Genomic DNA, 57671 nt, shown 5'->3' with positions numbered 1-57671 from the left:
GGTTGTTAAGCAAAGTGTTATAGTCGTTAATTTTTACTGAAAGTCTTGTTTTTTCTTCCCTTAATGATTGGATACTTTCCTCTAGCTCAAATATGATTTTATTTTTAGTAGTCAGTTCAAGATTTTTTCTATTTATTTCTTCTTCTAACAATTTCTTTTCTTCTTTTAGGTTCTGCAGTTTTTTTATAAGTAAGTTTAAATATTCTTGAACTTCCTTTATGTAGAAAGTGAAATAATTATTGATTTTGTCTTCCATTTCCTTTTTTAGAGGATATTCAAAGGGTATAGCTTTTTTTTCTTTGCTTATAAGAAGATAATTTGACCGTACCTTTTCAATAGGGGCCTTTAATTTAAAGACCTCTATTTCCTCTTTACCAAAGGCAAGTTTAAAAGGTTTAGACCAACTATTTCCATTATCTGAAGATATAAAAGCAAAAAATTCTCCTTTTTGCATATAGATTCCCCAGAGATTTTTTTCTATACCTATGAGGTGAAGGGCATCAATTCCTACGGAATAAGAAAGAGTGAAAGGAGGCGTAAAACTTCCTTTAGGCCAGCTTCCAGGAGTTTTTTTTCTATACTTTATTTCCTGTATTATGTCTTCTTCTCCCCATAGGAAGTGAAGGTTTTTTTCATCATCTATAACAAGAGAAGGATAAAAGATTTTTTCCGATTCTGATATCAAACTTTTGGGAGACCAGGAATTATTCGAATAAAACATATAAAAAAGTTGCATTTTTCCTTTTTCAGAGGTGGTATAAAGGAGGTGGATATTTTTTTCATCTTCTGCATGAACTTCATAAAAAGGGAAAGAGACAGGCCCTTTTATTAGAGTTATAGCCCCTCCAGTCCAGTTTTTGTCCCATTTATGATGAAGAAGCAATGTTTCGTAAGGTTTTTTGAGGTTTGTTGAAGTATAGAAGATGTGGACTGTTTTGTTTTTTATAAAAAAATGAAAATTATCCAGATGAGTGTCCTTTTCTTTGTGGGAGTAAAGAATTTTCTTATTCCAGATACCCTGTACCAAGGTTAAAAGGATAAGTTCATTTTGTGAATTTAGATATATGACGTTTAACCTGCCTTCATCATCAATGCAGGCGTCAAAATTGCTTTTGCAATCTGTAGCGATTTCTTCCTCTTTTTCGCCATTTATAAATAATATTTTTTCCATGTTTTTATAAAGGTATTTCAGATTTTGTTCGTAGTTGACAAGAATTTTATGCATTCCTTCACCTCCCTTTCTTCTTGTAAAATATATGCCAGAAAGTTTTAATGTAGAATATGATGTATGCTAGGCAGGAATTTAGGGGAAAATGTAGAAAATAATAAAGAGATACAAAAAACTTAGGAGGGTAAACGAGATGAATTATGATGTAATAGTAGTAGGTGGAGGACCTGGAGGTTATACTGCAGCCATTAGATTAAGTGAATTGGGTAAAAAAGTAGCTTTGGTAGAAGAAGATTCTCTGGGAGGTACATGCCTTAATAGAGGGTGTATTCCTACAAAGGTTTATGCTCACGCTGCAGAACTTGTAACCCGCATAAAAGAGGCAAAAGACTTTGGAATAACTGCAGAGTACACTTTGGATATTGCCAAGCTTCGCCAGAAAAAGGATAGGGTAGTAAAGCGACTGGTAGGTGGGGTAGGTTATTTGATGAACTTACACCATATTGATGTTATAAATGGAAAAGGAACGTTTATTGATAAAAATACTGTTGAAGTAAATGGAGCAAAGTACACTGCAAAAAATTTTATAATTGCTACTGGTTCAAAGGTATTTCTGCCCCCTATAGAGGGAATTGACTTAGAAGGCGTCATGACAAGCGATAAAGCTTTGGAATTAGAAAAAATTCCTGAAAAAATAGTGATAATTGGAGCAGGAATTATTGGACTTGAATTTGCAAATATTTATGCTTCTTTGGGGAGCAAAGTAATTATGATAGAGATGCTTCCTCAGCTTTTGCCAATGCTTGATAGAGATGTAGTTGGAGTGATGGAAAAAGCATTGAAAAAGCAAAAGATAGAGCTTCATCTAAATAGTAAAGTAGAAAAAATAGAAAGAGGTCTGAGAGTAATTTATACAGAAAACGGTAATCAAGAGAGTGTCGAATGTGATGCTGTTTTGGTTTCGGTGGGGAGAGTGCCTAATGTAAATGGGGTCGATGCTTTAAACCTCGAGATGAACGGAAGAGGAATAAAAGTGGATTCCCATATGAGGACGAGCATAGAAAATATATACGCTATTGGAGATGTTACGGGAAGTATACAACTGGCACATGTGGCTTCTTATCAGGGAATTGTAGCTGCTCACAACATAGCAGGGGAAGAAAAAGAAGCGGATCTGACGGTGGTACCTAACTGCCTTTATACAAACCCAGAGATTGCTTGGGTTGGCCTTAATGAATCGCAGGCGAGAGAAAAGTATGGAGAAGTGAAAATAGGTACTTTCCCGTACACGGCTTTGGGAAGGGCTATGACTATGGGGGAAAATGATGGGTTTGTGAAAATAATTGCAGAAGGAAGGTATGGAAGAGTAGTCGGTATGGAGATAATAGGAGCTGGTGCTACAGAGATAATACACGAAGGAGTATTGGCTATAAAAGAGGAATTTACGCTGGAGGAATTAGCAGATAGCATACATGCTCATCCTACGCTTTCTGAGAGCATAAAAGAGGCTGCGGAGGATGCTTTAGGGATGCCAATAAACAAAGGTTAAAATAGGGGGAATTGTTTTGAGGAGAGGAGAAGTATTAAAATTAGGTGTAGTTCCTTATCTTGAAGGGAAAGAGATACAGCTTAGGGCTTTTGAAAAAGTTAAAAAAGAAGAAACAGACGGTATTTTGATATTACTTCAGCATAAGCCAGTATACACCATAGGTGTTTCAGGTGGATATGGTAAAGACATACTGGTACCTATTGATTACATAAAAGAAAAGGCGGAGCTTTACAAAGTGGAAAGAGGAGGAAAAATAACTTTTCACGGACCTGGACAGGTGGTAGCCTATCCCGTTTTTAACCTGGCAAAATGGCAGAAAGATGTTCATCTTTTTGTTCATAATTTAGAAGAAGCTGTAATAAAGCTTCTGAGGGAATACGGGATTATCGCCGGACGCAAGGAAAAGTACACGGGTGTGTGGGTTGGAAATGAAAAGATATGCGCAATAGGCATTGCTGTTAAAAGGTGGATAACTTGGCACGGAATAGCTTTAAATGTTAACACTGACCTGTCTTACTTTGGCCTTATTAACGCTTGTGGAATTACAGAGTTTGGTGTCACTTCCATGAGAAAGCTTGGAATAGAAGTTGAAATAGAAGAAGTGATGGACAGACTTGTGGACAAGTTTGAAGAAGTGTTCGAAATAAAATTTGAAGAGATTGATTTAACTAGATTGGCGGTGGTTGACAGTGCGAAAGCCTGAATGGCTTAAAGTGAGAATTTTAAGTGAGGATTTAAACAGGATGGAAGCTTTTCTGAAAAATATGGGCTTAAATACCGTATGTCAAAGTGCAAACTGCCCAAACATGGGTGAGTGCTTTGCAAGGAGAACAGCAACTTTTATGATAATGGGCAACATATGTACTAGAAACTGCAGATTTTGTGCAGTGGAAAAAGGGCATCCTCAGCCCCTTGATGAGGAAGAGCCGGGAAGAGTGGCGGAAGCAGCTAGAAGGTTGGGGTTAAAGCATGTGGTAGTTACGTCTGTTACAAGGGATGATTTGCCAGACGGTGGGGCTTCACATTTTGCGAAGACAATATATGAGCTAAAAAAGCTGCCAGGCGTTACTGTTGAAGTGCTTGTGCCTGATTTTATGGGAAATGAAGAGGCAATCAGGACTGTTGTGGAAGCAAAACCTGATGTAATAAATCACAATGTAGAGACGGTTCCGAGGCTTTACTCAAGAGTGAGGCCGAAAGCGGATTACATTAGGTCTTTAAACCTCCTTAAAAAGGTCAAAGAGCTGGACCCTTTAATACTTACTAAATCAGGTATTATGGTGGGACTGGGCGAAACAGAAGAGGAAGTAATAGAAGTTATGAAGGATTTGAGAGATATTGATTGCGATATGATGACCATAGGGCAGTATTTAAGACCTTCTCATAAGCACATAGAAGTAGCTGAATATGTAACGCCTGAACAGTTTAAAAGATATGAAGAGATAGGTTACAAATTAGGATTTAAGCATGTAGCTTCTGGGCCGTTGGTTAGAAGTTCTTATCATGCTGATGTGGGTTTGAGTTTAGCAAGAAGTGAAAAATAATGCCAGTGAACATCGTAATGCCTAAACTGGGGCTTACTATGACGGAAGGAAGAGTAGATAGATGGTTAAAGAGGGAAGGGGAAAAGGTAAAAAAAGGAGAGGAAATAGTAGAAATATCGACGGATAAGATAACTAATGTAGTGGAAGCACCTGCAGATGGAATTTTGGCCAAAATTTTAGTACAAGAAGGGGAAACGGTTCCTGTAGCAGCTCCTATAGGGATAATTGCACAAGAAGGAGAAAAATTGGAATTAAGTTCAGAAGGGAGAGAAGAAACTAAAGGAGAAGAAAAAGAAGAGAAATTTATAAAAGCTACTCCTGTGGCTAAAAGATTGGCTAAAGAACACAATATTGACCTTTCTCTGATTACAGGAACTGGTCCAGGAGGCCGCATTACAGAGGAAGATGTAAAGAGATATATTTCTGAAAAGCAAATTGGTACTTTACCAGAGAAAACTGAAAAAGAAATAGTTTTAAGAGAAGAACAAATTCTCCAAAAAGCAGAAAGAGTGCCGATGGACACTATGAGAAGGACTATAAGCCAAAGAATGAAAAAAAGCTGGACAGAGATTCCTCATGTGACGGAAGACATCAAAGTAGATGTGACAGAACTTGTTAATTTAAGAGAGAATTTAAACAAATCTGGAGAACATAAATTTACCTATACTGATTTGATTGCAAAAGCTTGTGTTATTGCATTAAAGAAAAATCCTGTTTTAAATTGGTCTATTGAAGGAGATGAAATAATTAAAAATCCTAACATCAACTTAGGAATTGCAGTGGCATTAGAGGATGGATTAATAGTTCCTGTGGTGAAGGATGCTGAAAATAAATCTTTATTAGAGCTTTCAAAAGAGATTAAAGAACTAAGTGAAAAAGCAAGAGAGAACAAGCTAACTCCTGATGAAATAACAGGTGGTACTTTTACTATCACTAACCTGGGAATGTATGAAATAGATAGCTTTACTCCTATTATAAATCCTCCAGAAAGTGCTATATTAGGAGTTAACAAAATATACAAAGAACCAGTGGTAATAGAAGACAGTATCGTCATACGGCAAACAATGAAACTCAGTCTTTCTTTTGACCATCGACTGATTGATGGAGCTACTGCTGCTAAGTTTTTGCTCAACCTAAAGAAAATTTTGGAAAATCCTGTATCCATGCTTATTTAAATCTTTAAATGAATGGCGGGCCATGTATTTTAGGCTCGCTTCTTTTATACTTTAAAAACTGTGATATAATTAGAGTTAACATATTGAAGGGAGTGTAACTCTTATGTTAGAAAAGCTTGTCATTACGGTTCTGGCGGAAGATTCTGTGCTATATGAGAGTCCATTTTTAGGGCAGCATGGTGTCTGCTTTTTTGTAGAGGTGTATGGAAAGGAGAAGAAAAATATATTGATAGACGTAGGACAAAACATACAAGCAATAGCCCATAACATGGAGTTAATTGGTATTTCTTTTAAGGATATCGATGCTATCATTTTAACTCATTGTCATTATGACCACACTCAAGGCGTTGCTGAAGTATTGAAATTAATTGGCAAAAAAGAGATTCCTGTAATTGCTCATCCAGATATTTTTAGGTTAAATTTTATAACAGATCCTTTTATAAGGCATGTAGGGGTTATGAGGGAAGATATGAGAGAAAAGATAGAAGAGAATGGGGGACGTTTGTTTTTGACAAGAGATCCTCTAGAAATAATGCCAGGGGTTATTACCACAGGTGAAGTTGAACGGGTTACAGACTTTGAAGAAGTTGGCATTCCCCTAAAAACTATAACAGAAGATGGAAGAATTGTGGAAGATGCAATGAAGGATGACATATCTTTTGTGGCTAGTATAAAAGGAAAAGGAATTGTTATATTGTCAGGTTGCAGTCATGCTGGGATTGTAAACATAACAAAAAGAGCTGTAAAACTTACTGGAGAGAATAAAATTTTGGCTATAATTGGAGGGCTTCATTTAATTGATGCTTCTTCAGAAAGAATTTTAAAGACGGTACAAGCTTTAAAAGAATTTGACATAGAACTTATTTCAGCAGGCCACTGTACGGGGTTTAAAGCACAGGTAGAATTATACAAGACTTTTGGCGAAAGGTTTATACCCCTTCATACAGGAATGAAATTTGAATTTTGACAATTGTAACACATCCCCCTTTATCTGCGTATATTGTAGTAGAAAAAGGCTAAGTTTTTTCAAATAATAAAGGGGGAAAAAATATGGCTTTTACAAGGAAAGTATTGGGGCAGCAGGAAATAATGCCGGGCCCCGTACAACCAGGGCAGCTTCCCGAGCCTACGGAAATTGCCTGCATAGAAGTCACTAAAATATACGATGCTTGTTCTCAAAGGCTGTGCCTAGATAATATACCTCCAATCACTTTTGTTCCAACTGTAACTACTCTGACGCCGACCTTTGGTGAGATAACGAATATAAAGATTTCACTTGTAGAGCCGCCAGGCTTTGTAATAACACCTATCACCGAAAGACCTGGTTTTGCAAGGGTTGAGGCAACTTTCCAGGTAACTTACGATGTAGTTATAAATTACCCAGATGGTACAACCCAGACATTGCCGGGGAATATCACTACTTTTAGTAAAGACATCGTGCTTTATGTACCTGATCCAAATATAGCTATAATGAAGTATGAAGCAATGGGAGAAGGTTTATATGGAAAAGTGAATGTAGGAGTAACTACTACTGTAGAGGTCATAATAGGTGTCTGGATCATAATAAAATCTGCAGTAGATGTTCAATTGCTAGTACCTTCTTACGGATTCTGTCCTACTCCTGCAGCCTGTGAGGAATTTGCTACAGATGTTTGTGACATTTTCTACAAAAAACCCTTCCCAACCTTTGAGCCGCCACAGATGTACCAAAATCCTTGATTTGCCAGCGGATTCGCTGGCTTTTTACATAACAATTGACTGTTTGCAAATTTTATGGCAAAGTTAATATAGGAAAACAAACTTTTGAAAGGTGTGTTGCAAGTGGTAGACAATTTGAGAAATGATATATTAATGAGATTAAGGACCATAAAAGGTCATATAGCTGGAATAGAAAAAATGGTGGAAGAGGAAAAAAGCTGTGAGGAGATTTTACTTCAAATTGCAGCGGTAAAGGCATCTTTAGAAAAAGTAGGCATGTCAATAATACAGGAGCATGCAAAAGACTGTATACTTGCCAGTGAGGATGGAAAGGCTACTTATGAAGATGTGCAAAGGATTATTAATCTTTTAGTTAAATTTGCAAAATAAAGGGATGATGATTATGGAAGTGTATTTGGACAACAGTGCTACCACAAAAGTGAGAAAAGAAGTTATAGACAAAATGCTTGAAGTTTTAGAAGAGGAATATGGTAATCCTTCTTCTCTTCACAGAAAGGGTTATCAAGCAGAAAAGCTCTTAAAAGAAGCGAGAGAAAATGTTGCGTGTCTTATAGGCGGCAGACCAGAGGGCATTATATTCACTTCTGGCGGGACAGAGTCTAATAACCTTGCTCTCATAGGAGTGGCAGGAAGCCTCAAGAAAAGAGGAAATCACATAATTTCTTCTACTATAGAACATCCTTCAATTTTAAATGTGCTTAAATTTTTAGAAGAAAGTGGGTTTAAAGTTACTTACATTGAAGTGGACAAAAAGGGAAAGGTTAATCCTGAGGATGTTGAGAATGCTATTAACGATAAGACTATACTCATCTCAATTATGGCAGTAAATAACGAAATAGGTACCATAGAGCCTATTGAGGAGATAGCAAGTATAGCGAAGAGAAATGGCGTTTTATTTCACGTAGATGCTGTACAAGCTGCTGGCAAGATAGAGATTGACGTAAAGAAACAAAAGCTTGACATGGTGTCTTTAAGTGCGCATAAGATTCACGGTCCAAAAGGAGTAGGGGCGCTATATTTATCGGAGGAAGTGAGGATAAGCCCCATAATATTTGGAGGAGGGCAGGAAAAGAACATAAGGTCTGGCACAGAAAATATGCCCGGTATTGTGGGATTTGGAGTTGCTAGCAGACTGGCCAAAGAAAGTTTAGAAGAAGTTTCTCAGAAACTCATGGAGTTAAAAAAGAGCTTGTGGGAGGGTATTTCCTCAGAAATAAAAGATGTGCATTTGAATGGACCTGAAGTAGAAGAAGGCGCGCCGCATATACTTAATGTTTCTTTCCGTGGAGTCAGGGGAGAGGTGCTTTTGCACGCTTTAGAAGAAGAGGGTATTTACGTATCTACTGGTTCTGCATGTTCTTCTAAAAAGAGAGGAGAAAGCCATGTATTGAAGGCGATAGGTTTAAAAGGTGATTTATTAGAGGGTGCTATCCGATTTTCTCTTGGCATTTTTAATACTGAAAAGGATATTGATTACACTGTAGATATCTTGAAGAAAAAAGTTGACTTTTTAAGAAGATTTAAACGGAGGTAAAATAATGAAAGACGTACTTCTCATAAAATACGGAGAATTGGCATTGAAAGGGGAAAACAGGTCTTTTTTTGAAAATGCACTTGTAAAAAATATAAAATACGCTTTAAGAGATTTTGATGGCGTAAAAGTTGAAAAAACCCATGGAAGAATTTATGTGGAGTGCGAAAAAAATGTTGAAGAGGCAATAGAAAGATTAAAAAAAGTCTTTGGAATAGTCGGGATAACGAGGGCAAAAGAGGCTGACCTTGACCTTGAGGAAATTTTTAAAGCTGCTGTAGATCTCATGAAAAGTCACCAGGGCAAAACTTTCAAGGTAGAAACCAAAAGGCCCAACAAGGCCTTTCCTTATAATAGCATGGAGATAAGCAGAAGAGTAGGAGCAGCCGTTTTGAAGAATGTGAAAAACATGAAAGTGGATGTACACAATCCTGATGTGCTCCTTAATGTAGAGATAAGGGAAAAAGCCTTTTTATATGCAGGGGTTATTGAAGGGGCAGGAGGTCTTCCACTTGGTACTAATGGAAAAGCGATTGTACTTCTTTCGGGAGGGATTGACAGCCCTGTAGCGGCATGGATGATGATGAAAAGGGGTGTAGAAGTAGAGGCTGTTTATTTCCACAGTCCTCCGTACACGTCAGATAGGGCGAAGGAAAAAGTTGTGGACCTGTGTAAAGTGCTTTCTCAATATGGAAGGGGGATGCGACTCCATGTAGTCCACTTCACTGACTTGCAGCTTGAAATTTACGAAAAATGCCCTGCTAGGTTAACGACAATAATAATGAGACGAATGATGATGAAAATAGCGGAAAAGATCGCTCAGAAGAATGGCTCTCTAGCCCTCATAACGGGAGAAAGCCTTGGACAGGTGGCAAGCCAGACCATTGAAAGCCTGTATGTAACCAATTCTTCTGTTTCACTTCCTGTTTTTAGACCTTTGATTGGGATGGATAAGAGGGAAATAATTGATATAGCTCAGAAAATTGGCACTTATGAAATTTCTATAAGGCCTTATGAGGACTGCTGTACTATATTCGTTCCAAAACATCCTGCTACAAAGCCTAAGCTGGAGAGAGTTTTAGAAGCGGAAGAGAAGATGGATTACCAAAAATTTATAGACAATTTTGAAGAAGAAGTAATAGAAATTTGAGTCAGGTTGCAACCTGACTCAAATTTGTTTTTTAAAAATTAAACTTTGAGCTAGATAAAATTAAAAAAATTAAAATTGATATTGACATTTTTAAAGGAAGTGTTATAATGAAATCAAAGCTTATGACTTGAGGTGAAACCTATGAGGGAAGTGATAGGGATTTGTCCTGTGTGCGGGGAAAAGATGAGGGTTACGAGATTAGAGTGCTCTCACTGTGGAACTGCTATTGAAGGGCAATTTGAACTTTGCAAATTTTGCTATCTCACTAAAGAACAGAGGGAGCTGTTAGAGATTTTCATAAAGACAAGAGGAAATATAAGAGAGATGGAAAAAGAACTCAATCTGTCATATCCGACTATAAGGAACAAACTGGATAATTTGATTGCAGCATTAGGGTATGAAGTGGAAAGAAGACCTGTGGTCGATAAGAAGGAGGTGCTGAGGAAGTTAGAAGAAGGGGAAATCACTGTAGATGAAGCTATAAAGCTTCTTAAAGAAGGATGAGGGAGGGTGTTTGATGGAAGAGGAAAAAATGGCGGTATTGAGAATGCTGGAGGAAGGTAAGATTACTGCAGAGGAAGCTGCTATACTTTTGGACGCTTTAGAAGGTAGAAACAAAGTGAATTTTCAAAAAGAAAGTAAATTTAGCCTGTTAGACAAATTTAAAGAGAGTGTGACTGTTCTTCCAAATCTTCCAGAAGAAATAATAGAGGAAAAACTTGATAAGGTTGAACAAAAAATTGAGGGAATGAAGAAAATAGATTTTGGGAATAGCATTGCTGACGGTATATTGGATTTTATCTTTAAAGGTAAGGAGGAAAAACTCGAGAAGGAATTTGAATTTAAAGATATTGAAGAGAATGTTTCTTTAAGAATAATGGTTGCAAATGGCGATGTAGTTTTGAAGAGTTGGGATAATGATTACATCCGAGTAAAGGCGGAGTATACAGTAAGAAGTGGAGGAAGAGGTTTAGATGTAAAATATGAAGGAAATTGTTTAAATATAGTAAGCGATAGAACTCTGAAAAAAGCGGAAATTGAGGTATGTCTGCCAGATGTTAGATGTGAGGAAGTAAAACTTGAATCTGTAAATGGGGATATTTCTGCTGAGAATCTAAATATGAAAAAAGTAAACATAAAAAACGTTAATAGCGATGTAAATTTAAAACATGTATATTTAGAGGAAGCAAATATTTCAACGGTAAATGGGGATATTTCTATTTACAATATTAAAATGAATTTGCCGAAAGCTTTTGTGAAAATAGATACCATAAACGGGGATGTTAAAGTGAGATTAGAAGATGAAAATCTAGGAGTGAATTATAAATTAAAGACTATAACTGGAGATTGTAGTGTAAATTTACCAGGAGTTTCTCAAACTATAAAAAATAAGCACTATTTAAAAGGGAGTACAAAAAATTTTAAAGAAGCAGAAAAGAAGGTAGAAATTCAAATAAATTCAATAAATGGAGACATTACCTTGGAATGAGGTGAGGTGTATGGAAGAAAGATTGAGAATTCTAAAAATGGTTGAAGAGAAAAAAATAACAGCGGAGGAAGCCGCTGAACTTTTGAAAGCTTTAGAAATGGAAGAAGAAAGAGAGATTAAAAGGGTTCCAAGAAGATTTAGATGGTTGAAGATTAAGGTGACGGATACGAACACTAACAAAGTGAAAGTAAATTTATCTATACCTTACAGCCTTTTATCATGGGGCATGAGAATAGCGGGCAGATTTACACCCAGTGACTTATTAGAAGAACACGGCATAGATTTTAATGACCTTTTAAAAGCTATAGAGGAAGGAGAAACAGGGAAAATCGTAGATGTATACGATGAAGAGGATGGAGAACATGTAGAAATAAGCCTGGAGTAGATTATACATTAAACCTAAATACTACCACATCTCCATCCTGCATGACATAGTCTTTGCCTTCAAGCCTTAAAAGCCCCATTTCTCTTGCTGCTGCCTGTGAGCCTGCTTTGACCAAATCTTCAAAAGAGATTACTTCTGCTCTTATAAATCCTCTTTCGAAGTCAGAGTGGATTTTACCAGCCGCTTGAGGAGCTTTAGTTCCCCTTTTTATTGTCCAGGCATGTACTTCTTTGGGACCTGCAGTGAAGAATGTAATTAAACCTAAAAGGGAATATCCGTGCCTTATTATATTGTTAAGCCCGGGCTCTTTGAGCCCGTATTCTTTTAGAAGATCATTTCTTTCTTCATCAGGAAGAGCTGCTAGTTCTTCTTCAATTTTTGCGCTTATCACTAAAACTTCTGAACCTTCTTTTAATGCATATTCTCTCAGTTTTTTTACATGTGGATTTTCTTCTCCAGAGATTAAGTCCTCTTCTGATATGTTTGCAACGTACATCACAGGTTTTGAAGTTAGAAGCATTAACTGATTTGCTATGGCTTTTTCTTCTTCATTGAACTGAATTGTCCTTGCAGGCTTTCCCTCTTCCAGTGTATTTTTTATTTTTTCTAAAACTTCAAGTTCAAAGGCGGCTTTTTTATCGTTTCTAGCAAGTTTTGAAGTTTTTTGCATTCGCCTTTCTACAGTTTCTAAATCAGCCAGTATGAGCTCCAGGTTTATAATCTCGACATCTCTTACGGGGTCAATAGACCCTTCCACATGCACTATGTTGCTGTCTTCAAAGCATCTCACAACGTTTAAAATTGCGTCTACTTCTCTTATATGAGATAAAAATTTATTTCCTAAACCTTCTCCTTTGCTTGCGCCTTTTACAAGGCCTGCAATGTCCACAAATTTTATGGTGGCAGGAACTACTTTTTGAGGATTTTCAATTTTAGCAAGAAAATCCAATCTTTCATCGGGTACAGATACAATCCCTACATTTGGCTCAATGGTGCAAAAAGGGTAATTGGCGCATTCTGCACCAGCCTTCGTTATTGCGTTAAAAAGGGTACTTTTTCCTACATTTGGTAGACCAACAATTCCTATTTCCATTTATTCTCCCTCCATTAATCATACACATATGGATTATATATTACTCATAAAAATTTTTCAAATGTTTTTAATAATTTTCCATAATTTAGCATAATACTTTCTCATAAACGTGTAAAAATATATTTTGAGGAGGTGTATAGCATTGAAAAAAATAAGAAATGCAATAACAATTTTGTTGATAGGGATAATGATTTTGACTTCGATGGCAGGGTGTAAGACGGCTACAAAAAAACCCGCTCCAGCAAGATATACGCCTGCTCCTACAAGACCAGCACCGACTCCATCAAAGACTACCCCAACGCCGGGATATACTACACCTGCGCCAACAGCTCCTACGACTCCGGCACCTGCGCCCGTTAGAAAGCCAACTACAGAGAGCATGAGGGCTTCAAGGATTGCGACAAGTGTGGCTAGAATTCCTGAAGTCAACAAGGCTACTGTCGTCATATCAGGTACGACTGCTCTTGTAGGAGTGGACATGAAGGCAAAGGTTCAGGGAACTCACGAAAAGGATGTAAAGAAGAAAATAGAAAAAGCCGTAAAAGATACAGATAAGTCTATAACAAGAGTGTATGTGACTGCTGACCCGGACCTTTATAAAAGGATTGACAATATAGCGAGGGGAATTTCTGAAGGAAGACCGGTGTCGGAGTTTGCTAAGCAAATTTCCGAAATAGTTAAGCGTATCACACCTGGCATGTAAAAACCTGGGGGCTTCCCCGGGTTTATGTATTATCAAATTTGTGATACAATTATCCTGTAGTAAAATATCTGGATTATTTTAGAAGGAGTGGATTAGATGGAGCTTATACATAAAAAAATAGGTGATGGGATAAATCTATACCTTGATGTTACGGACAAATTTAAAACAGTCACAGTGAATCTCTATGTGCGCAATAACTTAGGGGAAGAAGCTACTTGGTATGCTCTTATTCCTTCTGTTTTAAAAAGAGGTACTTCTTCTCTTAAAACCTATAAAGACATAGTAAAATATTTAGAAAGCCTTTATGGAACTACTATGTCCGTGTCTGTGTATAAAAAAGGGGAAATACATTTTCAACAATATAGGTTGGAATTACCACAGGAAGAATATGTGGGAGAAAATATATTTGAAAAAGGCATAGAATTTTTACACGAGCTGGTTTTTAAACCTTTTACGCAGGATGGAGCTTTTTTTAAAGAATATGTTTTACAAGAAAAGGAGGTTCAGAAGAATTTAATAGATTCGAGGATAAATGATAAAACAAAATATGCGGTTGATCGGTGTTATGAAGAAATGTGTAAAGGAGAACCTTTCTCCATCTTTGAACTGGGGAAAAAAGAGGACCTTGACCTAATAAATGAGAAAAACCTTTTTGAGTATTACAAAAGGTGTTTAGATGCGTTACCGATAGATATATATGTAGTGGGGAACATTAATCCACGGTATGCAGAGGAGGTTTTTGAAAAATATTTTAATCTTCAGAGAAGGGGGATTTTAGATATTACACTTGCAGATGTAAGGAAGGAAGTGAAGGAAGTAAAATATGTAACCGAAGAGTTAGATGTTAATCAAGGTAAACTTACATTAGGTTTCAGAACAAATGTACCTCCAGGGAGTGAAGAGTATTATCCTCTCTTAGTATATAATACTGTTTTAGGAGGAGGACCTTTTTCTAAACTTTTTATGAATGTTAGAGAAAGAGCAAGCCTTGCCTATTACGCTTATTCACGTTTAGAAAGGTTTAAAGGACTTATGGTGATAAGTTCAGGAATTGAAGTAGAAAATTACAGCAAAGCCCTTGATATAATCCTTAAAGAGGTCGGAGAGATGGAAAAGGGTAATATATCAGATTATGAATTTGAATCTGCTAAAAAGTCCTTATACACTTCGCTGAATGCTATAAAAGACAATGCAACTTCAAAAGCAGACTACTATCTCTCCCAAAAGATAGCAGGGGCAAATTTAGGAATAGAGGAATTCATAAAGAAAATAGAGAAAGTCAGTAAAGAAGACGTGGTGGAAGTATCTAAAAAGGTGAAATTGGATACTGTTTACTTTATGAGGAATAAAAAGGAGGCATAAACAGTGCAGCAGGTTTATGATGAAAAGGTCAGAGAGAAGATTTTGTTTGAAGAGCTTGAAAATGGGCTCAAAGTTTATGTGATGCCTAAGAAAGGATATACAAAGCAGTTTGCTATATTTGCAACCAGGTTTGGTTCGAATGACAGTAAGTTTATAGCCCCTGGAGATGACTATGTTACTGAAGTGCCCGATGGTGTAGCTCATTTTCTTGAACATAAAATGTTTGAGGAGGAAGAAGGTAGCGTTTTTGAAAAATTTTCACAACTTGGAGCTTCTGCCAATGCATATACCAATTTTACTACTACCGCTTATTTATTTTCTAGTACTGAAAATTTTTATGATAACTTGAAGCTTCTCCTCAATTTTGTACAAAATCCTTACTTTACTGATGAAAATGTTGAGAAAGAAAAAGGGATAATAGCTCAAGAGATAAGAATGTATCAGGATGACCCCAGTTGGAGAGTATATTTTAATGCTCTGGAAGCTTTGTATCATGTATATCCTGTAAAAAAAGATATAGCGGGCAGCATCGAGTCCATTTCAAGGATTGATAAGGATATCTTATACAAATGTTATTACACCTTTTATCACCCCGAAAATATGGTCTTATTTGCAGTGGGGGATATCGATGTCGATAAGACTTTTAGGGTCATAAAAGAAAATGTAAGGCAAGTAAAAAAACAAGGGGAGATAAAAAGAATTTATCCTGAAGAACCTGCTACAGTTTTTAAAAAGGAAGTAATTCAAAAAATGCAAGTTTCTATTCCTCTTTTTAATTTGGCTTTCAAGGACACAGATGTGGGCTTTGGTGGAAGGGATTTATTGAAAAAGAGTTTAGAAGTGCAGATAGGATTAGAAATGGCTGTCGGTAGAAGTTCTGAACTTTACGAAAAACTATATCAGGAAGGTCTTGTAGATAGTACTTTTGGCTTTGATTATTCAGGAGAGATAGACTATGGATACACTATAATAGGTGGGCAGTCAAAAGAACCGCTTAAAGTTAGGGATATTATTATCAATGCTTTCAATGAAAAAAACTTTTTGGACAGAGAGACCTTTGAAAGAATAAAGAAAAAGTACATTGGGAAATTTCTTAGGACTTTTAATTCAGTGGAGAGCATAGCTTATAGTTTTATAAACCTGTACATGAAGGATATAGATTTGATGGAATATTTAAAAGTTTTACATCAGATAAATTTTGAGGATGTAGCAAAAAGGGTTGAGAATCATTTAAAAGAAGAAAACAGTGCGATGTCTATTATATACCCTGTTAAATAGGTCTTTAGATTTTTCTAGGTCTAAAGACCTGTTTTTTTATTTTTTTATAAAAATTTAGCAGGATTTTTTGATTTTATATAGAATAACATATTAAGTGGTGAATAGTGGTGGTAAGTGGGAGAATGTGAAAGGAAAGTTGGGGACGCGCCATGTTAATGGGGCAATACGAACACACAATTGATTCGAAGGGAAGAGTCATAATTCCTGTAAAATTTAGAGAGGAATTAGGAGAAAAATTTGTGCTCACTAAAGGGTTAGATAACTGCCTTTTTGTGTACTCAATGGATGAATGGAAAAATATAGAAGAAAAACTAAAAACGCTCCCTCTTACCAAGAAAGATGCGAGAGCTTTTACTAGATTTTTTCTTGCAGGTGCCGTTGAATGCGAGGTGGACAAACAGGGAAGAATACTTATACCGTCCCATTTGAGGGAACATGCGAGAATAGAAAAGGACGTTATATTTATAGGAGTATCGACAAGGGTAGAAATTTGGAGCAAAGAGGTTTGGGAGGAGTATTCAAATACCACAGATGTATCTTTTGAGGAAATTGCAGAGCATTTAGATAACTTCAATATATGAATTTGAGATAACTTAAATATATGAATTTGAGGTAGAGACTTATGGAATACCTTCATAAAAGTGTGCTTCTTAAAGAGGCTATAGAAAATTTAAATATAAACCCACAGGGAATATATGTAGATGGAACATTAGGTGGTGGAGGCCATTCGGAAGAGATATTAAAAAGGCTTACCACCGGAAAATTGATTGCAATTGACAGAGATGAAGAAGCGATTTTGACAGCTAAAGAAAGGCTAAAGATGTATGAAAATGTGATTTTCATTAAAGATAATTTTAAAAATATAAAAGAGATATTAAGAGGTTTGGGCATCAAAAAGATTGATGGTGTTATTTTGGATTTGGGGGTCTCCTCTTACCAGCTGGAAGAAGTGGAGAGGGGCTTTTCTTATATGAAGGACGCTCCTCTTGATATGAGAATGGACAAAAACTCCCCTTTTTCTGCCTATGATGTTGTGAACAAATATTCAGAGAAAGAGCTAGAAAGAGTGATAAGGGAATATGGAGAAGAGAAATGGGCTTCCCGTATAGCGAGGTTTATAGTGGAGGAGAGAAAGAAGGGAGATATAAAGACTACTTCTCAGCTGGTGGAGATTATAAAGAAAGCTATTCCGGCTTCTGCTCGAAGAGAAGGACCTCATCCGGCAAAGAGAACTTTTCAAGCCATAAGGATAGAAGTAAATGAGGAACTTAAAGACTTGGATAAAGCGTTAGAAGATATGGTAGAGGTATTGAGGGGGAAAGGGAGGATAGCGGTGATTACTTTCCACTCCTTGGAAGACAGAATAGTAAAAAATACTTTTAAAAAACTCGAAAATCCCTGTACCTGCCCTCCTGATTTACCCTGTACTTGTGGTAAAGAGCCTATGATAAAAATTATAACCAAAAAGCCTATTTTGCCTTCCAAGGAAGAAGTGGAGGAGAATCCAAGGGCAAGAAGTGCAAAACTTAGGGTGGCAGAGAAACTGTGAGTTCTAAAAGAAATGGAGGTAGAATAAATTGATAGTAGCCCAAAAAGATTATAATTATCAATATCCCCCATATACCTCTTATGAAAAAGGTTCCGAGAAAAAAGCAAAAAAGAATGCCAAGTTGAAAAATCTTGTTTTAGTAGCTATTATTGCCTCTTTAAGCCTTTTGGTGCTTTATAGATATGCACTTATATATGAAAAATCTCTTGCCATAGATAAGTTAGAAAAACAGATACAATATACGGAGAACATTAATCAACAGCTCAGAGCAGAAATTGCCTCGATGAGCAATCCTGCCAGAATCGAAGAGATCGCCAAAGAAAGGCTTAAAATGCAGGTTCCTGAAAAGAACCAAATTGTGTATGTAAAAGTGGAATACGTGCCGAATATGGCAAAGAATGAAGTTTCTGAAACCATGAAAAGAACAGATAGCTTTTTCATGAGGTTATTGGGGGTGTTTAATAGATAGGAGGGATTTTAGATACATCCAACGGTTTCTATAAAAAAAAGGCTTCTTTTTTTAGTGTTTATATCTTTTGCTGTTGTGTTTGGGCTTATTATAAGACTTTTATTTATACAGGTGGTAAAAGGTGAAGAATACCAAAAGATGGCGCTACCTCAGTGGACGTTGGATGTGTCATTAAACGGCAAAAGAGGATACATATTTGATAGAAACGGTAAGATTCTGGCTGAAAACATTAGTGTAAATAAAATCAGTGTTATTCCAAAAGAAATTCCAGATTCTAAAAGAGAGGTAGTGGCAGAAACTCTAGCAAAAGTGGTAGGAGTTGATGAAAAAAAGATTTTAGAAAAAATCTCTAATAAGAATCTGCAGGAAGTGGTTATTGCAAAACAAGTAGAGGAGGAAAAAGCAAAGTCTTTATTGAGGATTAATATAGATGGAGTAATAATTTCAGAAGACATGAAGAGATTCTATCCTGAAGGCTCTTTAGCCTCCCATGTGTTGGGTTTTACAGGGATTGATAACCAGGGATTAGACGGAGTAGAGCTCGTATTTGATAATTTTTTAAGAGGAGTACCTGGGAAGTTTACCATGCCCATAGATGCTCTAGGAAGAAAGGTGGAAGAGGGAGAAGAGGAGTATTTTGAACCTTTTCCTGGATATAATGTGATTTTAACTATTGATGAGACAATACAACATTTTACCGAGAAAGCCTTAAATCAAGCGATGGTACATTCTAAACCGTCAAAAGGTATATCTGCTATTGTTATGGACCCTAAAACAGGAGAAATATTGGCTTTGGCTAATAGGCCTAATTTTGATCCAAATAATCCTTTTGAAGGTTCTCAAGAAGAATGGTACAGGCGTTGGCGAAATAAAGCAATTTCTGATTCCTATGAACCGGGGTCTGTGTTTAAAACAATAACTGCTGCTGCTGCATTAGAAGAAAAAGTGGTAAGCTTGCACGAGCAATTTTATTGCCCGGGTTACACCACGGTTGCGGGGCACAGGATTAATTGCTGGGCTACTCACGGGAGTGAAGATTTTGTAAAAGGAGTGCAGAATTCTTGCAATGTGGTTTTTGTTACCGTAGGACAGAGGTTAGGAGTTGAAAGGCTGTATAAATACATAAGAGATTTTGGATTTGGAAAGCCTACAGGTATTCTTCTTCCCGGAGAAGCGCCGGGACTTGTAATGCCTGAAGAGAGGGTAGGTCCTGTGGAACTAGCGACTAATTCCTTTGGACAGGGTATAGCAGTGACACCTCTTCAGATGATCACAGCGGTTGCTGCAATAGCTAACGGAGGAAAATTGATGCAACCTCAGATAGTGAAGGCAGTTGTTGATGCAAAAGGGAAAATAGTTAAAGAATTTAAACCAAAAGTCATAAGAAGGGTTATTTCAGAGGAAACTTCCGCTACAATGAGGGAAATACTAAAGAGTGTGGTGGCGGAAGGCACTGGTAGGGCAGGTTATATCGAAGGATTTGATGTGGCAGGTAAAACAGGGACAACAGAAAAATATATGCCTGGGAAATATGTGGCTTCTTTTGTAGGATTTGCTCCGGCAGATGATCCAAGGGTAATTGTACTGGTTGTCATAGATGAACCCAATAATCCAGAAACCCATTTTGGAAGTCAACTGGCAGCGCCTGTTGTTAAAAGCATTTTGGAGGATACTTTAAAGTATTTAGAGGTCCAGCCGAAAGGGATGACAACACGTGAAATGGTGATGGTTCCAGAAGTAAGAAAAATGAAGCTATACGAGGCTGAAAAGATTATACTTGAAAGGAAGCTTGATTTTATTTTGCAGGGCAATGGGGATTCTGTGGTCGATCAGATGCCAAAGCCAGGGGCTTTGGTGGAAGAAAATACTAAAATTGTATTGTATTTAGATGAAGCTCCAAATGAAGAGGTAGTAGTACCGGATTTAAAAGGGAAAAGTGTGAAAGAGGCTACAGAAATTTTGAATAGTCTTGGCTTGAAAATAAAAATAAAAGGAACGGGATTTGCAGTTAACCAAAAACCTGAGAAAGGTACACTTGTTAAAAAGGGCGAGGTTGTAGAAGTCGAATTTAGGCCGAGGGAAAATTAAAGTAACCTCTATGCAAAATAGATAATTGTGCTATACTATTAATGATAGCAATTGGTCATTATCGGTGCGAGGAGGCCTATTATGAGACTTATAGATCTATTAAAAGGGGTAAAACACGAGATAAAAGGGAATCCCAATGTGGATATAAGTGGGGTATGTTACGATTCAAGGAAGGCTAAACCTAAGTATCTTTTTATAGCGATAAAAGGATTTAAGACGGATGGACTCTTGTACTTAGAAGAGGCAGTGAAAAACGGTGCTGTGGCTGTTGTGACCGACAGGGATATAGTAGAATACCCGGGTATCACAGTGGTAAAGGTTGATGATGCCAGAGCAGCCATGGCAAAAATTGCTTCTAATTTTTATAACAATCCTACCAGTAAACTAACTTTGATAGGAATTACGGGTACTAACGGGAAGACCTCTGTAACTTATATGTTAAAAGCTATCTTAGAGCAGCAGAATAACAAGGTAGGACTGGTGGGAACGATACAGAATATGATAGGGGACAAAGTGATTCCTACAACTCATACTACTCCAGAATCTCTAGACTTACAGGAGCTTTTCAGTCTAATGGTAAATGAGGGAGTCAAATATGTAGTAATGGAGGTGTCTTCTCATTCGCTGGCTCTAAATAGAGTTGATTCTTGTGATTTTGATATAGCAGTTTTTACTAATTTATCCCAAGACCATCTTGATTTTCATGAAAACATGGAAGAATATGCAAAGACAAAAAGTAAACTCTTTAAGATGGCTAAAAAGGCCTCTGTAATAAATATTGATGACAAATACGCTTCTATGATGATAGAAAGTTCAAAAGGGAAAGTGTTAACTTATGGTATAAAAGATTTTGCATATGTTATGGCAAAGGAGATAAAAAACAGTTTAAGTGGAGTCAAATTTAAGGTCCAGATACAGGACAGGAAAGAGGACTTTTCTCTAAAAATACCAGGGCTCTTTAGCGTATACAATGCTTTGGCTGCCATTACCGTGGCGGACTTCCTAGGGATTCCTCTAAGGAGTGTTAGAGAAGCATTAAGTCATGTGACGGTTAAAGGAAGGTTTGAACCTGTTGATACAGAAAGAGATTTTTATGTATTTATTGACTATGCCCATACACCAGATGGGATAAGAAATATAATGGAAGCCTTAAAGGAATATGAGGCGGGAAGGAAGATACTGGTTTTTGGGGCAGGAGGAGATAGGGATAAGACAAAGAGGCCTCTAATGGGAGAGGTTGCAGGCAAATATGCCGATTTTTGCATTTTAACATCTGATAATCCCAGGTCAGAAGATCCTAAAGAAATAATTAAGCAGATTGAAGAAGGAGTAAAAAAGACAAATTGTCCGTATGTGGTGATAGAGGATAGAAAAGAAGCAATAAGATATGCACTTTTAAATGCTCAAAAAAATGATGTAATAATACTGGCAGGGAAAGGACATGAGACATATCAAGTAATAGGAGATAAAGTAATTCCTTTTGATGAGAGAGAAATAGTGAAGGAGATTTTGAATGAACTTAAAAAATAATCCAGGAGAGGATAAGGTAAGATGTTACAAAAGATGATGTTTGCAACTTTGTTATCCTTTATTGTAACAATTGCTTTAGGGAAATTTATTATTCCTTATTTGCGAAAGCTGAAATTGGGGCAAAAGGTGAGGGAAGATGGACCCTCAACTCATTTAAAAAAATCAGGTACCCCAACAATGGGGGGAGTAATGTTTATACTATCCACTCTATTAGTTTCTCTACTTATTTCACCTTGGAACAAAGATTTCTTTGTACTTCTACTGGGTTTTTTAGGATTTGGCTCTATAGGTTTTGCAGATGATTTTCTAAAGGTCTATTTTAAAAGGCCTTTGGGGCTTCGCGCGAGAGAAAAACTATTGAGCCAGTTTTTGCTTGCTTTCATAATCTCGTGGTTTGTGAAAGAAAACGTAGGGACAGACATAATTGTGCCCTTTTTCAAGAGTTCAATTGATTTAGCGAATTTTTATGTACCTTTTGCTTTGTTTATAATTGTGGGGACTGCCAACAGTGTAAATCTAACGGATGGACTTGATGGATTGGCGGCTGGTGTGTCTGCTATTGTAATGTCTTTTTTTGCAATGATTGGTTTGTTTCTAAACAATGGAGTTTATGGAATTTTCAGCGCTTCTTTAGTGGGAGGGCTAATAGGCTTTTTAAGGTATAATAGATATCCTGCAGAGGTATTTATGGGGGATACGGGTTCTCTTGCAATTGGAGGAGCAATAGCGACGGTTGCGCTTCTTACTAAACTCCCCTTGATATTGCCTATTTTAGGGTTGATTTATGTACTGGAGGCTCTTTCGGTTATTTTGCAGGTGTTTTCTTTTAAACTGTTTGGAAAAAGAATTTTTAAGATGAGTCCTTTACACCATCATTTTGAGCTTTCTGGGTGGAAAGAGGAAAAGGTAGTTTATAGCTTTTGGCTATTGACTCTTTTATCTTTGTTTGTTTCCTTTTACAGTTTAAGTTAGGGAGTGCGATATATGGAGCTCAAAGGTAAAAAAATATTTGTAGGAGGGCTAGGCGTAAGTGGTACAGCACTTTGTCAGGTACTTGTCAATTTAGGAGCAAAAGTGGTAGCTTATGATAAAAGAGATGAAACAGCTTTAAAAGAAGTTTTAGAAAGGTTAGAGGGGTTGCCTTTAGAGATAAGACTGGGCGATTTCAGGAAAGAATTTTTAGAAGGAATAGAGCTTGTGGTTTTAAGCCCGGGCATACCGTTAGATTCAGAAATAGCGAAAACCGCAGAAGAGATGGGACTTGAGATAATAGGAGAAGTAGAGCTCGCTTACAGATTGTCAAAAGCTCCTATTTATGCAATAACAGGTACTAACGGTAAGACTACCACAACTTCTTTATTAGGCGAAATGCTTAAAAATGCTGGTAGAAAAGTATATGTTGCCGGAAATATAGGTTATCCGCTGATTTATGCTGCTTTAGAAGCTATGCCTCATGACTATATTGTGGCAGAAATCAGTAGTTTTCAGCTTGAAACTATAAAAGAGTTCAGACCCAGGATAAGTTGTATAATAAACATAACTCCCGATCACCTTGACAGACATAAAACTTTTGAAAATTATGTTAGAATAAAAGGGAGAATCTTTGAGAATCAAAAGGAGGAAGATTATGTTGTGTTAAATTGTGATGACACTGTGGTTTGGAATTTAAAAGAGAAAGCACGGGCCAAAGTTTTCCCTTTTAGCAGGAAAAAGGTTTTGAAATATGGAGCTTATGTAAAAGGAGATTTTCTCTATATAGAAAACAAGAAGGTTATTAAAGTAGAAGAAATATATATTCCTGGAGAGCATAATCTAGAAAATGCATTGGCGGCTTCATCAATAGCTTATCTTTCTGGGATTGATGTTGAGGTAATAAGTACCACGCTCAAGACTTTTAAAGGGGTAGAGCATAGGATAGAATTTGTGGCTGAGATAGAGGGGATAAGATTTTATAACGATTCTAAGGGAACTAATCCGGATGCTTCGATAAAAGCTATCCAGGCTCTTAAGACTCCAATAGTACTAATTGCAGGAGGGTACGATAAAGGAAGTAGCTTCGAAGAATTTGTTAAAGCCTTTGATAAACGGGTGAAAAAACTGATTCTAATGGGACAGACAGCCGAAAAGATAAAAGAAGCAGCGCTTTTAAAAGGTTATCCCGAAGAAGACATATTTTTAGTAAATTCTATGGAGCAGGCTGTTAATAAGGCTTTTGAAGTAGCGGAAAAGGGGGATTCTGTTCTTCTATCACCTGCTTGCGCTAGTTGGGATATGTTTAAAAATTTCGAAGAGAGAGGTAATGCCTTTAAAAAGGCTGTTCTGGGTTTGAGGAGGTAAAGGAATGAAAAAAAAGCCCCCTGTGGATTATGGAATTTTGCTTGTGGTCATGATTTTAGTGGCAGTAGGAGTTGTGATGGTCTTTAGTGCGAGCGCTGCCACTGCTGAATACATGTACAACGACCCGTACTATTTTCTAAAAAGGCAGCTCATGTGGGCAATATTAGGTTTCTTTGCCATGGTATTTGCAATGAATATGGATTATTCGTTGTTTAGGAGATGGGCAGGAGCTATTCTTGTAATTTCAATAGCGTTATTAGTTCTTGTCCTGATTCCAGGTATTGGGGTTGAAAGGTATAACGCTACGAGATGGATAGGAGTAGGTAATTTCTCTTTTCAGCCTTCTGAACTTGCCAAATACGCTTTAATAATATATTTGGCAAAATACTTTGATAAACATCCCGAATATGCGGCAAGCTTTAGAAAGGGAATAATTCCTGTTTTGGGGCTGGCAGGGGTATTTTTTGGTCTTATAATGCTTCAACCGAATTTTAGTACTGCAGGAATAATATTTATTGTAGCTGTTGTGATGCTTTTTGTTGCAGGAGCGAAAACTTCTCATATGGGAATTTTGTTTAGTACAGGGCTTTTTGGGGCAGTTTTTGTGATTTCTTCTTTTAAATATGTGAGAGAGAGGGTTATGACCTTCCTTAATCCATGGCAGGATATTCAAAGGTCTGGCTACCAAATAGTGCAGTCTTTGTATGCCTTGGGTTCTGGTGGCCTTTTTGGTGTAGGGCTTGGAAATAGCCGGCAAAAGCTTATGTATCTTCCAATGCCTCATAACGACTTTATATTTTCCATAATTGGAGAAGAACTTGGATTGGTAGGCACGGTGACAATTTTATTTATGTTTTTGTATTTAATCTTGAGAGGACTAAGAGTAGCAGCAAAGGCTCCTGATCTATTTGGTTGCCTTCTGGCTACAGGCATTACAAGTCTTATTGGAATTCAAGCTTTTATCAATGTAGCGGTTGTGACTTCATCAATGCCTCCGACAGGAGTATCGTTGCCTTTTATTAGCTATGGAGGAACTTCCACTTTAATAATGATGGCTGGAGTTGGTATACTTTTGAATATATCTAGATATGCAAATTTAGATAGGAGCTGATATGGTTGAGATATCTGATTGCAGGAGGGGGCACAGGAGGGCATATCTACCCGGCTGTTGCCATAGCGAAGGAGATTCTTAAAAATGAAAAGGATGCAGAAATACTGTTTGTTGGCACTAAAAAAGGTCTAGAAGTAGATCTGGTTCCAAGAGAAGGATTTAGGCTTGTAACCATAGAAGTGCAGGGTTTTAGAAGAAAACTATCGTTTGATACTTTAAAGACGGTGTACAAAGCTTTTTCTGGTTTTAACCAGGCTATGAAGATCTTGAGGGAATTTAAGCCCCATGTTGTAATAGGTACGGGAGGTTATGTATGTGGGCCTGTTTTAATGGCGGCAATACTTAAAAGAATTCCCACGTTGATTCATGAACAAAATGTCTTTCCAGGGCTTACTAACAAAATATTATCTCCTTTTGTTGATGTTGTAGCTGTAAGTTTTGAAGATTCTGTTAAATACTTTAAAAGGGCGAAGAAGGTAATAGTTACAGGAAATCCTATAAGAGAGGAGATCTTGGGAGTTAATAGAGAAGAGGCAAGAAAAATACTGGGATTTTCTATGTTTAAGCCTTTGGTGGTTTCTGTGGGAGGCAGTAGGGGTGCAGAAAAAATCAATTCCACGATGGTAGAATTGTTAAGAAATAAAAGAGATTTTCAAGTTCTTATAATAACTGGTTCTGCTAATTATGAAAAAGTGATGAAAAAAATTGAAAAAGAAGGGATAGTTTTAGATGATTCTACCAAGATTATTCCTTATAGTCATGAAATGCACTTTGTATATGCTGCAGCGGATTTATTGGTCTGTAGAGCTGGAGCTATAACTCTTTCGGAAATAACTGCGATAGGGGTTCCGGCTATTTTAGTTCCATCGCCCTATGTGGCCAATAACCATCAAGAGTACAATGCACGCCTTTTAGAAAAAGAAGGAGCAGCTCAGGTAATTTTAGAAAAAGACCTTAATGTACAAGAACTCTCCAGAAGAATTGAACAACTATTAAAAGACCCTGCTCTGCTTGAGGAGATGTCAAAAAGATCTAAAAGGCTGGGTAGAATTGAAGCAGCTCGTCAAATCTATCAATTGGTTAAATCCCTAACTTAATAATGTATGTAACACCCCATCTTATCCATGCATAGTATAAGGATGTAAGCGGAATTTTTTAGGGGGGATAAGATGGGGAAATTCAAGATAAATGGAGGGAAGAGGCTTTATGGCGAAGTAGAAGTGCATGGGGCCAAGAATTCTATTTTGCCGATTCTTGCTGCTACTATTTTAAATGAAGGTATATCTGTCATACACAATGTGCCAAGGTTAAAAGATGTCGAAGCGATGATTGAAATTTTGGAACACATAGGGTGCAAGGTCAGTTTTAAAGGGAAAGATATAGTGGTAGATGCGAAAGATGTGAAAGATAGTGAAATTCCTGATCATTTAATGCGCACAATGAGGTCTTCCATTTTTCTCTTAGGAGCTTTGATTGCGCGAAACAAAAGGGCTTTCATAAGTTTCCCAGGAGGATGTGATATAGGGCATAGACCTATTGACCTTCACCTTAAGGGATTAAAAAGATTAGGAGTTAAAATCGATGAATCTTACGGTTATATAAAGTGTGAAGGAAAGAAAATTAAAGGAAGCGAAATTCATCTAGATCTTCCAAGTGTAGGCGCTACAGAGAACTTGATGATGGCCTCTGTTTTAGCCGAAGGAATTACTATCATAAGGAATGCAGCAAAAGAGCCTGAAATAGAAGATTTGCAGAATTTCCTTAATGCTATGGGAGCAAAGATTAAAGGTGCTGGTACGAATACCATTGTTATAGAGGGTGTAAAGAAGTTAAACGACGTAGAATATTCCATCATTCCTGACAGGATAGTGGCAGGCACATATCTTTGCGCTGCTGCTATGACAAGAGGTGAAATCACTGTTGTAAGGGCATTAAAGGACCATTTAGAACCTTTGATTTCCAAACTTAAGGAGATGGGGTGCATATTAAAGACGGGCAATGATTATGTAAAAATAAACTGCGATAAAAGGCCTAAAGCCGTAGATATGATAGTGACTCAGCCTTATCCAGGGTTCCCTACAGATTTGCAGCCCCAGATAGTTTCTGCTTTGTCCATCGCGGAGGGGACGTCAATTGTAACAGAGACCATTTTTGATAATAGATTCAAATATACAGAAGAACTTGTGAGGATGGGGGCAGATATAAAAGTAGAAGGAAGAGTAGCCGTGGTAAAGGGGGTTGAAAAGTTAATGGGTGCTAAAGTGGTAGCAAAAGATTTAAGAGGAGGAGCAGCTCTTATAATAGCAGGACTTGGAGCCGAAGGTACCACGGTGGTCGAAGGAGCTGAGCACATAGATAGAGGGTACGAAAATATAGAAAAAGCTTTAAGGGGATTAGGGGCTGATATTGTGAGGATTATGTAAAACAGCGCTTCGCTGTTTTACATAATACAATAAGTGTACAAGCAGGTGAGCCTTATGAACAAAAGAACTTTTAAATTGCTTTTTCTTCTTTTAATGTTGTTGATTTTTAGCTACGGCTTGGTTTTCCATACAGATTATTTTAAAATAAAGTCTATAAAAGTTGTAGGGAATCAAATTTTGTCATATAATGATGTTAAGGACATGTCGGGGCTTAGGACAGGGATTAACATATTCAAAGTGAATACAAAACAAGTGGAAGATGCTCTTTTAAAAAATCCTTATGTGAGAAACTGCCGAGTAAAAGTAAAATATCCGAATGGTGTGGAGATTTTTATAGAAGAAAGACAACCTATGGCTCAAATTAAATATAAAGAAGAATATTTAAAAATAGACAGAGAAGGAGTAGTGCTAGAAAAAGGTAGATTTTCTCCAGACCTTTTGATCATCGAGGGATTAAAAGTAGAAAAGTTTGAGGTGGGGCGTAAATTAGGAGATAACTTTAACGATACACTTGTCTGTAAATTGTTAGGAGTAATAGATGACAAGAAAAATTTTCATACTATAAGATATATATCTCAAAATGAAGTAGAGATTACTACAAAGCAGGGGATAAATATTTTACTCAAAAATCCTTTGGATGTTAATTATTCCTTTAAGTTTGCCGAATTAATATTAAAGGACCTAGTTCAAAGAGGTTATAGAAATGGGAAGATTGAAATAATCGGCGATGGAAGTGCTATATTTGTGCAATAGAGGATGGGGGTAAATATGAGAAAGGGCTTTAGCATATATCTTTCGATTGCTTTGGTTTCGCTTGTCCTTGGGATGATGCTTTCTACTCAATTTAAAATCGTCAAAAAAGGTGGAGTGATAACTGCTCAGAGGGCTGAAGAGCTTGCCACGCAGTTAAAACAGCTCCAGTCTGAAAAAGATGCCCTAATAAAGCAAATAAACGAGTTGGAAAATAAGATAAACGCTTATGAAGATGCGGCTTCTAAAACAAGTGTTATTACTCAGGCGCTAAAGAATGATGTTGAGAAATATAAGACTTTGGCAGGACTCACAGATCTTGAGGGACCGGGAGTAATTGTGACGGTGAATGACAGCAAGCAAACTGTTCAACCGGGTCAGGACCCTAATCTGTTTTTAGTTCATGATGAGGATTTATTGAGGATTGTAAATGAATTGAGAGCTGCAGGAGCAGAAGCTATTTCTCTAAACGACCAAAGGCTTATTTCTACCTCTGAAATCAGATGTGTTGGACCTACTGTAGTAGTAAATTCTGTAAGATTTGCTGCTCCTTATGTTATAAAGGCTATAGGAGACCCTGACACACTGGAAGCAGCTTTGAAGTTGAAAGGCGGGGTTGTAGACAGTCTCGCTACTTGGGGCATAGAAGTTAACATAAAAAAATCGGATAAGATACTGATAAAAAAATATGATGGAGTGTTAAAATTCAGGTATGCAAAACCACTGGTTGAGGGAGAGAAGAAATAATGGCTTACGTAATAGCTGTAAGTTTATTAATTGGACTCATAATTGGATTTGTCCTTCCTTTTAATATACCTTTTAGCTATGCGCCTTATCTTTCTGTAGCGATTTTAGCTGCTTTAGATTCGGTTTTTGGCGGTATTAGGGCGAGTTTTGAAGAAAAATTCGATAATCTTATCTTTATGACAGGTTTTTTTGGTAATATAATCCTGGCAGGAGGACTGGCTTATATTGGAGATGTGCTAGGAGTTCCTATTTACTTAGCGGCGGTTTTTGTGTTTGGGAGCAGGCTTTTCTCAAATTTTGCTTACATAAGAAGATATTTGATAGACAGGATGCGGCGAAGGTAGAGGGTTTTTAAGGAGGATTTCAAATGGGAGATTTAATAGTTGGTTTGGATATTGGAACTTCAAAAGTATGTACGATCATTGGGGAAGGGGATAAGACTGGAGAATTACACATAGTAGGGATAGGTTATTATCCCTCTACTGGAGTGAAAAAGGGAATTATAGTTGATATAGACGAAACGGCCTATTCTATACAAAAATCTGTAGAACAGGCCGAGAGAATGGCCAATAAAAAGGTTTCCTCTGCATATCTAAAAATATATGGAGGACTGACTACTATATATCGTAATAATGGGGTAGTGGCAGTTTCAAGAGAGGATAGAGAGATAACAAAGCAGGATGTGGAAAGGGTACTTCAGGCTGCTAAGATAATTGCCCTTCCATCAGATAAGCAAATTATAGATGTGATTCCTCTGGAGTATTTAGTAGATGGTTATGGTGAAATCAAAGATCCAGTGGGAATGTCAGGAATAAGGCTTGAAGTGGATGCAGCAGTAGTAACAGGAAGTGTAACCGCAATACAGAACATGGAAAAATGTGTGAGAAAAGCCGGGTTGGATATAGATGGAATAATTGTGGGACCTCTTGCTACATCAGAAGCAGTTCTTCTAAAGGATGAAAAAGAACTGGGAGTTGCTCTTATAGATATTGGTGCAGGAGTAACAGACATATCTGTGTTTAAAAATGGAGGACTCATCTATTCTTCTATGATAGCGGTTGGGGGTTGGCACATAACCAATGACCTTTCTGTGGGATTAAAGATTTCTTTTGAAGAAGCCGAAAATATAAAGAAGAAATATGGTACTATAGAAAAAGTCGATCCAGACCGATTAGAGCCCATAAAAATTGCCAGCCTTGCAGGTAAAGCAAAAGCTACGACTGATATAAACGAAATCGCTGATATTATAGAAGCGAGGGTGTCGGAAATTTTGACCCTTGTGTATGAGAGATTAGAAGAGGCTGGAGTTTTGGAGGATATTGTGACAAATGTGGTAATTACAGGAGGCGGTATTTCCTTTCTTAAGGGAAGTGTGGAGCTTGCTCAAAAAATTTTTGACAGGAATGTGAGGATTGGTTCACCTCAAAATATTGGAGTAGCTACCCCTATTTACTCAGCAGGGGTTGGAGTGGTAAAATATGTATATAACAATAAGAGATTCATGTATCAAGCTGGACCTGCTGATAAAAAGGAAAAGAAAAATTATCGCTTTTTAGACAAGCTGAAAGAAATTTTTAGTGACTTTTGGGCATAAGAGGAGGGTTTTATGTGATTGGATTGGAGACTGATGTACAACAATTTGCAGCTATTAAAGTTATAGGGGTTGGCGGTGGAGGAGGAAATGCCGTAAACCGCATGATTGAAGCGGGGGTTAAAGGTGTAGAATTCATAGCTATTAATACAGACAAGCAGGCCCTTTATCTTTCAAAAGCTGAGACTAAGATACAAATAGGAGAAAAACTGACAAAAGGCTTAGGGGCAGGTGCGAATCCAGAGATTGGCAAAAAAGCTGCTGAAGAGTCAAGAGAAGAGATTGAAAGGGTAATAAAGGGAGCCGATATGATATTTATAACAGCCGGTATGGGCGGTGGTACAGGCACGGGTGCTGCTCCAGTTGTAGCAGAGATTGCAAAAGAGCTGGGAATTCTAACAGTGGGAGTTGTCACTAAACCTTTTACTTTCGAAGGAAGGAAGAGAATGGCACAAGCAGAGATGGGGATAGAGGACCTTAAAAAATACGTTGATGCGCTAATTACCATTCCTAATGACAGGTTGCTGCAAGTGGTAGAGAAGAAAACTTCCATGATAGATGCTTTTAAACTGGCAGACGATGTTTTAAGGCAGGGAGTTCAGGGTATTTCTGATCTAATAGCTGTTCCTGGCCTTGTAAACGTCGATTTTGCTGATGTTAAGACCATAATGGTTAACACGGGGCTTGCTCATATGGGGATAGGAATGGCTTCTGGAGAAAATAAAGCTACAGAAGCAGCTAAGCAGGCTATACATAGTCCTTTGCTAGAAACCTCTATTGAAGGTTCTAAAGGGATTTTACTCAATATTGCTGGAGGTCCTAATTTGACGATCTTTGAGGTAAACGAAGCAGCGAATTTCATTTATGAGGCGGCGGATCCTGATGCCAACATAATATTTGGTGCTGTGATAGATGAAGCATTGGAGGATCAAATTCGAATTACAGTAATTGCGACCGGTTTCGAGAGAAACAATAAAATGAAAGAAGAAACAAAAAAGAAAGAGGCCAAAGGGATAGATGTAAAATTTGAAGATATTCTTGAGGATAATTTAGATATTCCTACGTTTTTAAGGCGTGGCAAGCGATAATCTGCAAAGGTGACTTTGCAGATTTTTTTTGCAAAATTTCTACAAAAACTTTTTCATTTTTTGTTACAGTATATTACAAATTTTGAATGCATTGTAATATATAATTTAGTAATAAAACTAAAAAAAGTGAATATAGATTGTATAAGGGCCAAGAATGTCCCCCGGGAGGAACTCTTAATGTATCTTGATGTTCTCTTTTTAGAAAATCTGTTTATCAATTATATAATTCTTTTTCTTACACAGAGATTTTCTAAAAAATATTCATCTCCCCTTAAATTATTTTTGGGTGCCTTAATAGGTACAATATATGTTCTGATTTTCTTTTTAGCTCCTTATAACTTTTTTAAAGAGTTTTTAGCCAAGATTTTATTATCTCTCTTAATAATATATATGGCATTTAATCCTGAAACATTAAAAGAATTTTTTAGAATATTGGCGGTTTTTTATCTAGTATCCTTCACCATAGGGGGAGCAATTTTGGCATTTTTATACATTGTCAAGTGGAAGACGAGTGCTTTTATAGCAGGAATTGGGGTTACAGTCATTCTCCTTTTTATCAGCTGGGATTATGCAGTAAAGAAGACGAAAGAAGATAAAGGAAGGTACGAAATTTTAATAGAGATGTTTGGAGAGAAAGCAGAAGTTCCAGGTTTTTTGGATACCGGGAACAGGCTTACGGATCCCTTCTTTAATTTTCCAGTAATAGTTGTGCCTTATGTTTTGTTAGAAAAGTTTTTGCCCGGGGAGCTTATAAAAATTTTAAAAAAAGGCGATATGGAGTTTATAAGAGAAATGAATTGGATGGCTCAAGATGATAGATGGTATTCCAGATTAGTAATAATACCGTTTTCTGGTATAGGTTCAAAGGGATTGATGATAGGAATAAGACCTGATAGAGTTATGATTAACGGTAAAGAAGTCAAAGACGTGATCTTAGGCATCTCCTCCAATGATATGGAATTTGCGCTTTTAAATCCAGAAATCATAGATTGACGGGGGGTTATCTATGAAGTTTAAAACTAAATTGAGGTTGGAACTATTACTTATTTGGAAAAAAATTCTAGATTTTTTAGACCTTGCAGAGGAGATATATTATATAGGAGGAAGTGAAGCACTGCCGCCTCCTCTCTCGTTAGAAGAAGAAAGTTACCTTATTTCGAAGATGGAAAAAGGGGATAATGAAGCAAAAAGCATTCTAATCGAGAGAAATCTAAGATTGGTGGTTTATATTGCAAAAAAATTTGAAAATACAGGAGTGGGAATTGAGGATTTGATTTCAATTGGGACGATAGGACTAATAAAAGCTATTAATACTTTTAATCCCAAGAAAAAAATTAAATTAGCAACGTATGCATCTCGCTGCATTGAGAATGAGATTTTGATGTATTTACGAAGAAATAACAAAACAAGGCTAGAAGTTTCTTTTGACGAACCATTAAATGTCGACTGGGATGGAAATGAACTCTTACTTTCAGATATTTTGGGTACCGATAATGAAACGGTCTATAAGTACATTGAAGATGAGGTCGAAAGAGAACTTTTAACTTCTGCTCTAAAAAAGCTCCCAGAAAGAGAAAAAAAAATCATTAGATTGAGGTTTGGACTGGAGGGTGGTGCAGAAAAAACACAAAAAGAAGTGGCAGATATGTTAGGAATTTCTCAATCCTACATTTCGAGGCTTGAAAAGAAAATTTTGAAAAGATTGAAGAAAGAAATGAATAAATTAGTATAATTTTACAGTATATTTCCTAACCCTGTCGGCAATACTGTAAATGAGCTCAAAGGTTGGAGGCAGGGTTGGATATGGCTAACAACAATAAAGTGGAAATATCTGGAGTTAATACTTCAAAATTGCCTGTTTTAAGACCTTCCAAGCAAAGAGAACTTCTCATAAGGATGAAAAACGGAGATAAGAAGGCGAGAGAGGAATTTATAAACAGCAATTTGAGACTTGTATTAAGTGTGATACAGAGGTTTAACAACAGAGGCGAGTCAGTGGATGACCTTTTCCAGGTAGGTTGTATAGGGCTTATCAAGGCTATAGATAATTTCGACTTGAATCAAAACGTTAAGTTCTCTACTTATGCTGTTCCTATGATAATAGGCGAGATAAGAAGGTATCTAAGGGACAATACTCCTATAAGGGTCAGCAGGTCTTTGAGAGATATCGCCTATAAGGCTCTTCAGGTAAGGGATAAACTTGTTTCAGAAAACTCAAAAGAACCTACGGTAGGTGAAATCGCAAAAGAATTAGACCTTCCAAGTGAAGAAGTTGTGATGGCGTTAGATGCGATACAAGAGCCAGTTTCTCTGTTTGAGCCGATATACCACGATGGTGGAGATGCTATATATGTCATGGATCAAGTGAGTGATGATAAAAACGTAGACGAAGTATGGCTTGAAAAAATTGCTTTAAAAGAAGCGTTAGAAAAGTTGAATGAGAGAGAAAAAATGATACTTACAATGAGGTTCTTTGAAGGTAAAACCCAGATGGAAGTTGCAAAAGAGATAGGTATATCTCAGGCACAAGTTTCTCGTCTGGAAAAAGCGGCGTTAAATCATATGAGGAAGTATATCTAGCTTATCTGTCATGATAAGCTAGATTTTTTCATATAATGTTGAAGAAAGGGAAATAGAAGGGGGAAGGAAAGATGATAAAGGCTTCTGAATTAAGGGATAAAGAAATAATAGATATAAATACTGGTGAAAAATTAGGTAACATAATTGATATAGATGTAAATTTAGAGGAAGGCAAGATAGAGGGTATAATTCTTCCAAAAGAAACGGGTTTTTTTAGACTTTTTAGCAAGGAACCAGAAATATACCTTCCATGGAGTGCTATAAAAAAAATAGGCGCAGATGTCATACTAGTTGATTTCAGAAGTATCAGCAGTTAAGTTTGACTAATAAACTTAAGTTTATTATAATTTTATTAAACGATGATTTTGGAGGTAAAGTCATGAAGTGCCCGTATTGCGGCTATCCCGATTCGAAAGTGATAGATTCGAGGCCTACCGAGGATAATACTGCCATAAGAAGAAGAAGAGAATGTCTTAAATGTGGGAAAAGATTTACTACCTATGAAAAGGTGGAACAGCTGCCCATACTTGTGATAAAAAAAGATAACCGTCGAGAGCTTTATGATAAAGAAAAGATATTGAGAGGAATGATAAAAGCTTGTGAAAAAAGGCCTGTTCCTATGAAGGTATTAGAGGAAATTACGGATGAAATTGACAGGAAAATAGTAAATTCGATGGTGAGAGAAATTACCTCTGAGGAGATTGGAGAAATGGTAATGGAAAAGTTAAAAAGCGTAGATGAAGTAGCTTATGTGAGATTTGCTTCTGTTTACAGGCAATTTAAGGATATAAATACTTTTATGGATGAGCTGAAAAAACTCCTTAAAGAGAATGAAGAGAAAAAAACGAAGGAGTAGAGCCTGTTTGGAGGGGTAAAAATGCCTTATACTGTACTTATTATAGAAGATGAGGTCCACATTTTAGAGCTTTTAAGGTACAATTTAGAAGCAGCAGGATATAAAGTAATGGCTTCGGAAAATGGTAAAGAAGGTCTAGAAAAGGCTTTGGATGAAAAGCCTGACCTTGTCATACTGGATTTGATGTTACCAGATATGGATGGACTCGAGATATGTAAGATTTTAAAAAATAATGAGGATACTAAAAACATTCCGATAATAATGCTTACAGCAAGAAGTGAGGAGTTTGATAAGGTATTGGGGTTAGAGTTGGGAGCCGATGATTATATTACTAAGCCTTTTAGCGTGAGAGAGCTTTTAGCTAGAGTAAAGGCTGTTCTTCGGCGAACACAACAGGGCGATGAAGGAAAAGAGGAAATAATAAAATTTGGAGATATAGTTATTGATACTGGGAAGCATACGGTGTATAAAAGGGGAAAACCTCTTGACCTTACTCTTAAAGAGTTTGAACTTCTTAAGCTTCTTTCGCAAAATAAAGGTAAAGTGCTAACAAGGGACTATTTATTGGACAAGGTGTGGGGATATGAATACGCTGGGGAGACAAGGACTGTGGACGTTCATATAAGACATCTAAGGAAGAAAATAGAGGATGACGACAAGGCTCCTGCCTATATTGAAACTGTCAGAGGTATAGGTTATAAGTTGAAAGATTTAGAGGAAGATAAAGGTGAAAAAAATGCTTAAAAGGGCTTATTATAAGTTGTTTTTTATAAATTTAGCAGGTTTTTTGACCTTGACTTTATTTTTTTGGAATAAAGTTCCTATTAATACTCTCTTAATAGGCATGGCGTTTGCCCTTTTAATTTCTGCCGCTTTGAGTTACAAATTTTTACAACGCATAATTGTTCCAATTCAGGAAATTACAGATTTGACCAGAGATATTGCCAATGGCATATACCGTTATGGCATAAAAGACAATTCTGTAGACGAAGTACGAGAACTTTATATTGCTGTAACTTCAATGTCTTATAAATTAAAAGAAACTATTGAAGAATTGAACGATAGAAATGCTACTTTAGAAGCTATTTTAAAAAGCATTGCCAATGGAGTCATAGCCTTTGACAATGCCGAAAGGATATTGACGATAAACGATTCTGCGAAGAAGATTTTGGGAGTAAAGGAGAGAGATTTAGTAGGAAGACCTGTTTTTGAAGTTATAAGAAGCAGTAAATTGTATGAAGTATTTGAAACGTTAAGGAAAGAAAAGGCCTTTTCTTATAAAAGTCTTGAAATTAATGTTTTTAATAAACACCTGAGAGTCTATATAAGTCCTATCTTACATCCAATTTCCCATGTGAATTTAGGTTTTGTATTGGTCATCGATGATATAACTGAAATGAGGAGACTTGAAAAGATACGAAGTGAATTTGTAGCAAATGTTTCTCATGAGCTTAGAACTCCTCTTACTTCAATAAGGGGATTTATTGAAACTCTTAGAAATGGTGCAATTGAAGATCCAAAGGCCAGAGAAAGATTTTTAGACATCATCGATTTTGAAGCAGAACGACTTACAAGACTTATAAATGATATTTTGACTCTTTCAGAGATTGAGAATGTAAAAGATGGTTATCCTTTGGAAGAAATTGAACTTGATAAGGAGATAGAAAATATAATTTATATAATGGAAAAAGCGGCAAAAGATAAGAATATAACGCTGAAAAAAGATTTAAACTGCAAAGATTTAATTATAATTACGAATAGAGATAGATTCCACCAAATGATGATAAATCTTATAGATAATGGGATAAAATACACTCAAGAAGGTGGTTTTGTCAAAGTGAAGACTGCATCAGATCAAGAGAAAATAATCATAGAAATTGAGGATAATGGAATCGGGATACCTAAAGACAAGATTCCAAGACTTTTTGAAAGATTTTACAGGGTGGACAAGAGTCGCTCAAGAAAACTTGGAGGTACTGGTCTTGGACTTGCGATTGTCAAACACATTGTTGAATCCATGAAGGGGGAAATAAGCGTTGATAGCGAAGTCGGGAAAGGGACGAAATTTACGATAAAGTTTGAGAAGAGGGATTTGATAAGGAAGTAAAATAACTGATTTGTATTTTGTAAAAGGGAAAGGGAGATAATCATAATAAAGAGAAGACATTTTTAACAAAAACTTAACATTAGCTTAATATAGACTTTACACTAGGTTGATACAATTAGTTTGTGGGGAAACTAAAAATTTGGAGGTGCTCTGATGTTACACAGAAATTTTGCAAAAATATTTATTGTAGTTTTATTGGTAGCGAGCCTTTTTGCCCTCTCCGCATGTGGCGGCGGGACAAGCTCTCAAAGCCAAGGGAATCAAACTCCTTCTCAGGGGTCAGCTCAAGAACAGCTTTCAGGTAACATAACGATTGCAGGTTCTACAGCCCTACAGCCTTTAGTAGAACAGGCAGCCAAACTATTCATGGAAAAATATCCTAATGTTTCGATTACTGTACAAGGTGGAGGAAGCGGTACTGGTTTGACTCAGGTTGCTCAAGGTGCAATTGATATAGGAAATTCTGATATTTTTGCTGAAGAAAAATTAGATCCCAATATTGCAAAACAATTAGTTGACCATCAGGTTGCAAAGGTAGGTTTTGCTGTAGTTGTAAACAAAGATGTTACAGTTGATAGTTTAACACAGCAACAGCTTATCGATATCTTTACGGGTAAGATAACCAACTGGAAAGAAGTTGGCGGGCCAGATATGAAGATCGTGATAATAAATAGACCTGCGAGTTCAGGGACACGAGCTACATTCAAGAAAGTGGTTTTAAAAGGCCAAGAAGAGGCTCAGGGAATAGCCCTGACAGAGGATTCTTCTGGTGCTGTTAAAAAAGCTGTTGCAGATACAAAAGGTGCTATAAGTTATCTGGCACTTTCGTATGTGGATAATTCTGTAAAGGCGCTGAAGTATGAAGGCGTAGAACCAACTGCTCAGAATATAATAGATGGCAAATACCCCATATGGTCGTACGAGCATATGTACACAAAAGGCGAACCGAAAGGTGCTGTGAAGGCTTTCTTGGATTTCATGCTCTCAGATGAGGTTCAAAAGAATTTGATACCGAAATTAGGTTTTATACCCATAAAATAAGCTAACTCAATAAAAGGGGGCTGGAGTTATTCCAGCTCCTTTTTATACCTCAAAGATTTAACATAAATTTAACATAGATTTAACATAAATTTAATGAATGTTTTTTTATAGGTTGTTATTATTGAATAGGCATGATGGTTTTATAATCGGTATAAATTGAACGGAGGATGGATTTATGACTGCGGATAAGAGGTATGAAATGTCTAGGAAGCGCCAGGACATGGTGGGAAAAGTTATCGTTTTCTCCTCAGCAGTACTTCTTATACTTTTAGTCATATCCCTTTTTTATTTTGTGGCATCAAAAGGGATTTCTACTTTTATTGTAAATAAGGTTTCAATAAAAGAATTCCTGTTTTCTGCTGAATGGCGACCTGATAGGGAAACCCCACAGGTAGGAGCTTTGCCTTTTATTGTGGGTTCTGTACTGGTTTCGATTTTTGCTATCATGATAAGTGGACCCTTAGGTGTTTCCTCAGCGATATTTATGGTGGAAATAAGCAAGAAGATGGGGCAGAAAATATTACAGCCGGCCATAGAGATATTTGTAGGTATTCCCTCTGTTGTATACGGATGGATCGGTCTCAGTGTCCTTGTTCCTTTTATAAGCAAGCATTTTGGAGGACTCGGTTTTAGCTTATTGGCAGGTATTTTGGTTTTAGCTATAATGACCCTCCCTACTATAACAAGCGTGAGTGCAGATACAATAAGGGCTTTGCCGTCGGAGATAAGAGAAGCGAGTTACGCGCTTGGTGCTACCCGCTGGCAAACTATACGTCATGTCCTCATACCTGCGGCAAAACCCGGTATTTTAACAGCAATTATACTTGGCCTCGCAAGGGCTTTTGGTGAGGCTCTGGCAGTGCAGATGGTCATTGGAAACCGTCCTGTAATACCCAGGTCTTTTCTTGAACCCATGTCGACGATAACCTCTATTATTACTATGGAAATGGGAAATACAGTAATGGGTACTCTGTGGAACAATGCTTTATGGTCTCTTGCGCTTTTACTGCTTCTAATTTCCTTCTTTTTCATTATCCTGATTAGATTGGTGGGTAGGAGGGGAATTTACAGATGAAAGCAAAACTTTACGATAAAATTGCTACAGTGTATTTCTACTTGGTAGCGGGTTTTTTAGTGGCATTTTTGCTGTCTTTAATAGGCTATATATTGTATCAAGGGCGGACAAGGCTTACATGGTCTTTCTTAACTTCCCCTCCTAAATTTATGGAGGTGGGGGGCGGCATAGGACCTCAGCTTTTTAATTCTATAGAGCTTTTGATAATCACTTTGATAATTTCTGTTCCAATAGGAATCGGAGCAGGAGTATATATGTCGGAATACGCAAGGCCCAATCTGTTTACTGAAATAATACGTTTATCTGTTGAGACACTTTCTTCTATGCCCTCTATTGTTGTGGGACTTTTCGGACTTTTGGTGTTTGTTACCATGACAGGATGGGGATATTCCCTTATGGCTGGAGCTCTTGCACTTACAGTTTTGAATCTTCCTGTGATGACAAGAGTCAGTGAAGATGCTATAAAGAGCGTTCCAAATAGCCTCAGAGAAGCGAGTTTTGCACTTGGGGCTACAAAGTGGCAGACTATTACAAAAGTAGTTGTTCCTGCGGCTTTGCCTGGAATTTTAACTGGAATAATTTTGACTGCTGGAAGAATTTTTGGAGAGGCTGCGGCATTGCTTTATACAGCTGGTATGAGTAGCCCTGCTTTAAATTTTTCAAACTTTAATCCCAAAAGTCCAACTTCTCCCTTGAATTTGTTTAGGCCTGCGGAGACACTTGCAGTTTATATATGGAAGGTAAATAGTGAAGGTTTAGCACCTGACGCAAGACAAATTGCAGATGGAGCTTCTGCAGTTCTGCTTTTGGCTGTTTTGATTTTTAACCTTTTTGCGAGATGGTTAGGTGGTGTAGTGCACAGGAGAATGACAGGTGAAAGATAAATATGGTATAATATATAAACAATTAGGAAGGGGAATGAATGGCAGATGAAAAAAATAGAAGTAAGGGATTTGGACTTGTTTTATGGGGAAGTACAGGCCTTGAAAAAGATAAATTTGGATGTAGAGCCTAATAGCGTTCTTGCACTCATTGGCCCTTCTGGCTGTGGAAAATCTACTTTTATCAGGACCTTGAATAGGATGAATGATTTGATTGAGGGAGTTAAAATCACTGGCACTGTGCTGTTAGATGGTAAAGATGTATACAAGGAAGTCGATGTGATCGAACTGCGGAAAAAAGTTGGTATGGTTTTCCAAAAGCCTAATCCTTTTCCTATGACTGTTTATGACAATGTAGCTTATGGTCCCAGAATTCACGGGATAAGAGATAAAAGGACTTTAAACGAAATAGTAGAGAAAAGCTTAAAAGCGGCAGCTTTATGGGATGAAGTAAAAGATAGGCTTCATCATTCTGCTTTGAGCTTATCAGGTGGTCAGCAGCAAAGGCTTTGCATTGCCAGGACTTTGGCGGTGGAACCAGAAGTTATCTTGATGGATGAACCTACATCGGCGTTGGATCCCATTTCTACTATGAAGATTGAAGAGTTAATAGAGGATTTGAAGAAAAAATATACTATAATAATAGTGACTCATAACATGCAGCAAGCGGGAAGAGTATCTGATTATACGGCCTTTTTCTTAAATGGTGAGCTCGTGGAGTGGGGACCAACAGATCAGGTGTTTTACAATCCAAAAGACAAGAGGACAGAGGATTATATCACTGGCAGATTCGGTTAAAAGGAGGTGATAAGATGAATAGAAGTCGCTTTGAAAAAGAACTTGAGGAACTTCACTATGATATTCTTAAAATGGGAAGTCTGGTGGAAGAAGCAATAGGCAATGCGATAGCTTCTTTGGTCAATCATGACAAAGAAATGGCGCAGAAAGTAATAGATGAAGATGATAGAATCAATAAAATGGAAATTGAGATAGACGATAAGTGCGCAAAGATAATGGTTACACAGCATCCTATTGCAAAGGACTTAAGAATCGTCCTGACAGGGTTAAAAATTGTAACAGACTTGGAAAGAATGGGAGATTATGCGGTCAACATAGCCAGAACTACTTTAAGGATTGCGGATGAAAAATATATAAAGCCTTTGATAGATATTCCCCGTATGAGCGATGTTGTAAGAGAAATGGTAAAACTTTCTTTAGATTCTTATGTAAGACAGGATTTGGATTTAGCTAAGTCGATAGGGGAAAAAGACGAAATAGTCGATGCTCTTTATGGCCAGATTTTTAGAGAACTTTTGACATATATGATTGAAGACCCAAGAAATATTCATCAGGCTGCAGAATTTTTATTTGTTGCCAGATATTTAGAAAGAATTGCCGATCATACGACTAACATATGCGAATGGGTGATTTATCTAGAGACAGGAGAAAGAATAGATTTTAAGTTTGAAAATATAAAGAAAAGATCTGAACAAAAGAATTAGAGCTTGAAAAGGTCCGCTTTTTAAAAGCGGACTTTTTTGTATATTTTTATTTCAATATGTAAAAGATAAATTTGTAAAGAGAATTTCAATGGAGGGATTCTAATGCCGCTTAGTTATATACTTCTTTCTATAACGGCTTTTGCTGTACTCTTTGGATTTGCCCATAGAGTTTTAGATAGGATGAAAATGACAGACACATGGGCTTTTCTAGTCATTGTAGGGATGATTATAGGAACTTTTATTCCTAACCTTCATATAACAAAATATGTGTCTATAAACGTGGGAGGAGCAGTTATACCCTTTGCTGTATCTTTATACTTGTTTTTAAGTGCAGAGAATAACAGAGAAAGAATAAATAGTATTGTGGTTTCGATTTTAGCAGCCGTTGCTGTCTACTTTGCCGGAAGATTTCTCCCTGCAGAGCCAGAGGCTATGATAATTGAACCTAATTATGTATACGGGATAGTAGGAGGTTTAATTGCTTACCTTTTTTCTCGTTCAAGAAGGGCAGCTTTTATAGCCGGGGTAATGGGAGTAATATTGGCAAATGTAGCGCAAGCAGTTGTAAATTCTATTACAGGTGTAAAAGGAGCTGTACCAATAGGGGGAGCAGGTTTTTTTGATGCAGTTGTGATTTCCATGATTGTGGCGGTATTTCTTTCCGAGGTAATAGGAGAGGTACGAGAAAAAATACAGGGAGGTACAAGCAAAAAGCATTTAGAGCTTAAACATGGCAGCATGGCCAGCAGTTTAACAGATGTATTTAAGGAAGGTGGTAAGGAAGATGAAAAAGACAAGAAATAAATTAATCACCTATTTAATCTTTGCATTGATAGTCATATCTATCCCAATAGAGGGATTTGGAAATTCGGGTTATTACACAGTGTATGATATAAAAACAGAGAAGGTGCTTTTTAGAACAGCGATGGAAGTCCATGAAAAGGATATGTATCTTTCAGGAGATAACAAGTTTTATGAAGTAGTAAAGGTAGATAAAAGCGAAAGAATTGCCTATGCTAAATACATAAGGACAGAAAAGCTTCCAGAGGTTAAAGAGGAAATTTCTGCCGCAATGGCGTTAGTTCAAGAGACAGGGGAAAAAAGGATAGCCATATATTCTACTCACAGTGATGAATCATATTTACCTTCTGATGGAGCGGCTAGTATCAACGGTCATGGAGGAATATATAAGGTTGATACTGCTCTTCAGAAAGCACTGGAAAATAAAGGTGTAAAAGTAAAAGTTGACTGGACGCTTTATTTACCTCATGATGCCATGGCGTATACCCGATCAAGGGCTGGAGCAGTTAAATTACTTAGGGAATTTAAACCAGACCTCCTTTTGGATGTTCACAGAGATGCTGTCCCTTTGGAGGAGTACATACGAAAGATTGCAGGTAAAAATGCCACAGGAGTTAGAATAGTCCTTGGGAGGAACAATCCCAATTTAAAAGCCAATCAGAATTTGGCGTACAGAATTAAAGCTATTGCTGATAAGACCTACCCTGGTCTTATAAAGGACATATTTTTTGGAGAAGGAGATTTTAATCAAGACCTCACTCCGAACGCTTTGCTTTTGGAGTTTGGCACATATCCCCATACTAGAGAAAGGGCAGAAGTATCTGCAGGATTTATGGCAGACATACTTACAAAAGCTCTCTATGGTATGGATGAACAAAAGCAAGTTGGAGCAGTTACGAAAGCCCAAAAACCTCTTCCTGGACAGAATAAAGCTGCAGCTACTGGTATATGGATTCTTGTAGGTATAGGGATAGTATCTGCCGTTGCTTTCATGCTTTTAAGCACTGGAGGCAGAGAAATGATGCATAAGTTTTCCAAAGCAACCAAGAGAGAGTTTGCAAGCTATTTTGGTCGATTCAGGCGGAAAAAAGGAGATGGAGAATGAGTATAGGACACGACCTTTACATAAAGATCGTTTTAATGGGTATTATAATGGGAAGTTTTGCTAGGTTTATATATTTAAGGGTGGATTATAGACAATACCCTACGTACCCGCAAGGGTATATGACTCACCTGACATTGGGCGTAATATCAGCGGCATTAGGAGCTTTTTCTGTTCCTGCCCTTATTGAAAAACAATATACTGCTGTGACTTTCCTTGCTTTAGCTGCACAGCAGTTTAAAGGTGTAAGGGAAATTGAAAGGACAAGTTTGGAAAAGATGGAAGCTACTGAGCTTGTTCCAAGAGGAGCTGCTTATATAGAAAATATAGCAAAAGTATTTGAGGCAAGGAATTACATAGCCATGGCAGTGGCAGCAATGGCCTCTCTTTCTGTTTATCTTAGCAAAAGTGCCTTAGTAGGTTTTGTTGTAGGGGGAATATCCATCTATTTATCTCGATACGTGATGAAAACCGCCTATATACGAGATATAGCAGATGTAATTCCCGCTAAAATAATATTCAAGGGGCCCCTTTTGAGTGTCGAAGATGTAGTTTTGGCGGATATAGGACTGAAAGAAGGGAGAGAGATCATTGAAAAATATGGGTTAGCGGCAATAATTCGCCCTAAGGGGCTTGACAGTTTGATTTCTATAAACAATTTGGGTATAAGACAGGCAATACTTCATGAAGTTGCAAACCAGTTGGGACTTAGAATGAACATAGACACTCCTGAATTGGCGCCAATGACTATGAACAACAATGAAAATGGAGATGTAATTGTGGTGATGGTAGTAATGAAGCCCGATGTAAATGCATTTGTTGAAATCATAAAAAATATTCCCGCTATAGAAACTGTGAGAAAATACCCTTCTAAGTCCAGAGGAGCTACTAAAAATTTGGGGTGATAGAGTGGAAGTCCATGTTACCGGTTTTGTCGTGGCGATAGTTGTGTTAAGGAGTGCAAAACACAATGTTTCAAGTGGAACAGCACCTATAATTTATGTAGACACTGAGGAAGAACAACAGAAAGTATCTATGTATATGAGTCGAATTTTCAAGGCAGCGGTACATGACCTTGAGAATGGGGTATTTATTTTAGTTAAACAATATTAGGTGATGCTATGAAAGTGATTTATTACAGTTTTTGTGGATGTTATTCTTCACCTATTTGTGCCTATCTCCACCTGAAGGGAAATGCAGATATTGGGGAGGAAGAATTTTTTAAGATTCCATTTTTTCTTGAAGTAGATTATGGAGATATAAGATACATGGGCAAGGATGATTATGAAAATGAAGTTTATGTGATGGGAGTAAAAAGTTTCGGTGAGAACATCAAGAGGACTTTGAAAGATTTGATGAGGGTTTTTGATATTGATGAAGATGTGATATTCATAGATACTTCTCATTATGACATTAAATTCTTGATTTTACTGATGAAGTTGAGAAATAAAAAAATATTTAAAAAAGCTGTAGAAAAAATTCTCTATAGATACTACATAAAGAAAAAAAGGGATATGAAACGGTTTGTTGAAAAATATAAGAGAATTTTATGAGGTGACCAAATGGTAATAATTTATATGTGTTATGGAAGTGCTCATTCTTCCGTGGTAGCGGCTTCTATTCACGTCGGTCTTTTACCTTTAAATAGAATACCTACCTTTCAAGAGATTCTTTCACTCCCTCATTATGATAAGACTGCCAATGACGAAATTGGCACCCTTTTTTATATGGGAAGAGATGAATTTGGAAATGAGGTTTACATAGTTGGGGCTAGGAATGGAAGAGATATTGTGACAAAAGCTATTTACAGCTTTTTAACGATTTTTGGTATTAGTAAAAAAGAAATATTGGTTGTGGATGCATTGCCGGCTATTGGTTTAACTACAAAAATTGGAGGATTTGCTTCCCGAAGACTGGGTATTATTTCATTGGGGAGACCAATTACAGTCTATGGGATTTTGAAACGATATAAAAATTTTGTGGAATTAGTAACAGATATTAAAACAAAGTTGCAAAAAATCTCTTGACGTATTTTTAAGATTAATTCATAATTTAGTAGGGGAGGAGATTTAGGAGGAATAGTATGAATAAAATAATGATAAAAGACATCGTAAAAGGAAGCATCGCGGAAGATTTAGGCATACGAAAAGGAGATAGATTAATTTCATTAAATGGGAAACAGGTTATTGATATAATAGATTATCGATACGAGATGGCAAATGAATTTGTAGAATTAGAAATTGAAAAAAGTTCAGGAGAAAGATATGTGTTTGAAATTGAAAAAGATTACAATGAAGATATTGGATTGATTTTTGAAGAAGAACTGATTGATAGGCCTAAAAGATGCCAAAATAAGTGTATTTTTTGTTTTATCGACCAATTGCCTAAAGGAGTAAGAAAATCCCTATTTTTTAAGGATGATGACTACAGACTTTCCTTTCTCCAGGGGAATTTTGTAACTTTGACTAATGTAAGTGAAGAAGAGCTTGATAGAATCATAAGGTATAAACTTTCTCCTTTATATGTTTCAATTCACACTACAAACAAAGACCTTAGGGTAAAAATGATGAAAAATCCTAAAGCCAGAAATGTAATGGAATACTTAAAAAAACTGGTTCAAGGGGGAATTGAGATTCACGGTCAGATTGTGTTATGTCCTGAAATAAATGATGGAAGAGAACTTGACAAGACGATAGAGGACCTATCTTTTCTTTATCCAGGAGTTAAATCTGTTGCCATAGTTCCAGTGGGACTTACTGACCACAGAGATAATTTATATCCTCTTCGCCCTTTCACTCCTAAAGAGATGAGGGAAGTAATAGAACAGGTTTCGTCATGGCAAAAAAAATTGAAGGAGAAATTAGGAACCTCTTTCGTTTTTTTGTCTGATGAGTTTTATGTGATGGGGAAATTGCCAATTCCTGATTATGACCACTATGAAGGCTTTCCGCAAATAGAAAATGGCGTTGGGCTTATGGCTTTGTTTAAACGCCAGTTTGAAGAGGCACTTAGAAGAAAAAAGACCTTAATAAGGAGAAAAAACAATCAATCTTTTCTAATTGCTACAGGGTTTGCTGCTTATGATTTTATGAGGGATATATCACAAAAACTCGAAAGTATAGGATTTGACGTTGAGGTTGTACCAATAGTAAATAAGTTCTTTGGTAAAAACATAACTGTGGCAGGACTTGTAGTGGGAAAAGATATAATAGAACAGCTCAAAGGTAAGGCAAAGGGCAAGACTTTGGTCATTCCCCGGGTAATGCTAAAAGAAGGCTCGGATATATTTTTAGACGATGTAAACTTAAAAGAAGTGAAGAATGCCTTGGAAACAGAAATAATTGTTTCTGAAGTTGATGGAAGAGACTTTTTACAAAAGATATACAGAGGTAGGTGAGGCGAATGTCAAGAGCAATGGTAGCTATTGTCGGAAGACCAAACGTTGGGAAATCCACTCTTTTTAACAGAATTCTTAAAAAAAGGGTATCAATTGTTGAGGACATACCTGGAGTTACAAGGGACAGAATATACGGGGATGCAGAATGGCTTAATAGGAAGTTTATTTTGGTAGATACTGGCGGATTGGATCCTGACCCAAAGGATGTGATCTTTTCGAAAGTGAAATTGCAAGTAGAAGCGGCTATTGAAGCAGCGGACTTGATTTTGTTTGTGGTTGATGCGAGAGAGGGACTTGTCCCTGAAGATGAAGAAATAGCCAATATGCTAAGGAAAACCAAAAAAGAAGTGATTTTGGTTTGCAATAAAGTGGATAGTTTCAAAGAGATGCCTGCGAGTTTTTATGACTTTTTCAAGCTGGGTTTAGGAGAACCTGTACCCATCTCTGCTTCAAATGGGCTTGGAATAGGTGAACTTTTGGATGAAGTGATAAAGAGGTTGCCTGAAAATGATGTAGAATATGAAGAAGAAACGATTAAAATTGCTGTGATTGGGAAACCCAACGTAGGAAAATCTTCTTTAGTAAATCGCATACTAGGGGAAGAAAGAGTCATTGTAAGTGATATACCAGGAACTACTCGAGATGCAATAGATACTCCTTTTACTAAAGATGGAAAGAATTATATATTAATTGATACTGCTGGAATAAGAAGGAAAAGCAGGATAAGTGAGTCGATAGAAAGGTACAGCGTTTTAAGGGCATTGTCTGCAATTGAGAGGGCTGATATATGCCTTCTCATGATAGATGCTACAGAAGGACCTACGGAACAAGACACGAAAATAGCAGGTTATGCCTTTGAAAATGGAAAGGGAATCATAATTCTTGTGAATAAATGGGATGTTGTTGAGAAAGATAGCAATACTTATAAAGAATATACAGAGATGATTAGAGAAAAACTGGCTTTTATTTCTTTTGCGCCTATACTTTTTATATCTGCCAAGACAGGTCAAAGAATTCACAAAGTTTTGGAAACTGTAGATAAAGTGTGGGAAGAATATAATAAAAGAATTACTACAGGGCTTTTAAACAATGTCTTAAATGAAGCAATGCTCATGTTTCCGCCACCTTCTTCTAAAGGAAGACCTGTAAAAATATACTATGCTACACAAGTAGGAACAAAGCCACCAACTTTTGTAATTTTTGTGAATGAACCCGAATTGTTGCACTTCTCTTATGTGAGATTTCTTGAAAACACAATAAGACAAAATTTTGGCTTTGAGGGAGTGCCTATTGTGATTTCTACTAAAAAAAGAGGGGAAGATTAAAGGGAAAGGGGGGAGAAGATGAAATTTGTACTCGTTGCTGTTTTGGCTTATTTAATTGGCTGTATAAATAATGCATATATTTTCACAAAATACACTAGAAATATTGACATAAGAAATTATGGGAGCGGCAATGCTGGAGCTACTAATGTCTTAAGAGTATTGGGTCCTAAGGCAGCAGCGCCTGTTTTTGTGCTCGATGTGTTGAAAGGGGTAGTAGCAGTTTTACTTGGAAAGTATTTCATAGGAATGCCTGGAGCGTTGGTTGCCGGTATAGCTGTTGTGTGCGGGCACAACTGGCCGATATTTTTAAAGTTTAGGGGTGGAAAAGGAGTTGCCACAAGCGTAGGAGTGGTGATGACTATAAATCCCTTTTTAGGACTTATTGCTCTTGCGGTTGGAGTAGCGGTAATTGCTATAACTCGCTATGTATCTTTGGGGTCTATGACAGGTGCTATTACTTTTGCTCTTTTGAACATATTTTTCCCTAATTCAGTTCAAGTTTTAACTTTTGCAATAGTCTTAGCGTTGTTAGTAATATTTAAGCATCGCTCTAATATAAAGAGGTTGATAAACGGGACTGAATCTAAAATAGGGCAGAGAGCCCAAATAAAATAAGAAAGGGAAAGAGAGATGAAAATAGCGGTACTGGGAGCAGGGAGTTGGGGAACTGCTATAGCTATTCACCTTGATAAATTAAACCATCAGGTAAGGCTGTGGATGAGAAGTAAGGAGCAATTTGAGGAACTTATTGCAACACGGCACAATTCGAGATACCTTGACGTGGACCTTCCCTCAAGCATTTTACTGTACAATGACTTAGATAAAGCAGTAGAAGATTCCGAAGTAGTGGTCATTGCTGTTCCTTCCCATGCTGTAAGAGAAGTATCCGAAAAATTAAAAGGGAAAATCTCTAAAAATGCTATTGTTGTCAATCTGGCAAAAGGGATTGAAACTTCTTCATTGAAGAGAATGTCTGAGGTGATAAAGGAATACCTTTCAAACCCTGTGGTAGTGCTGTCAGGACCAAGTCATGCGGAAGAAGTAGTAAGGCAGATTCCTACGGCCTGCGTACTTGCTTCAGAGGACGTTAAGGCTTGCGAATTCATACAGGAGGCTTTTATGAATGAGACTTTCAGGCTGTATGTAAATACCGATGTAATAGGAGTGGAACTAGGAGGAGCTTTAAAGAATATAATCGCTTTAGGAGCGGGGATTTCCGACGGGCTTGGTTTTGGGGATAATACAAAAGCTGCTCTCATGACAAGAGGGCTTGCTGAGATTACAAGGCTGGGAGTGGCTATGGGGTCAGACCCTTTGACTTTTCTGGGATTGGCGGGGGTCGGGGACCTTATTGTGACTTGTACAAGTAATTATTCAAGAAATAGGAGAGCAGGGATTTTAATAGGCAAGGGGAAAAGTTTAAAAGAAGCGTTAAAAGAAATAGGGATGGTAGTGGAAGGCGTAAATACTACTAATTCAGCTTACAGGCTTTCACAAATATATAAAGTGGATATGCCAATTACCAAAGAGATTTATTCTATAATTTTTGAAAATAAAAGCCCTTTTGAAGCGGTTTATAATTTGATGACGAGAGACAGAAAGCACGAGTTACACGGAATTTAATCTCCGGCTTTGCCGGAGATTTCAGACTGTTGACAAAATAAAGGAGTGGCATTTTGTGTGTAAATGCGATTTGTTGCCAAAGCGGTAACTAAACTTGGCGAACTTAAGGAGCGAAGGCGGGGCGAGCGAAGCGAGCGACCACTTGAGCCCAAAGGGCGAATTGGTCGGAACCCCGCCTGAGCCCGAAAAGGGAGCCTTAGTTTAGTCGCTTTGCAACTCTGGAGCATTAACACAAAATGCCACTTAAATAAGAAGGACTTTGTCAACAAACTGAATCTCCGGTTTTGCCGGAGATTTTATATTTAATCATATAACTGTGGGGTAAAAGCATATATTAGGAATGAGGATGAGGGACATAGCCAAAAGGAGGGAATAAAGTGGAAGGCTACGACATCTATAGAGACATTGCTGAGAGAACTCAGGGAGATATCTACATAGGAGTTGTTGGCCCTGTTAGAACAGGCAAGTCGACTTTTATTAAGCGTTTTATGGACATATTAGTGCTTCCTAACCTAGAAGAAGCTCCTTTAAAAGAAAGAATAAGGGATGAACTTCCTCAGAGCGCTGCTGGAAAAACAGTTATGACTACAGAACCCAAGTTTGTTCCAGAAAAAGCAGTGGAAATAACTATAAACGAAAACACTAAGTTTAAAGTAAGGCTTGTGGATTGCGTTGGATACATGGTAAAAGGAGCGCTAGGCTACATGGAAGGAGACAAACCCAGAATGGTTTCTACACCTTGGTATGACTACGAAATACCTTTTGAAGAGGCAGCGGAGATAGGGACAAGGAAAGTGATAAGCGACCATTCTACTATAGGATTGGTAATTACTACGGATGGAAGCATTACGGAAATACCAAGAGAAAATTACATCCCTGCCGAGGAAAGGGTTATAAAAGAATTAAAAGAGCTAAACAAACCTTTTATAATTCTTCTCAATACCACTCATCCGCAGAATACAGAAACAATGAATTTAGCAAGTGAACTGGAGAAAAAGTACGATACACCTGTGATTGTAGTCAATGTGATGCAGATGGAGATTAAGGATATTTACAAAATTTTAGAAAAAGTGCTTTTTGAGTTTCCAATCAGGGAAATTGCCATTGACCTTCCTACATGGGTGGATGCTCTTGATAAAAACCACTGGTTTAAAGAAAATGTGCTTTCTACGGTAAAAGAGAGCGTAAAAGATTTGTATAGGCTAAGAGATATTTCAAATCTTGTAGGCGGGCTTAAAGCAAATGAAAACTTTTCAGAGGTGTTTATAAAAAAGATTGCTCCCGGAGAGGGAAGTGCCAATATTGAGATTAAAACTCATGAAGGCTTATTTTTCAAAATTTTAAGTGATGAAAGCGGGCTTACAATCAAAAATGACAAAGAATTGATGAGTGTTATAAAAGAACTGGCACATGCAAAAAGACAGTACGATAGAATAAAAGAGGCATTTTTAAAGGCACAAGAGACAGGAGTAGGGGTAGTTCCTGCGAGTTTAGAGGAGATGAAATTTGAAAAGCCTGAAATAGTGAGGCAAGGGGGAAGATTTGCGGTAAGGCTTAAAGCCTCTGCACCTTCCTATCATATTTTCCGCACAGATATAACAGCAGAAGTGACACCTGTAGTAGGTACAGAAAAGCAAAGCGAAGACTTTGTAAAATACATAACAGAGCAGTTTGAAAATGATCCGGAAAAAATTTGGGAATCCAACATATTTGGAAAGACATTGAGCGATCTTGTAAAAGAAGGCATGCAAAACAAAGTAAGTGCAATTCCTGAAAATTTAAGTCATAAATTGAGGGATACGTTAGAGAGGGTAGTAAATGACAGTGGCGGAGGAATAATATTCATAATCATCTAAACAAAAAGACCACTTACATGGGAGTAAGTGGTCTTTTTTTTCACTGGTCTGAGTGGGGGGACTTGAACCCCCGGCCTCCAGAACCCCATTCTGGCGCGCTACCAGCTGCGCCACACCCAGACATTCTCTAGTCTATCTTTATTTTAGCCTAAAATAAAGAAAAAATCAAGAGTTTATGTTTAAAGGAGGATTACAATTATACTATGTAGAATATCTAAACTTGTCAGGAGATTAGAATACATAAATTTGTAAGGAAAAGAAAGGAGGGTAATCCTATGTACAGAGTGGATATAAATAGCGATATTGGTGAAAGCTTTGGTGCATATAAAATAGGCATGGATGAAGAGATAGTAAAATACATTTCCTCTGCCAATATCGCGTGTGGATTTCATGCAGGAGATCCAATGGTAATGGCTTTGACTGTTGATCGTTGTTTAGAAAATGGGGTTTTAATAGGGGCACATCCTGGTTTCCCTGATTTGCTGGGATTTGGAAGGAGAAATTTGGATGCTTCTCCAGAAGAAATAAAAAATTATGTAATATACCAAATAGGAGCGTTGCAGGCTTTTGCTGAAAGCAGGGGTATGAAATTACAGCACGTGAAGGCGCATGGAGCGCTTTACAACATGGCGGCAGTTGATGAAAAAATTGCCATGGCAATTGCAGAAGCTATAGCATCTGTGGATAAAAATCTAATATGTGTGGGGATGGCAAATACGGCAATGGAAAAAGCAGCAGAAAAAGTTGGTTTGAAGTTTGCTTATGAGGTGTTTGCAGATAGAAATATAAACCCAGACGGCACTTTGGTTTCCAGGAAGCACCCCAATGCTATAATTCGCGATGAAGAACTTGCCTGCAAGAGAGTATTGAGGATGGTAAAAGAGGGAGTTTGTGAAGCTATAGATGGGACTTCGGTAAAAGTAAAGGTGGATACTATATGTGTCCATGGGGATAATCCCAAGGCCGTAGAATTTGCAAAAAAGATAAGAAAAACTTTAGAAGAAAATGGGGTAGAAATCCTTCCAATGAGCAAATTTGTATAGATTATGGATATAGAATTAAGGAGCTGAGAGGAATGTATGAAAAACCCAGAATATTACCTTTTGGAGACAAAGGGATTGTGGTTGAATTTGGCAACGAAATAACTGTAGAGTGTAACGAAAAAGTTGTAAATCTGTATCGAATATTAAAAAAAGAGAGCAAAAAAGGAATAATTTCTATGATTCCTACATACAGGTCTTTGCTTATAAAATACAATCCTTTAGAAATTTCTTATAATGAGCTCGTAAAATATGTTTCAGAGAAAATAGGGAGAGAAGAAATAAAAGAAGAATTTAAACCGCAGGTATATGAAATACCAGTGGTATATGGAGGAGAATTTGGACCTGACCTTGAATTTGTAGCCAAATATAACAATTTGTCTATTGAAGAGGTGATAGCAATTCACAGTGCTCCACTCTATAGAATTTATATGGTAGGGTTTACTATGGGTTTTGCGTATTTAGGCGGAATGTCCGAAAAGATTGCGACACCTCGACTTGAGACTCCTCGCACAGAAATAAAAGCGGGATCTGTGGGGATTGCTGGGAATCAGACGGGCATTTATCCTCTTTCAAGTCCAGGAGGGTGGCGTATAATAGGGAGAACTCCTGTGAGATTGTACGATCCGGAGAGAGAAAAGCCAATTTTATTTGAGGCAGGAAACTATATAAAGTTCATTCCCGTCTCTGAAGAGGAATATTACAAAATAGAAAAAGAAATACAAGAAGGTAAATATCAACTGCGCATTTACGAATATCTAAATCATAATTTGAGTGGGTGATAAAATGGAATGTTTTAAAGTATTAGAGCCGGGATTATTTACTACTATTCAAGATTTAGGTAGGTTTGGCTATGAGAGCCAGGGAGTTCCTACTTCTGGAGCAATGGACGAATTTGCATTTAGGATAGCTAACAGACTTTTAGAAAATGAAGAAAATGATCCGTGTTTGGAAATTACTCTTGTGGGACCTACTTTAGAAGCATTAACTGATACTTTTGTAGCTGTGACAGGAGCAGAGATGCAACCTCTGGTCAATGGTATACCAAGACCCATGTGGTCTTCTTTTCCTGTGCGAAAAGGGGATATTTTATCTTTTTCTCCTATAAAGTCTGGATTAAGAGTGTATCTCGCAGTTAAGGGGGGATTTAAAGGGGACTATGTGATGGGAAGCGTTTCAACGTACACTCGCGGCAAATTGGGAGGCTTTAAAGGAAGGCGTTTAGAAAAAGGAGATATACTTGAAAAAAATCCTTCTTCTCAAGCTTCACTTCAGGCAAAAAAGGTACGTGAAAGGTATATTCCCTCTTATTCCTCTGAAGAAGAGGTGAGGGTTATACTAGGTCCCCAGGATGACTATTTTGAAGAAGAAGCTATAAAGGTGTTTTTGACTTCTTCTTATGTCATTAGCAAAGACTCAGATAGAATGGGATATAGATTAGAAGGGCCTTTCCTCAAAGCAAAAGAAAGATATGATATCGTTTCAGACGGGCTTTTACCAGGAGCAGTTCAGGTACCTGCAAATGGGCAACCTATTGTGATTTTGAAAGATGCGCAGACCACAGGTGGGTATACAAAAATTGCTACGGTAATTTCTTCAGACCTTTCTAAAATAGCTCAATTAAAGCCCGGAGATAGGATTAGATTTAAGGCAATAAACCTGGAAGAAGCCCAAAGGGCTTTGGAAGAGATGGAAAAATTAATAGATGAGATAGAAATTTCTGCAAAAGAGATAAAGTACTTTACAGTGAAGATTAACGAGGAGTTTTTTGATGTAAGTGTAGAACCTTTTTAGTTCATATATATGATTACTGGTTTTAATAATAGACGATTGACAAAATTTCGGGATCCGGTTATTATGAAAGGGGTCCCGAAATTTTATTTTATAAAAACTGGGCAGGAGGAAGAAAAAATGAAGGAGATAAGCGTTGCTCATCTTGTAAAATCGGAAGATTTAAACCATCATGGTACACTTTTTGCTGGAAGGATTGCAGAATGGTTTGTAGAAGCCTGTTTTATAGCCGCTTGTGATCTTGTAAAAAAGCCTGAAAATATAGTGTGTTTGAAGATTCATGGATTAGAGTTTAGAAAAAGTGCTACAAAAGGCGATATAATAAAAATAAAGGCAAGCGTAGTTTTGACTGGAAGGTCCAGCATAAAAACTTACGCAAAAGTATACAAAAACGATGAAGAAGAACCTATACTTGAAGGTTTTGCTACATTCATTCATGTAGACGAAGAAGGGAAACCAGTTCCTCACAATATTGTACTTCCTGAACCAGAGAATGAAGAGGAGATGAGATTGAGAGAAATAGCTTCCAAGCTAAGATAAAAGAAGAGGGGCGGACTTCTCCCGCCTCCTCCAGTTATTAGAGGCTTAAGGTGTGTAGAGGTGGAAATATGGTTTACGAGAGAAAATCTCTCCTTTTTACCATACTCACCACCCCCTTCACCTTTTCCAGCCTCCACTTTAATAATTACAACAAAGGTCAGGGAAAGTCAAAGTCAAATAAATAGATTTGATTGCGATTTTCCAGCAAAATTATTGAAAAACTACGGAAAATCTCTATTTTTCTTCTGTTTTCGATTATTTACACTTTCTTAATTGTATGTACAAAAATTTTATAATCCTTAAAAAATTATTGAAAAAGCGCAAGTTTAAGTGATATAATATTCATGGACAACGTTTTATGTGGGAAAATAAATAGAAGGGATGGGGATAGATGAAGACAATTATAAATACCGATGCTGCTCCAAAGGCTATAGGACCCTATTCACAGGCAGTTTTAGTAGACGGATTTTTGTACACAGCGGGACAGATAGCTATTGACCCTGCTACGGGAGAAATGATAGAGGCTGATATTGAAAAACAAACAGAAAGAGTTTTAGAAAACATACGTGCCATTTTAAAAGCTGCAGATATGGATTTTAATAATGTTATAAAAACTACAGTATTTGTCACGAATATGGGAGATTTTGCAAAGATTAATGAGATTTATGGGAGGTATTTTAAAAACAATCCTCCTGCTCGTTCACTGGTAGAAGTAAAGAGTTTACCTAAAGGTGCTCTGATAGAAATAGAAGTAGTAGCTCATAAATAGAAAGTTTCCTCTTTTTAAGCTTTTATTAAACGATTACAAATGGGGGATAAAAATTTTTAGGAGGGATCAATGTGTACGATGATTTAATTAGAATGGCTGAGCCTTATAAGATAAAAATGGTCGAACCATTAAGGATTACTACACGTGAAGAAAGAATAAGGCTTATAAAAGAAGCCGGGTATAACTTGTTTTTATTAAAATCTGATGACGTGTACATTGACCTTTTGACAGATAGCGGTACTGCTGCGATGAGCGATTATCAATGGGCAGGCATGATGCTGGGGGATGAATCTTATGCAGGAAGCAGGAATTACCACCATCTGTGTGAGGTTGTTCAAGATATTTTTGGCTATAAATATGTTGTGCCAACCCATCAAGGGCGCGGAGCTGAAAAGGTGTTGTTTCCTCTTCTCATAAAGAAGGGACAGTATGTACTTGGTAACATGCATTTTGATACCACAAAGGCCCATATTGAGCTGGCAGGCGGAATTGGTATAGACATGGTGATAAAGGAAGCTGAGGACACAGAAAACTACCATCCTTTTAAAGGGAATTTTGATGTTGAAGCTTTGGAAAATTTCATAGAAGAAAAAGGTCCAGAAAATATAGCATTTATTTTGGCGACAGTTACTTGCAATAGTGCAGGTGGACAGCCTGTGTCAATGGAAAATATAAAAGAAGTAAGGAGAGTAGCAGATAAATACGGTTTGAGGCTTTTCTTCGATGCAGCAAGATTTGCAGAAAATGCTTATTTTATAAAGCAAAGAGAAAAGGGCTATGAGAACAAATCTATTAAAGAAATAGTGAGAGAAATGTTTTCCTACGGCGATGGATTTACAATGTCTGCTAAAAAAGATGCTCTTGTAAATATTGGGGGGCTTATTGCCATAAAAGACGATGAAGAATTGTTTACAAAAGTTAAGACGATGCTCATACCCATGGAGGGTTTTGTGACATATGGTGGCCTTGCAGGAAGAGACATGGAAGCCATGGCGAGGGGATTGGAAGAGGTCCTTGACGAAAATTATCTTGCTTGGAGAATAAATCAGGTAAAATATTTGGGGGACAAGTTGAGAGAGGCCGGAATACCGATTCAGTATCCGACTGGAGGACATGCTGTATTTATAGATGGCAAAAAGTTTTTGCCTCATGTTCCTCAAGATCAGTTTCCTTCTCATGCGATTTGTGTAGAACTTTATATAGAAGCTGGAATTAGGGCTGTAGAAGTAGGAGCTCTTTTAGCAGGAAGGGACCCAGAGACGGGTCAAAATAGACTTCCAAAACTCGATTTTGTTCGACTTACTATTCCAAGGCGAGTTTACACTAATAGCCATATGGATGTGGTGGCAGAAGCCGTTAAAAGAGTATATGCTAGAAGAGACCAGATAAAAGGTTATAGGTTTGTGTATGAACCGCCGATTTTAAGGCATTTTACAGCGAGATTGGAGCCGGTAGAGTAAAGATGGCATTTGCCATCTTCTCAGATTGTTGACAAAGTTTAAAAAGTGGCATTTTGTGTGTAAATGCGACTTGTTGTCAAAGCGGTAACTAAACTT

The 57671-nt window shown here is 37.2% G+C and carries 61 protein-coding genes and 1 tRNA gene (1 of these 62 running past the window's edge); 59 read left to right on the top strand and 3 right to left on the bottom strand.

Annotated features, from left to right (window positions below):
* Positions 1-1225: the 5' portion of a hypothetical protein gene (locus ACPLVE_RS04115; RefSeq protein ID WP_424610088.1), read on the bottom strand. It extends 143 nt beyond the left edge of the window; the window shows 1225 of its 1368 coding nt (coding positions 1-1225); it begins with the start codon at positions 1223-1225; its stop codon lies off the left edge, out of view.
* A gap of 136 nt (positions 1226-1361) precedes the next feature.
* Between ACPLVE_RS04115 and lpdA the strand changes: the two genes are divergently transcribed.
* From lpdA to ACPLVE_RS04055, 12 genes are all read left to right on the top strand, one after another.
* A complete protein-coding gene (gene lpdA / locus ACPLVE_RS04110) occupies positions 1362-2717 on the top strand; it encodes a dihydrolipoyl dehydrogenase (RefSeq protein WP_424610086.1) in 1356 nt (451 codons plus the stop codon).
* A 16-nt stretch (positions 2718-2733) separates the two neighbouring features.
* On the top strand, positions 2734-3420 hold the full coding sequence (gene lipB / locus ACPLVE_RS04105; protein ID WP_424610084.1) for a lipoyl(octanoyl) transferase LipB: 687 nt from the start codon (positions 2734-2736) through the stop codon (positions 3418-3420).
* Entirely contained in the window at positions 3407-4261 is an 855-nt protein-coding gene (lipA, locus tag ACPLVE_RS04100; RefSeq protein ID WP_424610082.1) for a lipoyl synthase, read from the top strand. The genes lipB and lipA overlap by 14 nt, the downstream gene beginning before the upstream one ends.
* A complete protein-coding gene (locus tag ACPLVE_RS04095) occupies positions 4261-5436 on the top strand; it encodes a dihydrolipoamide acetyltransferase family protein (RefSeq protein WP_424610080.1) in 1176 nt (391 codons plus the stop codon). The genes lipA and ACPLVE_RS04095 overlap by 1 nt, the downstream gene beginning before the upstream one ends.
* Before the next feature lie 103 nt (positions 5437-5539).
* Positions 5540-6403 (top strand): MBL fold metallo-hydrolase, encoded by an 864-nt coding sequence (locus tag ACPLVE_RS04090; protein WP_424610078.1) that lies wholly within the window; start codon positions 5540-5542, stop codon positions 6401-6403.
* Between the two features lie 83 nt (positions 6404-6486).
* Positions 6487-7155 (top strand): hypothetical protein, encoded by a 669-nt coding sequence (locus tag ACPLVE_RS04085; RefSeq protein WP_424610076.1) that lies wholly within the window; start codon positions 6487-6489, stop codon positions 7153-7155.
* A gap of 102 nt (positions 7156-7257) precedes the next feature.
* Positions 7258-7524 carry a metal-sensitive transcriptional regulator gene (locus ACPLVE_RS04080; RefSeq protein WP_011025881.1) on the top strand — a complete coding sequence of 89 codons (267 nt, stop codon included), beginning with the start codon at positions 7258-7260 and terminating at the stop codon, positions 7522-7524.
* A 13-nt stretch (positions 7525-7537) separates the two neighbouring features.
* Positions 7538-8689, top strand: coding sequence for a cysteine desulfurase family protein (locus ACPLVE_RS04075; protein ID WP_424610073.1), 1152 nt, complete (start codon positions 7538-7540; stop codon positions 8687-8689).
* A 4-nt stretch (positions 8690-8693) separates the two neighbouring features.
* Complete coding sequence (gene thiI / locus ACPLVE_RS04070; RefSeq protein WP_424610071.1) at positions 8694-9836, top strand: tRNA uracil 4-sulfurtransferase ThiI; 1143 nt, start codon at positions 8694-8696, stop codon at positions 9834-9836.
* 141 nt (positions 9837-9977) lie between these two features.
* Positions 9978-10340 (top strand): DUF2089 domain-containing protein, encoded by a 363-nt coding sequence (locus ACPLVE_RS04065; RefSeq protein WP_424610069.1) that lies wholly within the window; start codon positions 9978-9980, stop codon positions 10338-10340.
* Positions 10341-10353: 13 nt separating this feature from the next.
* Complete coding sequence (locus ACPLVE_RS04060; RefSeq protein ID WP_424610068.1) at positions 10354-11325, top strand: DUF4097 family beta strand repeat-containing protein; 972 nt, start codon at positions 10354-10356, stop codon at positions 11323-11325.
* Positions 11326-11335: 10 nt separating this feature from the next.
* The gene (locus tag ACPLVE_RS04055) at positions 11336-11710 is read left to right on the top strand and encodes an SHOCT-like domain-containing protein (protein ID WP_424610066.1); all 375 of its coding nucleotides are present in this window, start codon (positions 11336-11338) and stop codon (positions 11708-11710) included.
* Position 11711: 1 nt separating this feature from the next.
* Here the strand turns inward: ACPLVE_RS04055 and ychF are convergent, their stop codons facing one another.
* Entirely contained in the window at positions 11712-12803 is a 1092-nt protein-coding gene (gene ychF, locus ACPLVE_RS04050) for a redox-regulated ATPase YchF (protein ID WP_424610064.1), read from the bottom strand.
* A gap of 142 nt (positions 12804-12945) precedes the next feature.
* Between ychF and ACPLVE_RS04045 the strand changes: the two genes are divergently transcribed.
* The 41 genes from ACPLVE_RS04045 (at position 12946) to spoIVA (ending at position 51975) form a co-directional block, all read left to right on the top strand.
* On the top strand, positions 12946-13506 hold the full coding sequence (locus tag ACPLVE_RS04045; protein WP_424610062.1) for a YhcN/YlaJ family sporulation lipoprotein: 561 nt from the start codon (positions 12946-12948) through the stop codon (positions 13504-13506).
* A 96-nt stretch (positions 13507-13602) separates the two neighbouring features.
* Complete coding sequence (yfmF, locus tag ACPLVE_RS04040; protein WP_424610060.1) at positions 13603-14868, top strand: EF-P 5-aminopentanol modification-associated protein YfmF; 1266 nt, start codon at positions 13603-13605, stop codon at positions 14866-14868.
* A 3-nt stretch (positions 14869-14871) separates the two neighbouring features.
* Positions 14872-16146: an EF-P 5-aminopentanol modification-associated protein YfmH gene (yfmH, locus tag ACPLVE_RS04035; RefSeq protein ID WP_424610058.1), complete on the top strand. Its 1275-nt coding sequence runs from the start codon at positions 14872-14874 to the stop codon at positions 16144-16146.
* Between the two features lie 149 nt (positions 16147-16295).
* Positions 16296-16727: a division/cell wall cluster transcriptional repressor MraZ gene (mraZ, locus tag ACPLVE_RS04030; protein WP_424610056.1), complete on the top strand. Its 432-nt coding sequence runs from the start codon at positions 16296-16298 to the stop codon at positions 16725-16727.
* A 41-nt stretch (positions 16728-16768) separates the two neighbouring features.
* On the top strand, positions 16769-17695 hold the full coding sequence (rsmH, locus tag ACPLVE_RS04025; RefSeq protein ID WP_424610054.1) for a 16S rRNA (cytosine(1402)-N(4))-methyltransferase RsmH: 927 nt from the start codon (positions 16769-16771) through the stop codon (positions 17693-17695).
* 28 nt (positions 17696-17723) lie between these two features.
* Positions 17724-18164 (top strand): cell division protein FtsL, encoded by a 441-nt coding sequence (gene ftsL / locus ACPLVE_RS04020; RefSeq protein WP_424610052.1) that lies wholly within the window; start codon positions 17724-17726, stop codon positions 18162-18164.
* A gap of 12 nt (positions 18165-18176) precedes the next feature.
* Positions 18177-20252, top strand: a complete 2076-nt coding sequence (locus tag ACPLVE_RS04015) for a stage V sporulation protein D (protein ID WP_424610105.1) — start codon at positions 18177-18179, stop codon at positions 20250-20252.
* Positions 20253-20333: 81 nt separating this feature from the next.
* Entirely contained in the window at positions 20334-21782 is a 1449-nt protein-coding gene (locus ACPLVE_RS04010) for a UDP-N-acetylmuramoyl-L-alanyl-D-glutamate--2,6-diaminopimelate ligase (protein ID WP_424610050.1), read from the top strand.
* 21 nt (positions 21783-21803) lie between these two features.
* Positions 21804-22754 carry a phospho-N-acetylmuramoyl-pentapeptide-transferase gene (mraY, locus tag ACPLVE_RS04005; RefSeq protein ID WP_424610048.1) on the top strand — a complete coding sequence of 317 codons (951 nt, stop codon included), beginning with the start codon at positions 21804-21806 and terminating at the stop codon, positions 22752-22754.
* A 12-nt stretch (positions 22755-22766) separates the two neighbouring features.
* A complete protein-coding gene (gene murD, locus ACPLVE_RS04000; RefSeq protein WP_424610046.1) occupies positions 22767-24119 on the top strand; it encodes a UDP-N-acetylmuramoyl-L-alanine--D-glutamate ligase in 1353 nt (450 codons plus the stop codon).
* Positions 24120-24123: 4 nt separating this feature from the next.
* The gene (spoVE, locus tag ACPLVE_RS03995; protein WP_424610044.1) at positions 24124-25230 is read left to right on the top strand and encodes a stage V sporulation protein E; all 1107 of its coding nucleotides are present in this window, start codon (positions 24124-24126) and stop codon (positions 25228-25230) included.
* Between the two features lie 5 nt (positions 25231-25235).
* On the top strand, positions 25236-26327 hold the full coding sequence (gene murG / locus ACPLVE_RS03990) for an undecaprenyldiphospho-muramoylpentapeptide beta-N-acetylglucosaminyltransferase (protein WP_424610042.1): 1092 nt from the start codon (positions 25236-25238) through the stop codon (positions 26325-26327).
* 72 nt (positions 26328-26399) lie between these two features.
* Positions 26400-27653 carry a UDP-N-acetylglucosamine 1-carboxyvinyltransferase gene (murA, locus tag ACPLVE_RS03985; protein WP_424610040.1) on the top strand — a complete coding sequence of 418 codons (1254 nt, stop codon included), beginning with the start codon at positions 26400-26402 and terminating at the stop codon, positions 27651-27653.
* A gap of 54 nt (positions 27654-27707) precedes the next feature.
* Positions 27708-28406 (top strand): cell division protein FtsQ/DivIB, encoded by a 699-nt coding sequence (locus ACPLVE_RS03980; RefSeq protein ID WP_424610038.1) that lies wholly within the window; start codon positions 27708-27710, stop codon positions 28404-28406.
* 15 nt (positions 28407-28421) lie between these two features.
* A complete protein-coding gene (locus tag ACPLVE_RS03975) occupies positions 28422-29150 on the top strand; it encodes a DUF881 domain-containing protein (protein ID WP_424610036.1) in 729 nt (242 codons plus the stop codon).
* Positions 29150-29494 (top strand): small basic family protein, encoded by a 345-nt coding sequence (locus ACPLVE_RS03970; protein ID WP_424610034.1) that lies wholly within the window; start codon positions 29150-29152, stop codon positions 29492-29494. The genes ACPLVE_RS03975 and ACPLVE_RS03970 overlap by 1 nt, the downstream gene beginning before the upstream one ends.
* Positions 29495-29517: 23 nt before the next feature.
* On the top strand, positions 29518-30744 hold the full coding sequence (ftsA, locus tag ACPLVE_RS03965) for a cell division protein FtsA (RefSeq protein WP_424610032.1): 1227 nt from the start codon (positions 29518-29520) through the stop codon (positions 30742-30744).
* Positions 30745-30758: 14 nt separating this feature from the next.
* Positions 30759-31829: a cell division protein FtsZ gene (gene ftsZ, locus ACPLVE_RS03960; protein ID WP_424610030.1), complete on the top strand. Its 1071-nt coding sequence runs from the start codon at positions 30759-30761 to the stop codon at positions 31827-31829.
* Between the two features lie 177 nt (positions 31830-32006).
* Positions 32007-32822, top strand: coding sequence for a sigma-E processing peptidase SpoIIGA (spoIIGA, locus tag ACPLVE_RS03955; RefSeq protein WP_424610028.1), 816 nt, complete (start codon positions 32007-32009; stop codon positions 32820-32822).
* Between the two features lie 13 nt (positions 32823-32835).
* Positions 32836-33561 (top strand): RNA polymerase sporulation sigma factor SigE, encoded by a 726-nt coding sequence (gene sigE, locus ACPLVE_RS03950; protein WP_424610026.1) that lies wholly within the window; start codon positions 32836-32838, stop codon positions 33559-33561.
* A 71-nt stretch (positions 33562-33632) separates the two neighbouring features.
* Complete coding sequence (gene sigG / locus ACPLVE_RS03945; RefSeq protein ID WP_424610024.1) at positions 33633-34409, top strand: RNA polymerase sporulation sigma factor SigG; 777 nt, start codon at positions 33633-33635, stop codon at positions 34407-34409.
* A gap of 71 nt (positions 34410-34480) precedes the next feature.
* The gene (locus tag ACPLVE_RS03940) at positions 34481-34726 is read left to right on the top strand and encodes a YlmC/YmxH family sporulation protein (protein WP_424610022.1); all 246 of its coding nucleotides are present in this window, start codon (positions 34481-34483) and stop codon (positions 34724-34726) included.
* A gap of 62 nt (positions 34727-34788) precedes the next feature.
* Positions 34789-35265 carry a transcriptional regulator NrdR gene (gene nrdR / locus ACPLVE_RS03935; RefSeq protein ID WP_424610020.1) on the top strand — a complete coding sequence of 159 codons (477 nt, stop codon included), beginning with the start codon at positions 34789-34791 and terminating at the stop codon, positions 35263-35265.
* Positions 35266-35286: 21 nt separating this feature from the next.
* The gene (locus tag ACPLVE_RS03930) at positions 35287-36009 is read left to right on the top strand and encodes a response regulator transcription factor (RefSeq protein WP_424610018.1); all 723 of its coding nucleotides are present in this window, start codon (positions 35287-35289) and stop codon (positions 36007-36009) included.
* Positions 36002-37372: a two-component system histidine kinase PnpS gene (gene pnpS, locus ACPLVE_RS03925; RefSeq protein ID WP_424610103.1), complete on the top strand. Its 1371-nt coding sequence runs from the start codon at positions 36002-36004 to the stop codon at positions 37370-37372. Before ACPLVE_RS03930 ends, pnpS begins: the two co-directional genes overlap by 8 nt.
* Positions 37373-37525: 153 nt before the next feature.
* Positions 37526-38413 (top strand): phosphate ABC transporter substrate-binding protein, encoded by an 888-nt coding sequence (locus tag ACPLVE_RS03920; RefSeq protein ID WP_424610016.1) that lies wholly within the window; start codon positions 37526-37528, stop codon positions 38411-38413.
* 175 nt (positions 38414-38588) lie between these two features.
* The gene (gene pstC / locus ACPLVE_RS03915) at positions 38589-39488 is read left to right on the top strand and encodes a phosphate ABC transporter permease subunit PstC (RefSeq protein ID WP_424610014.1); all 900 of its coding nucleotides are present in this window, start codon (positions 38589-38591) and stop codon (positions 39486-39488) included.
* On the top strand, positions 39485-40372 hold the full coding sequence (gene pstA / locus ACPLVE_RS03910) for a phosphate ABC transporter permease PstA (protein ID WP_424610012.1): 888 nt from the start codon (positions 39485-39487) through the stop codon (positions 40370-40372). The genes pstC and pstA overlap by 4 nt, the downstream gene beginning before the upstream one ends.
* A 45-nt stretch (positions 40373-40417) precedes the next feature.
* Positions 40418-41167 carry a phosphate ABC transporter ATP-binding protein PstB gene (pstB, locus tag ACPLVE_RS03905; RefSeq protein WP_424610010.1) on the top strand — a complete coding sequence of 250 codons (750 nt, stop codon included), beginning with the start codon at positions 40418-40420 and terminating at the stop codon, positions 41165-41167.
* 14 nt (positions 41168-41181) lie between these two features.
* Positions 41182-41871 (top strand): phosphate signaling complex protein PhoU, encoded by a 690-nt coding sequence (phoU, locus tag ACPLVE_RS03900; protein ID WP_424610008.1) that lies wholly within the window; start codon positions 41182-41184, stop codon positions 41869-41871.
* A gap of 102 nt (positions 41872-41973) precedes the next feature.
* Positions 41974-42675, top strand: a complete 702-nt coding sequence (locus ACPLVE_RS03895) for a DUF1614 domain-containing protein (protein ID WP_424610006.1) — start codon at positions 41974-41976, stop codon at positions 42673-42675.
* Positions 42656-43777 (top strand): stage II sporulation protein P, encoded by a 1122-nt coding sequence (spoIIP, locus tag ACPLVE_RS03890; RefSeq protein WP_424610004.1) that lies wholly within the window; start codon positions 42656-42658, stop codon positions 43775-43777. Before ACPLVE_RS03895 ends, spoIIP begins: the two co-directional genes overlap by 20 nt.
* Positions 43774-44679, top strand: coding sequence for a YIEGIA family protein (locus tag ACPLVE_RS03885; RefSeq protein ID WP_424610002.1), 906 nt, complete (start codon positions 43774-43776; stop codon positions 44677-44679). The genes spoIIP and ACPLVE_RS03885 overlap by 4 nt, the downstream gene beginning before the upstream one ends.
* A 4-nt stretch (positions 44680-44683) precedes the next feature.
* Positions 44684-44887: a capping complex subunit for YIEGIA gene (locus tag ACPLVE_RS03880; protein WP_424610001.1), complete on the top strand. Its 204-nt coding sequence runs from the start codon at positions 44684-44686 to the stop codon at positions 44885-44887.
* An 8-nt stretch (positions 44888-44895) separates the two neighbouring features.
* Entirely contained in the window at positions 44896-45327 is a 432-nt protein-coding gene (locus tag ACPLVE_RS03875; RefSeq protein ID WP_424610000.1) for a DUF3189 family protein, read from the top strand.
* A gap of 9 nt (positions 45328-45336) precedes the next feature.
* Positions 45337-45801: a DUF3189 family protein gene (locus tag ACPLVE_RS03870; RefSeq protein WP_424609998.1), complete on the top strand. Its 465-nt coding sequence runs from the start codon at positions 45337-45339 to the stop codon at positions 45799-45801.
* A 56-nt stretch (positions 45802-45857) separates the two neighbouring features.
* Positions 45858-47171, top strand: a complete 1314-nt coding sequence (locus tag ACPLVE_RS03865) for a DUF512 domain-containing protein (protein WP_424609996.1) — start codon at positions 45858-45860, stop codon at positions 47169-47171.
* 5 nt (positions 47172-47176) lie between these two features.
* Entirely contained in the window at positions 47177-48496 is a 1320-nt protein-coding gene (gene der, locus ACPLVE_RS03860; RefSeq protein WP_424610101.1) for a ribosome biogenesis GTPase Der, read from the top strand.
* 18 nt (positions 48497-48514) lie between these two features.
* Entirely contained in the window at positions 48515-49111 is a 597-nt protein-coding gene (gene plsY / locus ACPLVE_RS03855; RefSeq protein ID WP_424609994.1) for a glycerol-3-phosphate 1-O-acyltransferase PlsY, read from the top strand.
* Between the two features lie 15 nt (positions 49112-49126).
* Positions 49127-50119 carry an NAD(P)H-dependent glycerol-3-phosphate dehydrogenase gene (locus ACPLVE_RS03850; protein ID WP_424609992.1) on the top strand — a complete coding sequence of 331 codons (993 nt, stop codon included), beginning with the start codon at positions 49127-49129 and terminating at the stop codon, positions 50117-50119.
* Between the two features lie 377 nt (positions 50120-50496).
* The gene (spoIVA, locus tag ACPLVE_RS03845) at positions 50497-51975 is read left to right on the top strand and encodes a stage IV sporulation protein A (RefSeq protein ID WP_424609990.1); all 1479 of its coding nucleotides are present in this window, start codon (positions 50497-50499) and stop codon (positions 51973-51975) included.
* A 44-nt stretch (positions 51976-52019) separates the two neighbouring features.
* Here the strand turns inward: spoIVA and ACPLVE_RS03840 are convergent.
* Positions 52020-52095: transfer RNA gene (locus ACPLVE_RS03840), tRNA-Pro, on the bottom strand.
* 155 nt (positions 52096-52250) lie between these two features.
* On the opposite strand from ACPLVE_RS03840, the gene ACPLVE_RS03835 reads away from it, so the two are divergent.
* From ACPLVE_RS03835 to ACPLVE_RS03810, 6 genes are all read left to right on the top strand, one after another.
* Positions 52251-53018 (top strand): LamB/YcsF family protein, encoded by a 768-nt coding sequence (locus ACPLVE_RS03835; protein ID WP_424609988.1) that lies wholly within the window; start codon positions 52251-52253, stop codon positions 53016-53018.
* A gap of 32 nt (positions 53019-53050) precedes the next feature.
* Positions 53051-53797: a 5-oxoprolinase subunit PxpB gene (gene pxpB, locus ACPLVE_RS03830; RefSeq protein WP_424609986.1), complete on the top strand. Its 747-nt coding sequence runs from the start codon at positions 53051-53053 to the stop codon at positions 53795-53797.
* Positions 53798-53801: 4 nt separating this feature from the next.
* The gene (locus ACPLVE_RS03825; RefSeq protein WP_424609984.1) at positions 53802-54809 is read left to right on the top strand and encodes a biotin-dependent carboxyltransferase family protein; all 1008 of its coding nucleotides are present in this window, start codon (positions 53802-53804) and stop codon (positions 54807-54809) included.
* Between the two features lie 117 nt (positions 54810-54926).
* Positions 54927-55346, top strand: a complete 420-nt coding sequence (locus tag ACPLVE_RS03820; RefSeq protein ID WP_424609982.1) for an acyl-CoA thioesterase — start codon at positions 54927-54929, stop codon at positions 55344-55346.
* A 391-nt stretch (positions 55347-55737) separates the two neighbouring features.
* A complete protein-coding gene (locus tag ACPLVE_RS03815) occupies positions 55738-56115 on the top strand; it encodes a RidA family protein (protein ID WP_424609980.1) in 378 nt (125 codons plus the stop codon).
* A 71-nt stretch (positions 56116-56186) separates the two neighbouring features.
* Positions 56187-57575 carry a tryptophanase gene (locus ACPLVE_RS03810; protein ID WP_424609978.1) on the top strand — a complete coding sequence of 463 codons (1389 nt, stop codon included), beginning with the start codon at positions 56187-56189 and terminating at the stop codon, positions 57573-57575.
* Positions 57576-57671 lie beyond the last annotated feature (96 nt).

The organism is Caldanaerobacter sp., from assembly GCF_049701115.1.
In the GTDB taxonomy this organism is placed as follows: Bacteria; Bacillota; Thermoanaerobacteria; order Thermoanaerobacterales; family Thermoanaerobacteraceae; genus Thermoanaerobacter.
This window is presented reverse-complemented; position numbering and strand designations above follow the sequence as displayed.

Excerpts from the sequence above, each read along its gene's own strand:
- sigG (WP_424610024.1), top strand. The coding sequence starts at position 33,633 with ATGGCTAACAACAATAAAGTGGAAATATCTGGAGTTAATACTTCAAAA.
- yfmF (WP_424610060.1), top strand. The coding sequence starts at position 13,603 with ATGGAGCTTATACATAAAAAAATAGGTGATGGGATAAATCTATACCTT.
- ACPLVE_RS03850 (WP_424609992.1), top strand. The coding sequence starts at position 49,127 with ATGAAAATAGCGGTACTGGGAGCAGGGAGTTGGGGAACTGCTATAGCT.
- sigE (WP_424610026.1), top strand. The coding sequence starts at position 32,836 with ATGAAGTTTAAAACTAAATTGAGGTTGGAACTATTACTTATTTGGAAA.
- ACPLVE_RS03835 (WP_424609988.1), top strand. The coding sequence starts at position 52,251 with ATGTACAGAGTGGATATAAATAGCGATATTGGTGAAAGCTTTGGTGCA.
- pstC (WP_424610014.1), top strand. The coding sequence starts at position 38,589 with ATGACTGCGGATAAGAGGTATGAAATGTCTAGGAAGCGCCAGGACATG.
- ACPLVE_RS03820 (WP_424609982.1), top strand. The coding sequence starts at position 54,927 with ATGAAGGAGATAAGCGTTGCTCATCTTGTAAAATCGGAAGATTTAAAC.
- ACPLVE_RS03875 (WP_424610000.1), top strand. The coding sequence starts at position 44,896 with ATGAAAGTGATTTATTACAGTTTTTGTGGATGTTATTCTTCACCTATT.
- ACPLVE_RS03885 (WP_424610002.1), top strand. The coding sequence starts at position 43,774 with ATGAGTATAGGACACGACCTTTACATAAAGATCGTTTTAATGGGTATT.
- ACPLVE_RS03970 (WP_424610034.1), top strand. The coding sequence starts at position 29,150 with ATGGCTTACGTAATAGCTGTAAGTTTATTAATTGGACTCATAATTGGA.
- ACPLVE_RS03895 (WP_424610006.1), top strand. The coding sequence starts at position 41,974 with ATGCCGCTTAGTTATATACTTCTTTCTATAACGGCTTTTGCTGTACTC.
- ACPLVE_RS03980 (WP_424610038.1), top strand. The coding sequence starts at position 27,708 with ATGAACAAAAGAACTTTTAAATTGCTTTTTCTTCTTTTAATGTTGTTG.
- lpdA (WP_424610086.1), top strand. The coding sequence starts at position 1,362 with ATGAATTATGATGTAATAGTAGTAGGTGGAGGACCTGGAGGTTATACT.
- phoU (WP_424610008.1), top strand. The coding sequence starts at position 41,182 with ATGAATAGAAGTCGCTTTGAAAAAGAACTTGAGGAACTTCACTATGAT.
- ACPLVE_RS04075 (WP_424610073.1), top strand. The coding sequence starts at position 7,538 with ATGGAAGTGTATTTGGACAACAGTGCTACCACAAAAGTGAGAAAAGAA.
- spoVE (WP_424610044.1), top strand. The coding sequence starts at position 24,124 with ATGAAAAAAAAGCCCCCTGTGGATTATGGAATTTTGCTTGTGGTCATG.
- ACPLVE_RS04055 (WP_424610066.1), top strand. The coding sequence starts at position 11,336 with ATGGAAGAAAGATTGAGAATTCTAAAAATGGTTGAAGAGAAAAAAATA.
- ACPLVE_RS03920 (WP_424610016.1), top strand. The coding sequence starts at position 37,526 with ATGTTACACAGAAATTTTGCAAAAATATTTATTGTAGTTTTATTGGTA.
- ACPLVE_RS03870 (WP_424609998.1), top strand. The coding sequence starts at position 45,337 with ATGGTAATAATTTATATGTGTTATGGAAGTGCTCATTCTTCCGTGGTA.
- mraZ (WP_424610056.1), top strand. The coding sequence starts at position 16,296 with ATGTTAATGGGGCAATACGAACACACAATTGATTCGAAGGGAAGAGTC.
- ACPLVE_RS03975 (WP_424610036.1), top strand. The coding sequence starts at position 28,422 with ATGAGAAAGGGCTTTAGCATATATCTTTCGATTGCTTTGGTTTCGCTT.
- spoIIP (WP_424610004.1), top strand. The coding sequence starts at position 42,656 with ATGAAAAAGACAAGAAATAAATTAATCACCTATTTAATCTTTGCATTG.
- ACPLVE_RS03930 (WP_424610018.1), top strand. The coding sequence starts at position 35,287 with ATGCCTTATACTGTACTTATTATAGAAGATGAGGTCCACATTTTAGAG.
- ACPLVE_RS04090 (WP_424610078.1), top strand. The coding sequence starts at position 5,540 with ATGTTAGAAAAGCTTGTCATTACGGTTCTGGCGGAAGATTCTGTGCTA.
- ACPLVE_RS04010 (WP_424610050.1), top strand. The coding sequence starts at position 20,334 with ATGAGACTTATAGATCTATTAAAAGGGGTAAAACACGAGATAAAAGGG.
- der (WP_424610101.1), top strand. The coding sequence starts at position 47,177 with ATGTCAAGAGCAATGGTAGCTATTGTCGGAAGACCAAACGTTGGGAAA.
- rsmH (WP_424610054.1), top strand. The coding sequence starts at position 16,769 with ATGGAATACCTTCATAAAAGTGTGCTTCTTAAAGAGGCTATAGAAAAT.
- ACPLVE_RS03815 (WP_424609980.1), top strand. The coding sequence starts at position 55,738 with ATGAAGACAATTATAAATACCGATGCTGCTCCAAAGGCTATAGGACCC.
- ACPLVE_RS04060 (WP_424610068.1), top strand. The coding sequence starts at position 10,354 with ATGGAAGAGGAAAAAATGGCGGTATTGAGAATGCTGGAGGAAGGTAAG.
- ACPLVE_RS04065 (WP_424610069.1), top strand. The coding sequence starts at position 9,978 with ATGAGGGAAGTGATAGGGATTTGTCCTGTGTGCGGGGAAAAGATGAGG.
- murD (WP_424610046.1), top strand. The coding sequence starts at position 22,767 with ATGGAGCTCAAAGGTAAAAAAATATTTGTAGGAGGGCTAGGCGTAAGT.
- spoIIGA (WP_424610028.1), top strand. The coding sequence starts at position 32,007 with ATGTATCTTGATGTTCTCTTTTTAGAAAATCTGTTTATCAATTATATA.
- pxpB (WP_424609986.1), top strand. The coding sequence starts at position 53,051 with ATGTATGAAAAACCCAGAATATTACCTTTTGGAGACAAAGGGATTGTG.
- ACPLVE_RS04085 (WP_424610076.1), top strand. The coding sequence starts at position 6,487 with ATGGCTTTTACAAGGAAAGTATTGGGGCAGCAGGAAATAATGCCGGGC.
- ACPLVE_RS03865 (WP_424609996.1), top strand. The coding sequence starts at position 45,858 with ATGAATAAAATAATGATAAAAGACATCGTAAAAGGAAGCATCGCGGAA.
- plsY (WP_424609994.1), top strand. The coding sequence starts at position 48,515 with ATGAAATTTGTACTCGTTGCTGTTTTGGCTTATTTAATTGGCTGTATA.
- ACPLVE_RS03940 (WP_424610022.1), top strand. The coding sequence starts at position 34,481 with ATGATAAAGGCTTCTGAATTAAGGGATAAAGAAATAATAGATATAAAT.
- ACPLVE_RS03825 (WP_424609984.1), top strand. The coding sequence starts at position 53,802 with ATGGAATGTTTTAAAGTATTAGAGCCGGGATTATTTACTACTATTCAA.
- ACPLVE_RS04095 (WP_424610080.1), top strand. The coding sequence starts at position 4,261 with ATGCCAGTGAACATCGTAATGCCTAAACTGGGGCTTACTATGACGGAA.
- mraY (WP_424610048.1), top strand. The coding sequence starts at position 21,804 with ATGTTACAAAAGATGATGTTTGCAACTTTGTTATCCTTTATTGTAACA.
- pnpS (WP_424610103.1), top strand. The coding sequence starts at position 36,002 with ATGCTTAAAAGGGCTTATTATAAGTTGTTTTTTATAAATTTAGCAGGT.
- murA (WP_424610040.1), top strand. The coding sequence starts at position 26,400 with ATGGGGAAATTCAAGATAAATGGAGGGAAGAGGCTTTATGGCGAAGTA.
- pstA (WP_424610012.1), top strand. The coding sequence starts at position 39,485 with ATGAAAGCAAAACTTTACGATAAAATTGCTACAGTGTATTTCTACTTG.
- pstB (WP_424610010.1), top strand. The coding sequence starts at position 40,418 with ATGAAAAAAATAGAAGTAAGGGATTTGGACTTGTTTTATGGGGAAGTA.
- ychF (WP_424610064.1), bottom strand. The coding sequence starts at position 12,803 with ATGGAAATAGGAATTGTTGGTCTACCAAATGTAGGAAAAAGTACCCTT.
- nrdR (WP_424610020.1), top strand. The coding sequence starts at position 34,789 with ATGAAGTGCCCGTATTGCGGCTATCCCGATTCGAAAGTGATAGATTCG.
- thiI (WP_424610071.1), top strand. The coding sequence starts at position 8,694 with ATGAAAGACGTACTTCTCATAAAATACGGAGAATTGGCATTGAAAGGG.
- ftsA (WP_424610032.1), top strand. The coding sequence starts at position 29,518 with ATGGGAGATTTAATAGTTGGTTTGGATATTGGAACTTCAAAAGTATGT.